Source organism: Micromonospora sp. NPDC047762, assembly GCF_043204655.1.
Lineage (GTDB): Bacteria > Actinomycetota > Actinomycetes > Mycobacteriales > Micromonosporaceae > Micromonospora.
Window position 1 is genome coordinate 341,286 of the sequence record NZ_JBIDCQ010000003.1, and the last position, 57,671, is coordinate 398,956.

General features: G+C 71.4%; 40 protein-coding genes (1 of these 40 only partly in view). 14 read left to right on the plus strand and 26 right to left on the minus strand.

The genetic code is table 11. The features are described 5' to 3' along the window. Nucleotides 1-144 precede the first annotated feature (144 nt). On the plus strand, nt 145-1,185 hold the full coding sequence (locus tag ACGF3C_RS12405; RefSeq protein WP_357233131.1) for a phosphatase domain-containing protein: 1,041 nt from the start codon (nt 145-147) through the stop codon (nt 1,183-1,185). Nucleotides 1,186-1,378: 193 nt separating this feature from the next. Further along, a complete protein-coding gene (locus ACGF3C_RS12410; protein WP_393221415.1) occupies nt 1,379-3,403 on the plus strand; it encodes a family 10 glycosylhydrolase in 2,025 nt (674 codons plus the stop codon). A gap of 57 nt (nt 3,404-3,460) precedes the next feature. Here ACGF3C_RS12410 and glgB read toward each other — a convergent pair whose 3' ends face one another. The 3 genes from glgB to ACGF3C_RS12425 are packed head-to-tail and all read right to left on the minus strand — an operon-like array spanning nt 3,461 to nt 8,300. Continuing rightward, the gene (gene glgB, locus ACGF3C_RS12415) at nt 3,461-5,563 is read right to left on the minus strand and encodes a 1,4-alpha-glucan branching protein GlgB (RefSeq protein ID WP_393221418.1); all 2,103 of its coding nucleotides are present in this window, start codon (nt 5,561-5,563) and stop codon (nt 3,461-3,463) included. After that, nucleotides 5,551-7,716, minus strand: coding sequence for a maltotransferase domain-containing protein (locus ACGF3C_RS12420; protein ID WP_393221421.1), 2,166 nt, complete (start codon nt 7,714-7,716; stop codon nt 5,551-5,553). The genes glgB and ACGF3C_RS12420 overlap by 13 nt, the downstream gene beginning before the upstream one ends. Then, nucleotides 7,713-8,300, minus strand: coding sequence for a TetR/AcrR family transcriptional regulator (locus ACGF3C_RS12425; protein WP_393221424.1), 588 nt, complete (start codon nt 8,298-8,300; stop codon nt 7,713-7,715). The genes ACGF3C_RS12420 and ACGF3C_RS12425 overlap by 4 nt, the downstream gene beginning before the upstream one ends. A gap of 807 nt (nt 8,301-9,107) precedes the next feature. Here ACGF3C_RS12425 and ACGF3C_RS12430 point away from each other — a divergent pair. Then, nucleotides 9,108-10,052 carry an inositol-3-phosphate synthase gene (locus ACGF3C_RS12430; RefSeq protein WP_393221427.1) on the plus strand — a complete coding sequence of 315 codons (945 nt, stop codon included), beginning with the start codon at nt 9,108-9,110 and terminating at the stop codon, nt 10,050-10,052. Between the two features lie 12 nt (nt 10,053-10,064). Here the strand turns inward: ACGF3C_RS12430 and glgA are convergent, their stop codons facing one another. Continuing rightward, nucleotides 10,065-11,270, minus strand: a complete 1,206-nt coding sequence (gene glgA / locus ACGF3C_RS12435) for a glycogen synthase (RefSeq protein ID WP_357230585.1) — start codon at nt 11,268-11,270, stop codon at nt 10,065-10,067. A gap of 72 nt (nt 11,271-11,342) precedes the next feature. Between glgA and glgC the strand changes: the two genes are divergently transcribed. Beyond that, nucleotides 11,343-12,575 carry a glucose-1-phosphate adenylyltransferase gene (gene glgC / locus ACGF3C_RS12440; RefSeq protein ID WP_088990519.1) on the plus strand — a complete coding sequence of 411 codons (1,233 nt, stop codon included), beginning with the start codon at nt 11,343-11,345 and terminating at the stop codon, nt 12,573-12,575. Nucleotides 12,576-12,606: 31 nt separating this feature from the next. Further along, entirely contained in the window at nt 12,607-14,250 is a 1,644-nt protein-coding gene (gene pgm, locus ACGF3C_RS12445; RefSeq protein ID WP_393221431.1) for a phosphoglucomutase (alpha-D-glucose-1,6-bisphosphate-dependent), read from the plus strand. A gap of 89 nt (nt 14,251-14,339) precedes the next feature. Here pgm and ACGF3C_RS12450 read toward each other — a convergent pair whose 3' ends face one another. The 10 genes from ACGF3C_RS12450 to ACGF3C_RS12495 form a co-directional block, all read right to left on the minus strand. Further along, the gene (locus tag ACGF3C_RS12450; protein ID WP_393221919.1) at nt 14,340-15,263 is read right to left on the minus strand and encodes an NAD(+)/NADH kinase; all 924 of its coding nucleotides are present in this window, start codon (nt 15,261-15,263) and stop codon (nt 14,340-14,342) included. A gap of 100 nt (nt 15,264-15,363) precedes the next feature. Continuing rightward, a complete protein-coding gene (locus tag ACGF3C_RS12455; protein ID WP_393221435.1) occupies nt 15,364-18,468 on the minus strand; it encodes a M14 family zinc carboxypeptidase in 3,105 nt (1,034 codons plus the stop codon). A gap of 254 nt (nt 18,469-18,722) precedes the next feature. Then, on the minus strand, nt 18,723-20,606 hold the full coding sequence (locus ACGF3C_RS12460; protein ID WP_393221438.1) for a polysaccharide biosynthesis protein: 1,884 nt from the start codon (nt 20,604-20,606) through the stop codon (nt 18,723-18,725). A gap of 83 nt (nt 20,607-20,689) precedes the next feature. Beyond that, the gene (locus ACGF3C_RS12465; protein ID WP_393221442.1) at nt 20,690-21,961 is read right to left on the minus strand and encodes a glycosyltransferase family 4 protein; all 1,272 of its coding nucleotides are present in this window, start codon (nt 21,959-21,961) and stop codon (nt 20,690-20,692) included. Then, on the minus strand, nt 21,958-23,226 hold the full coding sequence (locus ACGF3C_RS12470; protein WP_393221445.1) for a glycosyltransferase family 4 protein: 1,269 nt from the start codon (nt 23,224-23,226) through the stop codon (nt 21,958-21,960). The genes ACGF3C_RS12465 and ACGF3C_RS12470 overlap by 4 nt, the downstream gene beginning before the upstream one ends. 17 nt (nt 23,227-23,243) lie before the next feature. Further along, a complete protein-coding gene (locus ACGF3C_RS12475; RefSeq protein ID WP_393221448.1) occupies nt 23,244-26,117 on the minus strand; it encodes an O-antigen ligase family protein in 2,874 nt (957 codons plus the stop codon). Next, nucleotides 26,114-27,337 (minus strand): glycosyltransferase family 4 protein, encoded by a 1,224-nt coding sequence (locus ACGF3C_RS12480; RefSeq protein ID WP_393221451.1) that lies wholly within the window; start codon nt 27,335-27,337, stop codon nt 26,114-26,116. The genes ACGF3C_RS12475 and ACGF3C_RS12480 overlap by 4 nt, the downstream gene beginning before the upstream one ends. A 74-nt stretch (nt 27,338-27,411) precedes the next feature. Further along, nucleotides 27,412-28,056, minus strand: coding sequence for an acetyltransferase (locus tag ACGF3C_RS12485; RefSeq protein ID WP_357227898.1), 645 nt, complete (start codon nt 28,054-28,056; stop codon nt 27,412-27,414). After that, nucleotides 28,053-29,201 (minus strand): DegT/DnrJ/EryC1/StrS family aminotransferase, encoded by a 1,149-nt coding sequence (locus ACGF3C_RS12490; RefSeq protein WP_393221454.1) that lies wholly within the window; start codon nt 29,199-29,201, stop codon nt 28,053-28,055. Before ACGF3C_RS12490 ends, ACGF3C_RS12485 begins: the two co-directional genes overlap by 4 nt. Next, on the minus strand, nt 29,198-29,911 hold the full coding sequence (locus tag ACGF3C_RS12495; protein ID WP_357227893.1) for a sugar transferase: 714 nt from the start codon (nt 29,909-29,911) through the stop codon (nt 29,198-29,200). Before ACGF3C_RS12495 ends, ACGF3C_RS12490 begins: the two co-directional genes overlap by 4 nt. Nucleotides 29,912-30,150: 239 nt before the next feature. Here ACGF3C_RS12495 and ACGF3C_RS12500 point away from each other — a divergent pair, with 239 nt between their 5' ends. Beyond that, complete coding sequence (locus ACGF3C_RS12500; protein WP_393221457.1) at nt 30,151-31,098, plus strand: DUF389 domain-containing protein; 948 nt, start codon at nt 30,151-30,153, stop codon at nt 31,096-31,098. Here the strand turns inward: ACGF3C_RS12500 and ACGF3C_RS12505 are convergent. Then, nucleotides 31,028-31,495 carry a hypothetical protein gene (locus ACGF3C_RS12505; protein ID WP_357227888.1) on the minus strand — a complete coding sequence of 156 codons (468 nt, stop codon included), beginning with the start codon at nt 31,493-31,495 and terminating at the stop codon, nt 31,028-31,030. The genes ACGF3C_RS12500 and ACGF3C_RS12505 overlap by 71 nt on opposite strands. Nucleotides 31,496-31,757: 262 nt before the next feature. Continuing rightward, entirely contained in the window at nt 31,758-34,265 is a 2,508-nt protein-coding gene (locus ACGF3C_RS12510) for a Tex family protein (protein ID WP_393221460.1), read from the minus strand. A gap of 156 nt (nt 34,266-34,421) precedes the next feature. On the opposite strand from ACGF3C_RS12510, the gene ACGF3C_RS12515 reads away from it, so the two are divergent. Then, nucleotides 34,422-35,933 (plus strand): dGTP triphosphohydrolase, encoded by a 1,512-nt coding sequence (locus tag ACGF3C_RS12515; protein WP_357233683.1) that lies wholly within the window; start codon nt 34,422-34,424, stop codon nt 35,931-35,933. Between the two features lie 64 nt (nt 35,934-35,997). Here ACGF3C_RS12515 and ACGF3C_RS12520 read toward each other — a convergent pair whose 3' ends face one another. The 7 genes from ACGF3C_RS12520 to ACGF3C_RS12550 form a co-directional block, all read right to left on the minus strand. Beyond that, nucleotides 35,998-37,137, minus strand: a complete 1,140-nt coding sequence (locus ACGF3C_RS12520) for an MBL fold metallo-hydrolase (protein WP_393221464.1) — start codon at nt 37,135-37,137, stop codon at nt 35,998-36,000. A 112-nt stretch (nt 37,138-37,249) separates the two neighbouring features. Next, entirely contained in the window at nt 37,250-38,254 is a 1,005-nt protein-coding gene (locus ACGF3C_RS12525; RefSeq protein WP_393221467.1) for a serine hydrolase, read from the minus strand. Between the two features lie 112 nt (nt 38,255-38,366). Further along, nucleotides 38,367-39,296: an SDR family NAD(P)-dependent oxidoreductase gene (locus ACGF3C_RS12530; RefSeq protein ID WP_357228693.1), complete on the minus strand. Its 930-nt coding sequence runs from the start codon at nt 39,294-39,296 to the stop codon at nt 38,367-38,369. A 13-nt stretch (nt 39,297-39,309) separates the two neighbouring features. After that, complete coding sequence (locus ACGF3C_RS12535; RefSeq protein ID WP_357228698.1) at nt 39,310-40,494, minus strand: zinc-dependent alcohol dehydrogenase; 1,185 nt, start codon at nt 40,492-40,494, stop codon at nt 39,310-39,312. A 1,156-nt stretch (nt 40,495-41,650) separates the two neighbouring features. Further along, nucleotides 41,651-42,415: a succinate dehydrogenase/fumarate reductase iron-sulfur subunit gene (locus ACGF3C_RS12540; RefSeq protein ID WP_393221470.1), complete on the minus strand. Its 765-nt coding sequence runs from the start codon at nt 42,413-42,415 to the stop codon at nt 41,651-41,653. Continuing rightward, nucleotides 42,412-44,349 carry a fumarate reductase/succinate dehydrogenase flavoprotein subunit gene (locus ACGF3C_RS12545; protein ID WP_393221473.1) on the minus strand — a complete coding sequence of 646 codons (1,938 nt, stop codon included), beginning with the start codon at nt 44,347-44,349 and terminating at the stop codon, nt 42,412-42,414. The genes ACGF3C_RS12540 and ACGF3C_RS12545 overlap by 4 nt, the downstream gene beginning before the upstream one ends. A 1-nt stretch (nt 44,350) precedes the next feature. Beyond that, nucleotides 44,351-45,034: a succinate dehydrogenase cytochrome b subunit gene (locus tag ACGF3C_RS12550; RefSeq protein WP_393221476.1), complete on the minus strand. Its 684-nt coding sequence runs from the start codon at nt 45,032-45,034 to the stop codon at nt 44,351-44,353. 83 nt (nt 45,035-45,117) lie between these two features. On the opposite strand from ACGF3C_RS12550, the gene ACGF3C_RS12555 reads away from it, so the two are divergent. Then, complete coding sequence (locus tag ACGF3C_RS12555; RefSeq protein WP_357206571.1) at nt 45,118-46,050, plus strand: LysR family transcriptional regulator; 933 nt, start codon at nt 45,118-45,120, stop codon at nt 46,048-46,050. Between the two features lie 79 nt (nt 46,051-46,129). Here ACGF3C_RS12555 and hrpA read toward each other — a convergent pair whose 3' ends face one another. After that, a complete protein-coding gene (gene hrpA, locus ACGF3C_RS12560; RefSeq protein ID WP_393221479.1) occupies nt 46,130-50,194 on the minus strand; it encodes an ATP-dependent RNA helicase HrpA in 4,065 nt (1,354 codons plus the stop codon). A gap of 143 nt (nt 50,195-50,337) precedes the next feature. Between hrpA and ACGF3C_RS12565 the strand changes: the two genes are divergently transcribed. Continuing rightward, nucleotides 50,338-50,730: a cytidine deaminase family protein gene (locus ACGF3C_RS12565; RefSeq protein ID WP_393221482.1), complete on the plus strand. Its 393-nt coding sequence runs from the start codon at nt 50,338-50,340 to the stop codon at nt 50,728-50,730. A gap of 11 nt (nt 50,731-50,741) precedes the next feature. Here the strand turns inward: ACGF3C_RS12565 and ACGF3C_RS12570 are convergent, their stop codons facing one another. Next, entirely contained in the window at nt 50,742-51,101 is a 360-nt protein-coding gene (locus ACGF3C_RS12570) for a YciI family protein (protein WP_393221485.1), read from the minus strand. A gap of 118 nt (nt 51,102-51,219) precedes the next feature. On the opposite strand from ACGF3C_RS12570, the gene ACGF3C_RS12575 reads away from it, so the two are divergent. From ACGF3C_RS12575 to ACGF3C_RS12595, 5 genes are read left to right on the plus strand one after another with little or no spacing between them, the layout of a single operon-like run. Further along, complete coding sequence (locus tag ACGF3C_RS12575; RefSeq protein WP_393221488.1) at nt 51,220-53,199, plus strand: multicopper oxidase family protein; 1,980 nt, start codon at nt 51,220-51,222, stop codon at nt 53,197-53,199. A 60-nt stretch (nt 53,200-53,259) separates the two neighbouring features. Beyond that, nucleotides 53,260-54,300, plus strand: coding sequence for an iron ABC transporter permease (locus ACGF3C_RS12580; RefSeq protein ID WP_357233505.1), 1,041 nt, complete (start codon nt 53,260-53,262; stop codon nt 54,298-54,300). Beyond that, the gene (locus ACGF3C_RS12585; protein ID WP_393221491.1) at nt 54,297-55,412 is read left to right on the plus strand and encodes a FecCD family ABC transporter permease; all 1,116 of its coding nucleotides are present in this window, start codon (nt 54,297-54,299) and stop codon (nt 55,410-55,412) included. The genes ACGF3C_RS12580 and ACGF3C_RS12585 overlap by 4 nt, the downstream gene beginning before the upstream one ends. A 19-nt stretch (nt 55,413-55,431) precedes the next feature. Continuing rightward, on the plus strand, nt 55,432-56,355 hold the full coding sequence (locus tag ACGF3C_RS12590) for an ABC transporter ATP-binding protein (protein ID WP_357233712.1): 924 nt from the start codon (nt 55,432-55,434) through the stop codon (nt 56,353-56,355). Further along, on the plus strand, nt 56,355-57,302 hold the full coding sequence (locus ACGF3C_RS12595; RefSeq protein WP_357208448.1) for an iron-siderophore ABC transporter substrate-binding protein: 948 nt from the start codon (nt 56,355-56,357) through the stop codon (nt 57,300-57,302). Before ACGF3C_RS12590 ends, ACGF3C_RS12595 begins: the two co-directional genes overlap by 1 nt. A 119-nt stretch (nt 57,303-57,421) precedes the next feature. Here the strand turns inward: ACGF3C_RS12595 and ACGF3C_RS12600 are convergent, their stop codons facing one another. Then, nucleotides 57,422-57,671, minus strand: partial view of an endonuclease domain-containing protein gene (locus tag ACGF3C_RS12600; protein ID WP_393221495.1) — the 3' portion only. It continues 659 nt past the right edge of the window; 250 of the gene's 909 nt are visible here — the last part of the coding sequence; its start codon lies beyond the right edge, outside the window; it ends in the stop codon at nt 57,422-57,424.

A 57,671-nucleotide genomic window follows, 5' to 3' on the forward strand; every position in this document is an offset into this window, starting at 1 on the left:
GAGTGTTTCACGTTCGGCCGGGCCGCCGAGGCCGATCGGCGCAGCCCGGTGGGGCCGGGTCGGCCACCCGGTGACCGGGCCGGCTCGGCGCGGCCCGGGTTGGCTCGCGTGGCCGTGGCTGTCGACGTGTGGCAGGGTTGGCCCGTGCCACCCACTCCCGCCGGCCAACTGGCCGTTCCGAACCTGCACCGGGCCGCGCGGATCGAGGATGCCGTGCACCAGCTCGTCGAGCGCCGGCTGCGGCGCACCGGCTGGCGGGTCAACATCGTCGCGTACACCGGCTACGGCGCGCCGGGTTGGGTGCGGGTGATGTGTCGGGTGCTGCTGGGCCGTCCGGACACCCGTCAGCGGGGTCGGCTCGACAAGGTCCGCGGCTGGCGCAGCTTCACGACGTTGCCCAACAAGCACGTCACGGTGACCATCGAGGCCGGCGGGGTGCGACACGAGACGCGGGCCGACCGCAGCGGCTTCGTCGACACGCTGGTCGAGGCGGACCTGCCGCCCGGTTGGGGTACGGTCCGGCTCAGCGTCCCGGACGCCGAGCCGGTCGACGCCCCGGTGCGCATCCTCGACCCGGAGGTCAAGTTCGGCATCATCTCCGACATCGATGACACGGTGATGGTGACCGCACTGCCCCGGCCGCTGCTCGCCGCATGGAACACGTTCGTGCTCGACGAGCACGCCCGCAACGCGGTGCCCGGCATGGCGGTGCTCTACGAGCGGCTGGTCACCTCGCACCCCGGCGCACCGGTCTTCTACCTCTCCACCGGCGCCTGGAACGTGGCCCCGACCCTGACCCGCTTCCTGTCCCGCCACCTCTACCCGGCCGGGCCGCTGCTGCTCACCGACTGGGGCCCGACCGCCGACCGCTGGTTCCGCAGCGGCATGGAACACAAGCGGTCCACCCTGGCCCGGCTGGCAAAGGAGTTCCCCGACGTGCGCTGGCTGCTCGTCGGCGACGATGGCCAGCACGACCAGGAGATCTACCGGGAGTTCGCCGCCGCCCACCCGGAGAACGTCGCCGGGGTGGCGATCCGCCGCCTCTCCCCGACCCAGTCGGTCCTGGCCGGCACCCTGCCCGCCCCCGCCGGTCGCCCGTCGTCGGGGCCGGTGGGGCAGAAGTGGCTGTCCGCCCCGGACGGCGCCGGCCTCTGGCAACTGCTCCGCGACGCCGGCCTGGTCTGATCCGCCGACGCCGACGCCGACGCCGACGCCGACGCCGACGCCGACGCCGACGCCGACGCCGACGCCTCCGACGGCGCCTCGCGCCAGGACCGGCCGTGGGCGTGCCCGTCCTGAACGGTCAGCGGCTGACTCCGCAGAGTGAAAGCTGTGAAGAATACTTGCGTGGCGGTCCCGCAGCACTGAACATACTTTCGTGCGTGTCGACTTTCATCGATCCCTTCCCGGGCTGGCGCTGGTAGCGGCGCTGACGCTCGGCGCGGCCCTCCCCACGGCCGTACCTCCCTCCCCGACCACGCCGCATGGCACCGTGCCGGTGGCCGCCCAGGCAGCCTGCGTGACAGATCCGGCCACCCCGAAACGGCAGTTCCGGGGCATGTGGATCGCCAGCGTGGCCAACATCGACTGGCCCAGCCGCACCGGCCTCACCGCCGCCGCCCAACAGGCGGAGTACCGGGGTTGGCTCGACCTGGCCCAGCAGCGTCGGATGAACGCCGTCGTCGTGCAGGTCCGTCCCGCCGCCGACGCCTTCTGGCCGTCGACGCACGAGCCGTGGTCGCAGTGGCTCACCGGAACCCAGGGAGGCAATCCCGGCTACGACCCGATGGCCTTCATGGTGGCCGAGGCGCACGCCCGCAACCTGGAGTTCCACGCCTGGTTCAACCCGTACCGGGTCGCGACCCACACCGACCTGACCAAGCTGGCCGCCAGCCACCCGGCCCGCACGAACCCGGGCTGGGCGGTCGCCTACAACGGCCAGCTCTACTACAACCCCGGCATCCCCGCCGTCCGGGCCTTCGTGCAGACCGCGATGATGGACGCCGTCAGCCGCTACGACATCGACGCGGTGCACTGGGACGACTACTTCTACCCGTACCCGGGCAGCGGTGGGGGCTTCCCCGACCAGGCCACGTACGCCCAGTACGGTGCCGGCTTCAGCACCATCGCCGACTGGCGGCGCAACAACGTCAACCTGCTGGTGCAGGAGATGAGTGCCAAGATCCGGGCGGCGAAGCCGTGGGTGAAGCTCGGCGTGAGCCCGTTCGGCATCTGGCGCAACGCCGGCACCGACCCGCTCGGCTCGCGCACCACCGGCCTCCAGTCGTACGACGCGATCTACGCCGACACCCGACGGTGGGTGAAGCAGGGTTGGATCGACTACATCGCCCCGCAGATCTACTGGCAGATCGGCCACCCCGCGGCCGACTACGCGGAACTGGTCCGCTGGTGGTCGGAGACCGTCAACGGCACCACAGTGCAGTTGCTCGTCGGGCAGGCCACCTACCGCGCCGGGGCCTCCGGGCAGGATGCCGCCTGGCAGGACCCGGCCGAACTCAGCGACCACCTGACCCTCAACCGCGCCTACCCCCGGATCCTCGGCGACATCCACTTCAGCGCCAAGGACGTACGCGCCGATCGCATCGGTGCCGTCTCCCGGCTGACCACCGACCACTACCGCCGGCCCGCCCTGGCACCGGCGGGGGTGGGCGGTGCCGCGCCCGCCGCGCCGAACCTCACCTCGGCGGTACGCGGCACCGGCGGCGTGACGCTGAACTGGCAGCGCGGCACCGCCGGCAGCACGGCCTCGTACGCCGTGTACCGACTGCCCGGCGACGGCTCGGTAGACCCCTGCGACCTGGCCGATGCCCGCAACCTGCTCGGCACGGTGCGTGCCTCAGGCAGCACCGGGACGTTCACCGACGCCACCGCCGCGGCCGGCTCGACCTACCGGTACCTGGTGACTGCCCTGGACCGGCTGCACCACGAGAGCCCGGCCAGCAACGCGCGGGTGGTCACCGGCACCGGCGGCACGTTCAGCGTGATCGTGGACAACACCACCACTGGTGGCTTCACCGCCGCCGCCACCTGGGGCACCTCGTCGTACCTCACCACGCGGTACGGCACCAACTACCGGTTCGCCGAGCCGCAGGCGGTCAGTGACCCGGCCTGGTTCAGCGCGACGCTGCCCGCCGCCGGCTCGTACCGGGTCGAGGTCTGGTACCCGTCCGACCCCGGCTACAACAGCGCCACGCCGCACCTGGTGGCCACCGCGAACGGGACCGTGACGGCCTCCGTCGACCAGCGCAGCGGCGGCGGCCAGTGGCGGGTGCTGGGCACCTACGACTTCGCCGCGGGGACGCGCCAGGTCGTCGGGGTCAGCCGCTGGACCAGCACGACGGGGTACGTCGTCGCCGACGCCGTCCGGATCACCCGGCTCTGAGCCCGTGCCGTTCCCCCGAGGCGTCTCGACGTCCGGGGGAACGGTCCCGCTCACCGGTCAGTCGCGGCGGAGCCAGACGGCACCCAGTGGGGGAACCTGGAGGGCGGCCGAGGCGACCATTCCGTGCCACGGCACGTCCTCGGCCCGTACCTCACCCAGGTTGCCCACCCCGGAGCCGCCGTAGTGGTGCGCGTCGGTGTTGAGCACCTCGGTCCACGTCCCGCCGGCCGGCAGGCCGACCCGGTAGTCGTGCAGCGGCTGGGCGGAGAAGTTCGCCACGCACACCAGCGTCGAGCCGTCCGGGGCGATCCGGACGAACGACACGGTGTTGTTGGCGACGTCGTCGCCGGCGATCCAGCGGAAGCCCGCCGGCTCGGTGTCCTGTGCCCAGAGCGCCGGAGTCTCCCGGTAGACCCGGTTGAGGTCACCGACGAGTCGTTGCACACCGGCGCGGGCCGGGTCGTGGAGCAGGTACCAGTCGAGGCCGCGCTCCTCGCTCCACTCCCGGTCGTCGGCCATCTCGGAGCCCATGAAGAGCAGTTGCTTGCCGGGGTGCGCCCACATGTACGCCAGCAGCGCCCGCACGTTCGCCAGCCGCTGCCAGGTGTCGCCGGGCATCTTGCCGGCCAGTGAGCCCTTGCCGTGCACCACCTCGTCGTGGCTGATCGGCAGCACGTAGTTCTCGCTCCAGGCGTACGCCAGGGAGAAGGTGAGCTGGTGGTGGTGGTGCTGGCGGTAGATCGGGTCCTTCGAGGTGTAGAGCAGGGTGTCGTGCATCCAGCCCATGTTCCACTTGAACCCGAAGCCCAGCCCGCCCTCGGCGGTGGGGCGGGTGACCCCCGGCCAGGCGGTTGACTCTTCGGCGATCATGACGACCCCGGCGTGGTGCTTGTAGACCGTCGCGTTCACCTCCTGCATGAACGCGATGGCCTCCAGGTTCTCCCGGCCGCCGTACTTGTTGGGGGCCCACTCGCCGTGGTTGCGGGAGTAGTCCAGGTAGAGCATGGAGGCGACCGCGTCGACCCGCAGCCCGTCGACGTGGAACTGGTCGCACCAGTAGAGCGCGTTGGCGACCAGGAAGTTGCGGACCTCGTTGCGGCCGAAGTCGAAGACGTACGTGCCCCAGTCGGGGTGCTCGCCGCGCCGCGGGTCGGGGTGCTCGTAGAGCGGGGTGCCGTCGAACCGCGCGAGGGCCCACTCGTCCTTCGGGAAGTGCGCGGGCACCCAGTCCAGGAGTACGCCGATGCCGGCCTCGTGCAGCCGGTCCACCAGGTACCGGAACTCGTCCGGGTCGCCGAACCGGGAGGTCGGCGCGTAGTAGCCGGTCACCTGGTAGCCCCAGGAGCCGCCGAACGGGTGCTCCATCACGGGCAGGAACTCCACGTGCGTGAAGCCCAGCTCGGTGACGTACGCGGTGAGCTGCTCGGCCAACTCGCGGTAGCCCAGGCCGGGCCGCCACGAGCCGAGGTGCACCTCGTAGACGCTCATCGGTTCCTGGTGCGGCTGCCGCTCGGCCCGCCGGGCCAGCCAGTCCGCGTCGTTCCACCGGTACGTCGAGTGGTGCACCACCGAGGCGGTGGCCGGCGGCACCTCGGCGTATGCCGCGAGGGGGTCGGCCTTGTCCCGCCACTGCCCGTCGGCGCCCAGCACCCGGTACTTGTAGCGAGCCCCGACCCGAGCGTTGGGGACGAACAGCTCCCACACCCCGCTGGAGCCGAGCGACCGCATCGGCCAGCCGTCGTCGGGGCCCCAGCCGGTGAAGTCGCCGATCACCCTCACCCCACCGGCGTTGGGTGCCCAGACGCTGAACGCCACGCCCTCGTCGAAGACCCGGGCGCCGAGCGCCTCCCACAGTCGCTCGTGCCGGCCCTCGCGGATCAGGTGCAGGTCAAGCTCACCGAGGGTCGGCGGGTAGCGGTACGGGTCGTCGTGGGCGGTCCCGTCGACCTCCACCCGGTAGTCGAGCACCGTGCCGTCGACCTGCGCCTCGAAGACGCCCACGTCGTGCACCCGCTTCATCGGGTGCCGCTCGTCGCCGACGAGCAGCGCGACGTCGCCGGCGCCCCGGCGCATCGTGCGGATCGTCGTCGAGCCGTCGGCGGGGTGCGCGCCGAGCAGCGCGTGCGGGTCGTGCGTCGCGCCGGAGATCAGCTGGTCCATCGGTCGTCCTTCGGAGCGGGAGCGGTCGGCGCGGAACGGGACGGGCGGGCGGGCGACCGGCGCGGAGGGGTCGGAACAGGGCCCGACCGGCGGGGCGGAGTTGGCACGGGTGCGGTCGGCGCGGTGCCGCCGGACAGCTCCGCCGGGACGTCGGCGACGGTGAGATCCGCCGGTTCGACGCCGGCGGGATCCGGCGCGGCGGGTGCGACCGGGCGGCGCACTGTCAGCACGTGAGCGGGTTGCAGGTACGGGTCGAGGCGTACCGCGTTGCGCTGACCCCAGTCGTAACTCGTGCCGGTCAGCTCGTCGTACACGGTGAACCGCTCATGCCAGTCGAAACCGAGCGCCGGCATGTCGAGCGTCGTGTTGCCCCACTGCACGGCGCGCGGGTCGAACGAGCAGATCACGATGACCGTGTTGCCGGTCTCCGGGTCGTGCTTCGACCAGCAGAGCAGCGCCGGGTTGTCGATCTCGTGGAAGCGCAGGTTGCGGAGCTGGTGCAGGGCCGGGTTGTCCCGGCGTACCCGGTTGAGGGTGGTCAGGAACGGTGCCAGCGAACGGCCCTGCGCCTCCGCTGCGGCCCAGTCCCGGGGCCGCAGCTCGTACTTCTCGTTGTCCAGGTACTCCTCGGCACCCGGCCGGGCCACGTGCTCGAACAGCTCGTAGCCCGCGTACAGGCCCCAGGAGGGGGAGAGCAGCGCGGCCAGCACCGCTCGGATCTTGAACATCGGCGGGCCGCCGTGCTGCAACGACTCGTGCAGGATGTCCGGGGTGTTCGGCCAGAAGTTCGGCCGCATGTAGTCGGCCGCCTCGATCAACTCCTCGCAGTACGCCCGCATCTCGGCGGCCGTCGTGCGCCAGGTGAAATAGGTGTACGACTGAGTGAAGCCGACCTTGCCGAGGCCGTGCATGATCGCCGGCCGGGTGAACGCCTCGGCCAGGAACAGCACGTCCTCGTCGACCGCCTTCACCTCGGCGATCAGCCAGTGCCAGAAGTCGAACGGCTTGGTGTGCGGGTTGTCCACCCGGAAGATCCGGATGCCCTCGCCGACCCAGTGCAGCACCACCCGCAGCACCTCGGCCCGGATGCCCTCCGGGTCGTTGTCGAAGTTGACCGGGTAGATGTCCTGGTACTTCTTCGGCGGGTTCTCCGCGTAGGCGATGCTGCCGTCGGCGCGGGTGGTGAACCACTCCGGGTGTTCGGTGACCCACGGGTGGTCCGGCGCGCACTGCAACGCCAGGTCCATCGCCACTTCCAGGCCCTGTGCCGCCGCCGCCTGGATGAAGGCCCGGAAGTCCGCCGGCGTACCCAGGTCGGGGTGGATCGTGTCGTGGCCGCCCTCGGCGGCGCCGATCGCCCACGGTGAGCCCACGTCGGTCGGCCCGGCGGTGAGCGCGTTGTTCGGGCCCTTGCGGTTGACCCGGCCGATCGGGTGGATCGGCGGCAGGTAGAGCACGTCGAAGCCCATCGCGGCCACCCCTGGCAGCCGCTCGGTGGCGGTCGCGAAGGTGCCGGACCGCCCGCCCACCGCTCCTTCGGAGCGGGGGAAGAACTCGTACCAGGCCGAGTAGAGCGCCCGCTTGCGGTCAACCCAGATCGAGTACGTGTCACCGGCGGTGACCAGCTCCCGCACCGGGTGCTCCCAGAGCAGGTCGGCCAGGGCCAGCGCCGGGCCGACCCGCTGGGCCAGCGGCAGGTCGGTGTCGACCAGCACGGTGAGCGCATCGGCGACCCGGGGCCGGTCGGCGGCCGGCACGAGGCCCCGGGCGGCGGCGAGGACCCGAGCGCCCTCGGCCAGGTCGTTGGCCAGGTCCTCCGGCCCCTGCCCGGCGGCGATCTTCTTGGTCACCGCGTTCTGCCAGGTCAGGTACGGGTCCTGGAACGCCTCGACGGAGAAGGTCCACGAGCCGACGGCGTCCGGTGCGATGGTGGCGTGCCAGCGGTCCTGGCCGGGCTCGCCGGGGCGCATCCGGGTGAACGGCCGGCTCGCGCCGTCCGGCCCAGCCCACACCACGTTGCAGCCCAGCGCGTCGTGCCCCTCCCGGTAGGCGCGCGCCGACACCGGAACCGGCTCGTCGACCACCGCCTTGGCCGGGTATCGCCCGCACGAGACGACGGGGGAGACGTCTTCGATCGGGAACCGTCCAGTCACCCCGCCAACCTACTGCGCGAGATCCGTTCGCGCGCGGCCAAGCCGTCGTCGCCGAGTACGGAGCCGACAAGTGCGTCCAGTCCCGCGTGCCACCGAGCTTCGGGCCAGTCGCGCAGGTGTTCGACCAGGTCGCTGCGGACGGCGGCGAGCAGGGCGTGGGCCAGGTAGTCCGCCGACTGCGGGCCGCGCGCCTCCGCGACGAGGACGGCGAGCAGGGCGTGCCAGTGGTCGTACGCCTCATTGCGGTACGGACTACCGCCCCCGGCGCGCTCCAACGCCAGCGTGAGCACCCGGTTGTCGAGCTTGAAGCGCAGCATGGCCCGCAGCAGGTCGACGGCCTGCTCCGCCGCCGGCCGGGTGGGTGACACGGCGAGCGACTCCTGCAACCGCAGCCCTCGTTGCTCGTAGAGGGCGCGAATGAGCCCGATGCGATCGCCGAAGCGCCGGAACAGGGTGCCCTTGCCGACGCCGGCTGCGGTGGCGATGTCGTCCATCGACACCTGATCGGGGTCGGCTGCCGCGTCGAAGAGACTCCCGGCGGCGGCCAGCACCGACTCCCTGTTGCGTAGCGCATCGGCCCGCACCGGACCCCCTCTCGCCAAACGGACTAACGGTCCGTATAGTCGAAACGGACCGGCGGTCCGAATACTATCGCGACCGTCCCGGGCGACGAAAGGACTCGCCGAGCGTGGTCACCCCATCCGGATCGCCAGCCGACGCCCCACCCCGGGAGCGTTCCGCTTCGACTGGTACGACCCGACCACCCACCCGGACGCTCTGAGTGGTGTGCGCGCGATCTACGCCATCCCGCCGGTCGGCGAGGTCGACCCGGCACCGATCATGCTGCCCTTCCTTGACCGGGCACGCAGCTCCGGTGTCCGCCGGGTGGTTCTGCTCAGCTCCTCGGCCATCGGGTCCGCCGAACACGGACTGGGCCTGGTGCACGCCGGTCAAGCACCGTGCGATCGACGCGGCGGAACTGGCCGTACGCCACAGCGCGAACGGCATACCGCCGGACTTCGCCCGCTTCCTCGCCAGCCTGGACACAGCGATCGCGGCAGGCGCCGAGGACCGGACGACGTCGACCGTCGCGGACGTGACGGGCCGCACGCCACGATCCTTCCGGGACTTCTGCCGGGACCGCCTACGCGGCGGCGGCCCGACACGAGTGGCTGGTGGCCGCTGAGGAAGGGCGGTCGGACTCTCCCCGAACCGGGCCCGTTGCCTGCCTCGGCGGGTCGAGGCGTGGGGACGGACGTTGCGGTGAGCGTGATGACACAGAGACATTTTGATGACTCAGGGACATCACGCTCGCCGGGGTGTTTCCTCGCGCGGAGGTCACTCTCCGTTGCGCACCGCCGCGATGCGCGGACGTGACGTAGCCTCCCGCCATGATCGAACGGGTGAGGGTCGCGGTTGTCGGGGTCGGTAACAACACGTCGGCACTGGTGCAGGGGCTTGCTCTCTACCGCCAGAGCGGCAGCCTGGTCGGAATCCGTAGGCCGATGATCGACGGGCTCGGGGTGGGGGACATCGACATCGTCGCGGCCTTCGCCACCTCGAAGGAGAAGGTCGGTCGGGACCTGACCGAGGCGATCTTCCTGGCACCCAACAACTTCCCCCGGCTGGACTGCGACCTGCCCACAGCGGGCGTGCCGGTCACGAAGGGACTCGTCGACGCGAGCGAGGTGCCGCGGGTGGCGACGGCGCTGGCCGGTGCGGAGGTGCTGCTCTACTCGGCGCCGAGTGGCCGGCCGGAGATCGCCCAGGCGTACGCCGAGGCGGCTCACGCGGCGGGCGTCGCCTTCATCAACACCACCGCCGACCCGGTCGCCCGCGATCCACGCCGGATGGAGAGGTTCGAGGCGGCCGGTCTGCCGCTGCTCGGCGACGACCTGGCCAGCCAGTTCGGCACCTCGGTGCTGCACAAGGCGCTGCTGCGGCTGCTTGAGGAACGCGGCCTCACCCTGGTCAGCTCCTACCAGGTCAACCTGGGCGGCACCGAGGACTTCCGCAACCTGGTCGAGAACCCCAACACCAAGAAGCAGTCCAAGCTCAACGCCTTGTCGGGGGCTGGCAGCGTTGAGGTGGCTCCGCTCGGCTACCTGCCGCATCTCGCGTCGCAGAAAGTGGCTCACCTCAACCTTGAGGCGCAGGGTTGGGGTGGGACAGAGGTGAGCCTCGACGTGAAGCTGAAGGTGCACGATCCGAGCGGTGCCGCCGGCGTCAACATCGACCTGATCCGCATCGCGGCCAGCGCGCTACGGGACGGGCGTGGTGGTCACTCCGCCGAGGCGACCTCGTTGTTCAAGTCGCCGCCGGGAACGGCGATCTGACGTCCGTCTCCCTCAGGCCGCGCCAACGGAGCGGTAGACCTCCACTGTCTGTCGGGCGATGGCGTCCCAGGAGAAGTGCTGCACCGCGCGCCGCCGGCCGGCCAGGCCGAACCGCTCGGTGCGCGCCGGGTCGGCGAGCAGCGTGTTGATCGCGGCCGCCAGGTCGGCCACGAAGCGTTCCGGGTCCAGTGGGGTGCCGGAGCCGTCGGTGGCCTGCGCGATCGGCACCAGCAGGCCGGTCTCGTCGTCGGCCACGACCTCGGGGATGCCGCCGGTCGCGGTCGCCACCACGGCCGTCTCGCAGGCCATCGCCTCCAGGTTGACGATGCCCATCGGTTCGTAGACCGACGGGCAGACGAACACGGTGGCGTGCGTCAGCACCTGGATCACCTCGGGCTTGGGCAGCATCTCGGCCACCCAGACCACGCCGGAACGGTTGGCCCGCAGCTCGGCGACCAACTCCTCCACCTCAGCGGCGATCTCGGCGGTGTCCGGCGCGCCCGCGAGCAGGACGAGCTGGGTGTCCGCCGGCAACTCGCGGGCGGCCCGCAGCAGGTACGGCAGCCCCTTCTGCCGGGTGATCCTGCCCACGTAGACCACGCTGGGGCGGGACGGGTCGACACCGAGCCGGTCGAGCACGTCGGTGCCCTGATCCGGGGCGTACTGGACGGTGTCGATGCCGTTGTAGACCACCCGGACCCGGTCGGGGTCGATCTGCGGGTACGCGGTGAGCACGTCGTTGCGCATCCCGCCACTGACCGCGATCACCGCGTCGGCGGCCTCCATCGCGGTGCGCTCGATCCAGGAGGAGAGCGCGTAACCGCCGCCGAGCTGCTCGGCCTTCCACGGCCGCAGCGGCTCCAGGCTGTGCGCGGTCACCACGTGCGGCACCCCGTGCAGCAGCTTCGCGGTGTGGCCGGCCAGGTTCGCGTACCACGTGTGGCTGTGCACCACGTCGGTGCCGGCCGCGCCGGCGGCCATCTCCAGGTCCACGCCCATCGTGCGCAGCGCGGCGTTCGCGCCGGTCAGACCCGGCGGTTCGGCGTACGCGGTGACGCCCGGCTCGGTACGCGGCAGGCCGAAGCAGTGCACCCGTACGTCAGCGAGGCCGCGCAACTCCCGAGCCAGGTACTCGACGTGCACGCCCGCGCCGCCGTAGACCTCCGGCGGGTACTCGCGGGTGAGCAGATCGACGCGCAGCGGGGTGGGTTCGTTCATGACCCCGCACCCTAGTGCAGAAGACTCCCCGTACGAGTGGTGAAGTGGGACGCGGGTGGATAGCGTCGTGGCATGGCTGCCAAGGTGCTCGCGATCGTCCTGGCGGGTGGGGAGGGCAAGCGCCTGATGCCACTCACCACGGATCGGGCCAAGCCGGCCGTCCCGTTCGGCGGGATGTACCGCATGGTCGACTTCGTCCTCTCCAACCTGGCCAACGCCGGCTATCTCAAGATCGTCGTGCTGACCCAGTACAAGTCCCACTCTCTCGACCGACACATCACCAAGACCTGGCGGATGTCCACGCTGCTCGGCAACTACGTCACCCCGGTGCCCGCGCAGCAGCGTCGTGGCCCGTGGTGGTTCGCCGGATCGGCCGACGCCATCTACCAGAGCTTCAACCTCATCAACGACGAGCAGCCCGACTACGTGATCGTCTTCGGTGCCGACCACATCTACCGGATGGACCCGCGGCAGATGGTGGAGGACCACATCGCGTCCGGCGCGGCGGTGACCGTCGCCGGCATCCGCCAGCCGCTGTCGATGGCCGACCAGTTCGGCGTCATCGAGGTCGGCGAGGACGGCAAGCGGATCCGGGCGTTCCGCGAGAAGCCCACCGACGCTGTCGGTCTGCCCGACGCGCCGGACGAGATCTACGCCTCGATGGGCAACTACGTCTTCACCACCCGGGCGCTCTGTGAGGCGGTCGAGCGCGACGCGGAAGACAAGACCAGCAAGCACGACATGGGCGGCAGCATCATCCCGATGCTGGTGGAGCGCGGCGAGGCGAACGTCTACGACTTCCGCGACAACGAGGTGCCGGGCAGCACCGACCGCGATCGCGGCTACTGGCGCGACGTGGGGACGCTCGACTCGTTCTACGACGCGCACATGGATCTGATCAACGTGCACCCCGTCTTCAACATGTACAACTTCGACTGGCCGATCTACACCGAGCAGCTGCCGTGGCCGCCGGCGAAGTTCGTCCACCAGTGGGGTGAGCGGGTCGGCCGAGCGGTCGGCTCGATGGTTTCCCCGGGTGTGGTGATCTCCGGCTCGTTGGTGGAGAACTCGATCGTCTCGCCGAAGGTGCGGGTGCACTCCTGGGCGCACGTCGAGGGCTCGGTGCTGATGGAGGGTGTGGAGATCGGCCGGCACGCGGTGGTCCGGCGGGCCATCCTGGACAAGAACGTGTTCGTCCCGGAGGGCGTCGAGATCGGCGTCGACCTGGAGAAGGACCGGCAGCGTTACACCGTTTCCGACAACGGCATCGTGGTGATCGGCAAGGGCCAGAAGGTCGAGCCGTGACCGACAGGCACTCCCCGAGGAGGATCCCGCAGTGACCCACCCCCGTGCCGGCCAGCCCGCCGAGCCCGCCGACCTGGTCGACGTGCCGCGCCTGGTGACCGCCTACTACGCCGAGCATCCGGATCCCGCGGACCCGGCCCAGCAGGTCTCCTTCGGCACCTCCGGCCACCGCGGCTCCAGCCTGCGCAACGCGTTCAACTCCGACCACATCCTGGCGGTCACCCAGGCGCTCTGCGACTACCGGCGCGAGCAGGGGCTCGACGGGCCGCTCTTCCTCGCCCGGGACACCCACGCGCTCTCCGCGCCGGCCGCTGTGGACGCCCTGGAGGTGCTCGCCGCCAACGGGGTCACCGTGCTGGTGGACAGCCGCGACGGTTACACACCGACCCCGGCGCTGTCGCACGCGATCCTCACGCACAACCGTGGGCGGACCAGCGGGCTCGCCGACGGCATTGTCATCACCCCGTCGCACAACCCGCCCGACGACGGCGGTTTCAAGTACAACCCCACGAACGGTGGGCCGGCCGACACCGACGTGACCAGGTGGATCCAGGACCGGGCCAACGCCATCCTCGCCGCCGGGCTCAAGGAGGTCCGCCGGATCACCTACGCGCGGGCGCGGGCCGCCGACACCACCGGGGAGTACGACTTCCTCGCCAACTACGTCGACGACCTGCCGGCGGCGATCGACATCGACGCGATCCGCGATGCGGGGATCCGCATCGGCGCGGACCCGTTGGGCGGGGCGAGCGTGGCGTACTGGGGTGAGATCGCCGAGCGGCACCGCCTGGACCTGACAGTGGTCAACCCGACTGTCGACCCGACCTGGCGGTTCATGACCCTGGACGGCGACGGCAAGATCCGGATGGACTGCTCCTCGCCGAATGCGATGGCGTCGCTGATCGCCGCGCGGGCCGACTACCAGATCTCCACGGGCAACGACGCCGACGCCGACCGGCACGGCATCGTCACCCCGGACGCCGGGCTGATGAACCCCAACCACTACCTGGCGGTGGCGATCGGTCACCTGTTCCGCACCCGCACCGAGTGGGGGCCGGACGCCGCGGTGGGCAAGACCCTGGTCTCCTCGTCGATGATCGACCGGGTCGCCGCCGACCTGGGTCGGCCGCTGCTGGAGGTGCCGGTCGGCTTCAAGTGGTTCGTGCCCGGCCTGCTCGACGGCGCGGTCGGTTTCGGTGGCGAGGAGAGCGCCGGGGCGTCGTTCCTGCGGCGTGACGGCTCGACCTGGACCACCGACAAGGACGGCCTGCTGCTCTGCCTGCTCGCCGCCGAGATCCAGGCCACCACCGGCCGCAGCCCGAGCGAGCACTGGGCGGAGTTGGCCGAGCGTTTCGGCGCGCCCTCGTACGCCCGGATCGACGCTCCGGCCACCCGGGAGCAGAAGGCCGTGCTCGGCAAGCTTTCCCCGGAGCAGGTCACCGCCACCGAGCTCGCTGGTGAGCCGATCACCGCGACGCTGACCACCGCCCCCGGTAACGGCGCGGCGATCGGCGGCCTCAAGGTCAGCACCGAGTCCGGCTGGTTCGCCGCCCGTCCGTCCGGCACCGAGGACGTCTACAAGATCTACGCCGAGTCCTTCCAAAGCCCCGACCACCTCAAGCAGATCCAGGAAGAAGCCAAGAACCTGGTAGACCAAGCCCTAACCCAGTCCTAACCCCCGCCGCAGTTGATCATGAAGTTATTGCCATTCGGCACGGCGTGTCATGGCAATAACTTCATGATCAACGAGGTCAAAGGTGGGGGTTAGCAGGGTGGGGGATCGGCGGGTGGGGGTAGTTCCTGGCCGCGTCGGCGTAGCTCTTCGGGGAGCAGTTCGCGGAGCTGCTCGGGGAGGAACGGCAGGTCGAGCAGCGTCATCTTCAATTGGTTGCGCTCCTGGTAGCGCAGCGGGTCGAAGCGGACCACCAGACCGGCGTCACGCCGGTACGAGATGTCCACCGCCCCGTCCGTCGCGGCGTCGCGGAACACCAATCCGTCCATCTCCACGACGACCGGCGACGAGTTGGGCTGCAACTCCAACCGGATCTTCTCGTCCGGGGAGAGCACCACCGCCCGGGAGATGCCGGCCATCGGCGCCGCCGGCGTGATCACCACCGAGTCCGCCGCCGGGGAGATCAGTGGACCACCGGCCGCGTAGCTGTACGCCGTCGAGCCGGTCGGAGTGGCGACCACGACGGCGTCGCTGCGGTAGTAGCCGTACTGCTGGCCGTCGATGGCGAGCGTGACGCTGACGAAACCGGCGCCCGGCTGACGGACCAACGCGATGTCGTTGAACGCCACGACGTCGTCGCCGCACACGTCACAGGCGAGGCAGGCGTGCGACTCGATCGTGAAGTCCTTCGACAGCAGCCGGCTCAGCGCCTCGGGCAGCTCCGGCGGTTCGATCTCGACGAGAAACCCCAACCGACCCAGGTGTACGCCGAGCACCGGTTTCGGGTCGAGGACGGCGGATCGCAGCGCACCCAGCATGGTGCCGTCGCCGCCGATGCTGATCAGCGCGTCGGCGCGGGACGCCACCTGGTCCGCCGGCACCCGTTCGACAGAGGACGGGACGCGGTGCTGGTCCTCCTCGCGCACGTACAACGTCTTGCGGTGACGCGTCGCCCACCGTTCGATGATCCCGACCACCTCGGTGACATCCCGGGTGGGGTGCAGCACAAGTCCCAGCCCCGACACCCGTACAGCTCACCACATCGGCGGCGACCGTACCCGGCGTACACCGAAGGTGCGCCGACGGCCCGCGGACCGTCGGCGCACCTCGCCGCCATCAGGGGCGGGGCTGCCCGGTGAGGTGGGTCAGCGAGCGGGCGACCAGGTCGTCGCGGGCCGCCGGGGGGAGGCCCTCCAACCCGAAGCCCAGATACACGGTGTCCCCGGTGACCACCACCGAACCCTCCTCGAACGCCTGCTGGCTGCGCGACCAGTCGTTGGCGTTACCACCGGAGCCGGCCGGCGGCCCGGCCACCGTCCAGCCTCCCAGGTCGGCGGACTCGAACGAGGTCTCCGCCACCGTCGACCCGTCGACCACCACCCGGGCGTCGTCCAGGAAGACGCCAAGACCCTGGGTGCCCCAGTCCGAGGCGTACGTGATCGACACCTCGACCTGTTTGCCGGCGTACGCGGTCAGGTCGACAACGAACTCCTTCCAGCCGCTCGACGTACCGGTCGCCGCGTTCCAGCTTCCGGTGCTGCCGGTGGGGGAGCAGCCCGCGCCCTGGTAGTGGGCGAGGAACGGGTGCAGCTGGTCCCAACCCGAGGCGCAGCTCTCCCCGGTGACCGTGCTGGTCTTGCCGTTGACGTCCGGCAGGGTCGTCCACTCGTCGCTGCCCACCTCGTGCGCCTCGACGAAGAGGAAGTCCCAGTCCTGCTCGATCTCGTACGAGGTGAAGAAGCGCAGTTCTCCGCTGCTCGCCCCGCTGAGGTCCACGGTGCGGGTGAGCCGCTTGTACGACTCGTCGGCCTGCCCGCTGTGCAGGTACCACTCGCCCGTACGCGGGTCGAACGGCGCGCCACCCGGTCGGGTCCAGCCCACCGGCGCTGAGCTGGCGAACTGCGGGAACTCGTCCGGCGGCAGGAAACTCGACGTGGTCAGGAAGGACGCGGTGTGTCCCTGGTTCTCCGCCGAACCGGAGCCGTTGAGCTGGCCGGTGAAACCGGTGAACGCGCCGTCGCTTCCGGCGACCGGGAACGGCTCTCCCTCCGGCGCGGTGCCGCCGTCGCTGACGTAGGTGTGCGCCCCCAACCAGTACTGCTGGAAGTCGTTCAGCAGCGGCAGGCAGGCGGGATCGTCGGCGTTCGTGCACTCCGGCGGTGCGTCCGGGTGGTAGACGTACGAACCGTTGGCACCCTGGGCGAACAACGCGTACTGGCCGCTGACCAGGAGCTTTCCGCCCTCGTTCAGGTAGTCCCGAACGGCCAGTTCGGTGTCCAGCGCAGCCCTGGCCGTGGTGCCGGCGACCTGGCCGGGGGAGCGCATGATCACGTCGTCACCGGTCTCCCACACCACGGCCTCGTAGTGCGACAGGACACCGAGCGGGTGCGGGGCCTTCCGGCCCATCGCGTCGAAGTCGTACACGTCGCTGGTGCGTCCGGCGGCGCTCAGCGACGCCGCGACCTCGTCGGCGTACTTCGCCGTGGTGCCGGTCTGCGCCGGGCTGAGGCCGGTGACGTCCTCCGCGGCGAGGACCAGCACGTCCCCTCCGATGTCGGTGTGCACCCGGTAGGTGAAGTGAACGCTTGCGACCACCCCGGACCGGGGTTTGTTGCCGGTGAACCAGACCTCCACCCGGTCGCCCGGCTTCGTGCCGCCGACAGTGCCGCGAAGCTCGGCGTAGTAGTCGTCGTGCGTGCCGCCGTACCGCTCACCGCCGCGCCACTCGCGGACCGCTACGGTCTTCGGCCGCCCGCCGTTGACCGTGTAGTGCATCTTCACGTTCTTCAGCGCCCGCCGGGTGATCGCGGCGACCTGCTGGGTGCGCCCGTACGAGGTGTCGAAGGCGTCCACCACGAAGTCCGGGGTGCTCCGTCCGACGACCGAGACCGGCTCGTCCGGGTCCGCCGCCGACTTGGCCACGGCCAGCGCGAAGGGCAGGTTCTTGCTCACCTCCCCAGCGATCAACTCCTCGTCGTCGGGGAAGATGAAGCCGCTGACGCAGTCCTCCGGGCGCCACTCGTCGTCCGGGTCGACCGCCGAGGCGGCCTCACAGGTGGACATCTCCGGGGTGAAGCCCAGCGTGCCGTACCGAACGGTGGCGTGGCTGTCGGTGTCACCGTTCGTGGTGTAGAGCTCGGCGGAGATGTCCGGGTCGTAGCCGGGCACCGCCGGGTGCGCGTCGTCACCGGCCATCGCCTTGTAGATCTCGTCGTCCGGGGTGGGAGTGCTCACCTGCCAACCGAGGCCGTAGAGCAGCAGTTCGGCCGCCGAGTGGTAGTTGACGAAGAACTCGAACCCGACCCGCTTGAAGAGGCGGTCCAGTGCCTTGGTCTCCGGCTCGGAGTTGGGGCCCGGGCCCCGGTAGGTCTCGCTGTTCGGGTCCGGTGACGAACCCTCGTTGTCGTACCCCCACTTGTAGCTGAAGTTGCGGTTGAGGTCGACGCCGTCGCCCGAGCCGATCTGGCCGTCGCCGTTGTTGTCCCGCAGGTTCTTGCGCCACAGGCGGTTGCCGGAGGTGAAGGTGTGGTCGTAGCCGTCCGGGTTGGCCACCGGCAGGAACCACAGCTCGGTCGTGTCCAGGAGCCTGGTGATCTCCCGGTCGGTGCCGTAGCTGTCCAGGACGTGGTGCATCAGTCGGCGGGTCATCTCCGGCGTGATCCACTCGCGGGCGTGCTGCGCGCCCGCGTAGAGCACCGCGGGCCGCTTCCCGTCCTCGACCGTCCGTGCGTTCTTGGTGACCTTCACGGCGACGATCGGTTGGCCCTGCTGCGTGCGGCCGATCGTCTCCACCTTGGTCAGCTTGGGATATCGAGCCGCTGTGGCGTTCAGCTCGTCCCGCAGGCCGCCCGGCTCCCCATAGGGCCGGAACGCCGCCCAGCCCGCCGCAGCCTGCTCCCGCAGCGCCTGCGACGCGTCCTTGCCGCGCACCTTCTTCACCGCCAACGGGACGCCCTGGTCGGTCAGCCGTTTCGCCTGCCGGCGGCTGAGCACCGTCTCGACAGTCGTCTTGCCGGTCGAGTCCGCCTTCGCGTCGTGGCCGAGGTCGACCCCCGCCGCGCGCAGTTGCTCCCGCTGTTTCGCGTCGACAGTGCCGACGTACACCTCCAGGCCGTCGCGGACGCCCGGGTCGGACGGCGGCCGCGCGCTGGCCGGTGGGGTCAGTGCCAGTGCGCCGAGCAGGGTGACCACGCCGGCGATCGCCAGTCGTCTCGGTCTCATCGCGCCTCCTTGGGTGAAGGACCTGTAGGCGCGAGCCTTCGGTGTGACGCGATCGATGTCAATCAGTCGATGGGTGTTTCGTTGCTGACCGTGTCGGCGTTGGTGCCAGGTGTGACGCTCAACGTGAGGCGGGCCCACGGCCCGGTGGGCGCTCGTCGGACCAGCTCGCGATGATCGGGTCGGGCCGGCAAGCCCGGACCCCGCAGGCGCGCCGGGGAATCGTCCCGGACGTCACCTGCGGGGTCGGTGTCGGCTCAGCTCGCGCTGGGTGCCGGGGCTGTCGACTTGACGGACTGCTGTGCGACCACGCCGGTCGACTGGGCGCACAGCCACGCGAGACGGTCGATGATTTTCTCTGGGTCCTCGAACGGATCCAGCGTGGTGATCTCGATGGGATCGAGTGGGGGCACTTCCACGTGCGAGATGAGCGGGTGCAGCGGGCGCAGGTCCCGCTCGCCGGCGCCGATCAGGTCCTCGTGGAGTTTCTCGCCCGGCCGGAGCCCGGTGTAGACGATCTGGACCGGTCCCGGTGCCTGGCTCGCCAACTGGCGAGCGATGTCGTCGATCCGTACCGGCTCGCCCATGTCGAGGACGAGTGCCTCGCCGTCGCGGCCGATGCCGGCGGCCTGGAGCACCAGGTGCACCGCTTCCTGCACTGTCATCAGGTAACGCGTCACGTCGGGGTGAGTGACAGTGATCGGCAGCCCCGCCTCGATCTGGGCCCGGAACGCCGTGACCACCGACCCTCGGCTGGACAGGACGTTGCCGAAGCGGACGCTGAGGAACGTGCCGCCGTGCGTCGCGGCGGCGTTCGCGGTCAACCGCTCCGTGATCCGCTTGGAGTAGCCGAGAACACTGACCGGGTCGGCGGCCTTGTCGGTCGAGATGTTGACGAACCTCGCCACGTCGCGGCACGCGTTGAGCACTGTCTGCGTGCCGAACACGTTCGTCTTGACCGCCTCGCCCGGGTGACGTTGCAGCAGTGTCAGGTGTTTCAGGGCCGCCGCATGGAACACGATGTCGGGTCGGCGTTCCGCCATCACCCGCCGGATCCGTTCCTCGTCGCGCAGGTCGGCGAGGATCAGCTCGGGGCTGTCCAACATCGCGCGACCCGACATCGACAGTTGCAGGGCGTGCAGGGCCGACTCGTCCCGGTCGAGCATCATCAGCTCGCCCGGATCGGCCCGCATGATCTGGCGGCACAGCTCGGAGCCGATCGACCCGCCGGCGCCGGTCACCAGGATCCGGCGTCCGCGCAGCTGGGACTCCGCATCCCGAAGGTCGCCGATCACCTGTCGTCGTCCGAGCAGGTCCGCCATGTCCGGGTCGCGAACGTCGCTCACGGTGATCCGATGGTCGACCAGTTCCCGTACCGAAGGAAGGATCTTGAACGTCGCTCCGGTCTTCAGGGTGCTCTCGCGAACCTCGTTGATCAGTTCGGAGTCGGCGTTGGCGGCGGAAAAGATCACCATCTTCGCGCCGGTACGCCGCACGACAGTGTCGATGTCGGAGCGAGAGCCGAGCACGCGCACGCCCGCCAGCGACAGGTGGCGTTTCTGCGGGTCGTCATCGAGCATCCCGACCGGCAGGAACTGCCCTGCCGGATCACTCAGCATGGCCCGCAGGAGCCCCTGACCGGCGGAGCCCGCGCCGAAGAGCAGGACCGGCTCCGCGCGGCCGGCGTCCGGGCGCAACGTCCGGTCGCTGCGGCTGCGGTACGTCAGACGGGTGGCGAGCATGACGGTCAGCGCGATCGCCGCGCCGACGAGTGGCGTGCTCGCGGGCACCGGCCGGGACGTCATGGGCACGAGGGCGATCAGCAGCAGTACGCCGGTGGTCAGGGCCGTGTTGGCGAGCCCCTGCATCTCCTCCACGCTGCCCAGGGGATGCCGGCCGGACAGGTTGCGGCGAACGGCGGACACCGCGACGTGCGCTGCCGCGGCGACCACGCCCATACCGATCGCGCGGGCCAGGGCGGGGCCGGTGAGCGAGAACTCGAAGCGCACCCACGCGGCGACGGCGAAGCCCGCGATCCAGGCGAGGGTGTCCGCTGCGAGGAGGCGGCCGGCCAGTCGAAGGTTGCGATGCGACCGGCCGAGGCGTATGGAGTCGCTGGGGCTTGTCCCCGAAAGTTGCATGTGAAACTCCTGCTGCGATAGCGGCCCATCCGGGGCTAAACCACCAAGATGGTCTTATTGGGGTCCTACCAAAACTAATCACTTTATGGCTGGTTTTTTGCCGTTTGCGAAGTTTGTCCGGCTGCTGACCTGGCCGACTGTCGTGGCACCACCGCCCCCCGCAGCACGTCCTCGAACCGTTCGAAGAGCAGGTCGCGGTCGAACTCGTTGGCCGCGACCACCCGCGCTGCGGCCCGCGCCCCGGCGGTCCTCGCCGGATCGCTGACGAACGCGCCAGCGAGCGTCGCCGCGGCGGCGGGATCTCCCGCGGGCAGCACGAGTCCGGCGCCGCTGCGGCGCAGGATGTCGGCGATCCACCCCTCGTGGTTGACCGCTACCGGTCGACCGGCGGCCCACCCGTCGAAGACCTTGTTGGCCGAGTTGGCGTGCAACGCGGGCTCGTCGCGCACCGTCGAGACGGCGAGATCGCAGGCACCGAAGAACGCCACAACCTCGGCCTTCGGCACCTGGTCGATCATGAAGAGGTTGCGGTCCAGGACGTCGGCCGCGGCTGCCTGTGCGCGCACCTGTGCCGTCTCCGCGCCCTGCCCGACGATCGCGATCCGCACGTCGGGGTGGTCACGACGCAGCGTCGCGGCCATCCGCACCAGATAACCCACGTCGTTGACGAACCCGAGCGTCCCCGCGTACAGGATCAGAGGACGGTCGCCCAACCACGGTGTGCGATCCCGAAGCGCTCGGCCGGCAGCGTCCGCGTCGGCGAACAACTGACGGTCACAGCCGTTGGGAATGACTGTCACCGCGGCGTCGGGGTGGCGCGCCCGAACGCCCGCCGCCATCCCCGGCGACAGCGCCAGGATGTGAGCGGCGTTGCGGTAGGCCCACCCCTCCAGACCGGTGGCCGCACGCCTCGTCAGCGGCGACCGCAACGCGCCCAGCGCGATCGGCACCTCCGGCCAGAGATCGCGTACCTCCAGCACCATCGGCGTCCGGCGGCGGCGGGCGGAGTAGACAGCGGGCAATGCGATGGTCAGCGGCGTGCTGGTCGCGAAGACGACGTCCTGCTCCAGTGACGCCGCGCGCGGAGCCGCCAACCGGGCGAACTGCCCGAAGGCCGAGATCCGCTCCCGGAAGGACATCGCGTTGCGGTAGGGAACGGCCGCCCAGTGCACCACCACGCCAGACTCCACAGTGGTCCGCCAGGTCTGCCGGGCGTCCGACGAGGACTCGGTGTCGCTGGTCACGACGTGCACGTCGTGGCCGTTGCGGACCAGACGGCGGGCGAACTCGTAGGACCGGGTGCCGCCGGACATGGCCGGTGTGCGGAAGTACTGGTGCAGGTAGACGATCCTCACCGGGCCACCCCGTTCCGACGGTGCCCGGCTCGGTCGGTGCTCAGCCGCCGGTAGCACTCCTGCACGACGGAGACCTGGCGCGACCAGGACTCCGACGTCTCGATGAAGCGCCGGTTGCGCTGTTGCAGGGTCGGCTCCAGCGGGCGGGCGGCCATGAGCTGTTCCGCCAGTGCGGTCTCCAACGGCCCGGTGAGGATGTCGGCCGCCATGCCGTCCTCGACCATCTCGCGATACGGCGGCAGATCCGCGAGCAGCAGCCGGCAACCGGCGAGCGCCGCCTCCAGCACCGTGCAGCTGCGCTGGTCGAAGCGAGGAACCGAGATGCTCACCTCACTCGCCCGCATCAGCCGGAAGGTGTCCTCCGGTGTCAGAGACCGGTCCAGGACCGTGACCCGTCCGGGCAGGCTCGCGGCGAGTTCGTGGGCTTCGGCGACGCACCGCCGCTGCGCCGCAGCGGCCGCTGCCTCGGCGGGACGGTGCCCGGCCAGGACGACGAGGTGAAGGTCGGGACGAGCGTCGGCCACCCGGGCGAACGCCCGCAGGACCTCGGGCGTGCGGTAGACGGGACCGGCCGTCCGGGCGGCGAACAGCACTGTCGCGTCGGCCGGGATGCCGAATTCGGCCCGCGCCGACGCCGGCGTCACGGTGTCCCGGAGCGCGAACAGCTTGTCGTCCACGCCCCACGACACGGTGCGGGTGCGGTCCGCCGGTATCCGGTAGCGCTCGATGATCTCGGTACGGACCGACTCCGCGGTGGGGAGGACGAGGTCGGAGCGGCGCAGGGCGGCCCGGGCGACCCATCTGCGGATCCGGGACCGACGCGCCGACTGCAGGTCGACCCCCCAGGGCGTGACCACCCGGGCGGGTCGACGCGGGGCCAGCAGCGACAGCAGACCCGCCATCCCTACCGAGTGCACGTGCAGCACGTCGGGGCGAGCCTCGCGCGCCTGCCGCCGCAGCCACCAGCCGGCGGCGGCGAGCTGCCACACCGCTCCCCACCGCCCGTTGCGGGTCCGGCCGGTCCCGGGCGCCACGCGCAGTTCGACGCCGTCGATGGGCTCCGCGTCGATCCAGCTGACGGCGATGACCGGATGACCGCGTTCCGCCAGGGCGACCGCCCACTTGCGGGCGTGCAGCGAGCTTGCGCCGCAGAGCAACATGACGGACGGAAGTACGGGCGTGGGGGCCGAGCCCGGGGCGGCCCGCTGCCGACGCGGCTGGTCGTGGCTCTCGACCCTCGGTGTGTCGGGACGCGTCGCGGTCACCTTCGTCTCCTTCATGATCACGTCAGGACCTTGTCGGCGGCGGACCGTCCGCGGCGCAGGCCGTAGCCGCTCTGGTCGGGCGTCCAGGCCGGTCGGGTCCGCACGGAGTGCTTCGGCCCGGCGGGACGCGGGTCGGTCACGCGTTCCGGCTCGGCCTGCGAACGGGCTGTGGCGACGGCCAGGAGGAGTACGAACGGGATGAGCACCGGCAGGGTGAGCAGCGGCTCTCCGAAGAGGCTGCACCCCCCGATCGCGGCCATGCCGAGCACTGCCGCCTCCGCGCTCTGGTCGCCGGCGCGCAGGCGTCGACGGGCCTGGCGGATCACGATGAACAGGAGTCCGCCGACCAGGAGGACGCCGACCAGCCCGGTCTGGGCCAGCACCGTGAGGTAGGTGTTGTGGGCGTGGTTGAGGCTGTCGAGCTGAACGTCGACCGCGGCCACGGTGACCTCGGGCTGGAAGTACTCCGGCAGGTGGGCCCGGAAGTTCTGGAAACCCACGCCGACGAGAGGGTGGTCGGCGGCCATCCGCAGGGCACTGAGCCACAGGTCGAGGCGTACGCTGCTGGAGCTGTCCAGCCGGCCGTCCACAGTCGTGTACGAGATTCGCTCGGCCACCTGATCCGGCACCAGTTGCACCCCGGTCAGGCCGACGGTGAGGACGACGACCATGCCGGTGAGAGCCAGGGCCACTGTGCGCCGTCGCTGGATCACGAAGCAGAGCAGGAGCAGCGCTCCGCCGATGTACGTCGATCGGCTGTAGGACAGCACCACGCTGACGACCACGGCGGCGATCCCCGCGACGGTCAACACGCGGGCTGTGCCTGACACACCCGGTCGCAGCCTGGCCAGCAGCACGGCGAGCGCCAGCAGCAACATCGGTCCCCACGCGTTGTGGTTCAGGCTGCTGAGGGATTCGGCGAGGTCCGGGTTCTCCTCGGCGAGCACCGGTGCTCCGATCAGGGCGAGCACGGCATGGAACAGACCGACGCCGGTCGCTGCGACCGCGAACACGAGGAGGACGGACCGTGAGCGGGCTCGGGCAGTGTCGATGAGCGGTATGCAGGCCAGGGGTATCGCGATCGCGGCGACCGACCGGAACGCCTGGTTGGGTTGGCCACCGACCGTCACACCGAGAGCGAGGACGCAGGTCAGGCCAGCCACGATGAGGACGGCGGGGGTGCTGCGGCGGGTCGCCCGGCCGCGGAGCAACGTGCCGACCAGAGTGCAGAGGATCAGCGCCAGCAACGGCGTGGTGCTGCTCGCCGCCGGGGCGATGGGCAGCTGCGATGCGGGCACCGCCAGTGCGATGCAGTAGAGGCCGAAGCCGGGCAGGGTGATGACGAGCACCACCACGGCGAGAGCGGCCAGCCGCAGCAGGAACGAGGTGTCCTGCACCGCCACCACACCGGCGGCCACGCCGGCGACGAGCACGCCAGCCGCTCTTCCCCACGCCGGCAGCAGGGGGTCGCGGTCCCGTGTCGTTGGCCTCGCGTGCCGGCCGCCGCGTTCAGTCGTCATTCTGGTCGGACCGTTTCTCCGGCCCTGGGCAGGCCGGTAATCGAGGAAGGCCCAGCCGACGACCAGGCCGTAGAGGACGTATCCGGCCGACACGGCGAAGCCCGCGCCGAGCGTGCCGAAGCGTGGGATCAGGACGACCATGGCGAGCAGCCCGCCGATGGCGGCGCTGACGGCCGCCAGGGTCGGCGGGCCCGGACGGTCGACGGCCGTCAGGTAGCTCTGCGCGGTGCGGGCGACCGCGAGCACGATGAGGCCGGGCAGCATCGCCCAGAGCACCGGTACGGCCTCGGCGAACTGCGGGCCGAAGAGCAGCGGGAAGGCCAGCGGCGCGACAGCGGCCAGCAGCCCCGCCCCGACGGCGGTGATCAGCAGTGTCTGCACCGACATCCGACGGACCGTGTGCCAGTCGGCGCCGCCGTGTGCGACCGCCGGTACGAGGATGAGACTGAGCGCCACCGGGAGCACCAGGAGCATCTCGGCGAACGGCACCGCCACCGAGTAGACGCCGACGGCGCCCGCACCGGCCACCAGGTGGATGGCGGGGACCTGGCTGCGCACCATCGCGAACTGGGCCAGGTTGGGCGCGTACACCCGGCGGGCGAACGTCCGGTACGCGGGCGCGTCCTGGGGTGTGCCGGCGTCGCGGCTCAACGGCAGGGCGCGGACGAGCAGCACCGTCGCGGCGCACACCTGGCCCACGAGGTACGCGCCGATGACGGTGTCGGTGTCCGCGCGGTCGGTCACCGTCAGGGCGACGAGCAGCAGGCCGTAGACGAGCAGCCCTCCGATGACGGTCCAGTTGTAGACCGATGCGCGACTGCGGCCGATCTCGGCCGTGCCGAGCAGCGAGGAGAGCAGCACCACGGGGCCGAGGCTGAGCGCGAGGGCGAAGGTGACCGGGTCGAGCCCGATCCGAACGGTTGGCCCGACCACCAGCGCCAGCGCCCCCCAGGCCGCTGCCACGCCGACTCCCACCGTTGCGACGTGGCGCAGACTCCACCACACGGTTCGACGGTGGGCGGCGGCCGAAGCGCCCGCAAAGCGGAGGTTGGCCGTCTCCATCCCCGCCGTCAGGACCGCTCCGAAGATCGCCGCACACGCGAGCACGACCGCCACCACACCCCGGTCGTGCGGGCCGAGGACCCGGGCCGCCAACACGCCGGTCGCCAAGCTGACGGCCAGGAGCACGACCCTGGTCCCGACGGACCCGGCGGCGGCAGCCGACACGCTCTGCGCCGAGACACGCGCCGACGCGCCGGGACCGGTGGTGGGCTGGACGCTTCCGGCGAGGTCCCGAGCGCCTGTCACCGCCGGCCCGGCATCCGCACCGGGGCTGACGCCCGGACCGATGGGCGGTGTCGCGGCCGTCACCGGGCCACCTCGCGGGGGAGGCCGGCCTGCGGCAGTGGACGACCGTCGAGCGCCGCCCGGTAGATCGCCTCGACGTCGGCGACCGTCCGCTCGATGTCGAAGAGGTCCAGACAGCGAGTGCGTCCGAGCCGGGCCATGGCAGCCCGCCGCTGAGGGGCCCGCAACAGGTCGGCGACGGCATCGGCCAGCGCCTCCGGGTCTGCCGGAGGCACCAACAGGCCGCTCTCGCCATGTTGCACGGTGTCGGGCAACCCGCCGACGTCGCTGGCCACCACGCCCCGCTCCATCAGCAGCGCCTCGATGGTGGCGTACGACGCGGACTCCTCCAGCGACGGTGTGACCGCCACGTCGAGACCGGCCAGAACGCTCTGCACGTCGCTGCGGCGACCGGTGAAGTGCACGCGCTCGGCAACGCCCAGTCGGACGGCGCGTTCCTCCAGCTCACGCCGGTAGCCCACGTCACCGGTGAATTCGTCGCCGACGACGAAGAGGTGGGCGTCCGGCACCCGTTCCAGCAGGCGCGGGGCCGCGTCGAGGAAAACCTCGTGGCCCTTGAAGCCGATGTCCTGGAACGCCTGGAGTCGGCTGCGGTACATGTGCGCGAGCATTCCGACGGTGGGGGTGCCGGCGGCCAGCCCGAACTCCGCCCGGAAGGACTCCCCACTCGCGGTCGGATCGAGCCGGTGCACATCGCACCCGTAGTGACTGACCGTCACCGCTCGCGCGCCCAAGCTCCGGTACCGCTCGGCGAACGCGTGGCACGAACCGATCAGTACGTCCACCCGGCGCAGGGTTGCGCGATCGATGCGGTTGAACAGCGGGCTGCGCAGGTGGACGGTGCCGGCGATCTGGTTGACCAGCAGCGGTCGGCGGGCGGCGAGACTGGCCAGGCGGCAGACGATGTTCGCCTTCACCAGATGGCCGTGCACCACATCGGGGTCGAAGCGCCGGACCAGGCGGACGAGACGCAGTTGTGCCGCCGCGACCCGGGGGAGCTGCTGCGGGCGCCAACCGGACATCGACACGATCTCGGTGCGGATCCCGGCCGTCCGGAGGCGGTCGGTGAGTGGACCCTCGCCCGGGACGACAGCGCGGACGTCGTGCCCCAGCCGCGCCAACCCGGTCACCTGGTCGTAGAACCAGTCACCGCCGACGGCCGTGCTTGTCACCTGGAGAACGCGCAGTGGCCGGATGCCGGCACTGCGGCGGTTTGTGCTCACGTCCTGCTCCTCGTGCCGGACCACATGGGCGCGCGGCGTCGGTGTCGATCCCGTCTGGTCTCGGTCAGTGCTGGTCAGCGCGCCGGTACGCCCTTGACCACGGCATCGGCGGGAACGTCTCTGGTCACGCAGGCGCCCGCTCCGACGGTGGCGTCGCTACCGATCCGCAGCCCCTGGAGCACCGCGGCGGTGGTGCCGATCAGCACTGCCTCGCCGAGCTGGCAGTCGCCTGAGACGGCAGCGAGTGGATTCACCGAGACGAAGTCGGCGAGAGCGGTGTCGTGGCCGACCGTCGCGTTCTGGTTGAGATGCACGTGCCGGCCGATGGTCACGTTGGTGGTGACCCGGGCGCCGGCGAACACCACGAACCCGGGGCCGTGTTCCGTGTCCGGCCCGACCGTCGCCGCCGGGTGGATGAGGCTGGTCGCCGGCGTCCCGTAGGCGTCGACGCGCTGGGCCACCGCCCGTCGGGTCCGAGGGTCCCCGATGCCGATGACGTGATGTGTGTCGGCAGGGGCGTCGCGCAGCCACGGCAGCCCGCCGAGGTACGGGACGTCCAGTTTCTGCACCCGTTTGAGGTTCTCCTCGCTGGGTCGGTCGTCGACGAAGCCGACCAGGTGCCATCGGGGTCGGTCCGCAGCGGCGTTCATCGCCCGGGCGATGCCCAGCGCCTCGCGTCCGTGGCCACCGCAGCCGACGATCACCAGTGGAATCGTCATGCCGCCCGTACCCCGCTGTGGCTGGCCAGGAACTCGTCGATCGCCTCGAAGACCCGCCCGACCTGTTGCTCGGTCAGGCCGCTGCCACTGGGTAGAGCGAGGCCGTGGGTGAAGAGCCGGTCGGCGGCCCCGGTGAGCAGACTCTCGGCACCGGCGAAGACGGGCTGGCGGTGCATCGGGTTCCAGACGGGCCGCGTCTCGATGCTCCCGCCAGCGAGGTGGGCTGCCAGGTCGGCGGCCCGCCAGCCACAGTGCTCGTCGTCCACCGTGATGACGGTGAGCCAGCAGTTGGAGTCGACGTCGTCGATGCCGACCAGTTCGACGCCGGGCACCGGTGCGAACACCTTGGCGTACTGGTCACGTAGCTGACGGCGGCGGGCGATCATCCCGTCCAGCCGGACCAACTGGGCCCGGCCGAGCGCGGCCAGGAGGTTGCTCAGCCGGTAGTTGTAGCCGGTCTCGCGGTGCTCGTAGTGCGGCGTCGGCTCCCGCGCCTGCGTGGCGAGGTGGCGGGCCTTGGCGAGCAGTGCCGCGTCGTCGGAGACGAGCATCCCACCGCCGGAGGTGGTCATGATCTTGTTGCCGTTGAAGGAGAGCGCCGCGACCTGTCCGAAGGACCCGGCCGGGCGGCCTCGGTGGTGCGATCCGAGCGCCTCGGCGGCGTCCTCGACCAGCGGGATACCGGCCTCGGCGCAGAGCGGGACGAGTCCGGTGTAGTCGACGCAGCTGCCGAACATGTCGACCGGGACGACCGCGCCGACCCGCTCACCGCGCGAGCGCAGCCGTCGCACCAGGTCGTCGACCAGGCCCACGTCCACGTTGCCGGTGCGGGGATCACAGTCGACGAAGACCGGACGGGCCCCGATGTAGCGGACGGCGTTGGCGGTGGCGATGAAGGTGAGGGTGGGCACGATGACCACGTCGTCGGGTCCGACGCCGACGCCGAGCAGCGCCAGGTGCAGGGCAGCCGTCCCGGAGTTGACGGCGACGGCCCCGCCGGTGCCCACCCGCTCGGCGACGTCGTGTTCGAACGCCTGGAGATCGGGGCCGACCGGGGCAACCCACCCCGAGCGGAGGGCGGCGACCAGGTACGACTCCTCCAGCGGCCCGATGTCCGGCGGGGACAGGTACACGGTTTCCCTCATCGGGCACCGCCCGAGCCGGTGGTGGCGGTGTTCGAGTTGCTGCGTGGGGGCGGGGACCAGCGCGGCGTACCCGTGAACTCGGGAGCCGTGACGGACCCGGCAGCGGAGATTCCCTCGCGCCGCAGCACGGTCCGCACGGTCGCGGCGAGAATCGACAGGTCGGTTCTCATGTTGTGGCTGTCCACGTACCGCACGTCGAAGTCCAGCTTCTCCTCCCAGCTGATGCTGTTGCGTCCCCGCACCTGGGCCAACCCGGTGACGCCGGGTCGCACCTCGTGCCGTCGGGCCTGGTGGGGTGAGTAGCGACCGAGGTATTCGGGCAGCAGTGGCCGTGGGCCGACCAGGCTCATGTCGCCACGCAGCACGTTCCAGAGCGTGGGCAGTTCGTCCAGGCTGCTGGCGCGCAGCCAGCGTCCGAGCGGCGTGAGTCGGTCCCGGTCGCCGAGCAGGCCGAGGCTCAGGTTGGGTGGCCGCATGGTGCGGAACTTGACCATCTCGAAGGGCTGGCCGTGCAGTCCGGCACGGCACTGGCGGAACAGCACCGGGCGACCGAGACCCACCGCGACCAGCACCGTCACCACGATCATGGCCGGTGAAGCCAGGATGAGAAGGACCGCCGCCACGACGACGTCGACGATTCGCTTACCTCGCTGCGGGCTGGTCCGGGGCAGCGACAGGTCGGCGTCGACGAGACCACCAGGCACCGGCACGTTGGACCTCCCATGGGATATTCACAAAAGGTACGTATTATTCATACCAGGACAGACCGTATGCCGAGGCTGATTAGCGACGCTCGGTCCGCATTCCCCCGATCAACCCCGAAACCCCGTAGTCGGACACGGCCAGATCTGTGCCCTTGTGCAGCTCGTGCGGCCGATGGGCCGAGCGGTAGAGTCGCGGCGACCGGTCGGGCGAGGGAAGAACCAGCCGGTCGGGCGAGGGAGATGACGTGTTGCACCTGAGGGTGGTCGCCCCGGTTGACCGGTCGGCGGAGGTCGTCGACCTGCTCGCCGAGGAGGCTGGGGTAACTCACCTGGCCGTGCTGCCCGGTGCCGCCCGGCAGCCACCGGGCGACCTGATCCTCTGTGACGTGGTGCGGGAGAGCGCCGACCGCGTACTGCGGCAGTTGCAGCGGATCGGCGTGGACACCGACGGCGGCATCGCGGCCGAGGACGTCGAGTTGACCATTTCCGCGGCGGCCGACCGGGCGGCGGACAGGGCCCCGGGCAGCGGCGCGGACGCGGTGGTCTGGGACGAGATCGCCGCGAAGACCGGCGAGCAGACCGAACTGTCCGGCACCTACCTCGTGCTGATCGTGGTGGCCACCATGATCGCCGGCATCGGTGTGCTGCTGGACCAGCCGATCCTCATCGTCGGGGCGATGGTGGTCGGCCCGGAGTTCGGCCCTCTCGCCGCGCTGTGCGTGGCGCTGCTGCGCCGCCAACTCGGGGTGGTCGGCCGCTCCGTGCAGGCTCTCGCGGTCGGCTTCCTGGCGGCCATGGTGGCGACCGTGCTGAGCACCTGGGCGCTGACCGCCGTCGGTCTGGTCAGTCGGGAGATGCTGCTCGCCGACCGTCCGCTCACCGACTTCATCTGGCGGCCGGACGCGCTGTCCTGGGTGGTCGGTCTACTCGCCGGTGTCGCCGGCATGCTCTCGCTGACGTCGAAGAAGTCCGGCAGCCTGGTCGGAGTGCTGATCTCGGTCACCACGGTTCCGGCGGCGGCGAACGTGGCGGTGGCGGCCGCCTACGGAGTGTGGGACGAAGCGGGCGGCTCGGCGCTCCAACTGGTGATCAACCTGAGCGCGATCGTCCTTGCCGGCCTGCTCACCCTCGTGGTGCAGCAGGCCTGGTGGTGGAACCTGGCCCGCCGGGCCCGTCGTCCAGCAGCCGGGTGAGCAGCGTCCGCAGCGGGATCGACTCACCGTCGCGGCCCCCCGCTCCGACGACCAACGGCGCCGGGCTGGGCTGGGGGTCGACGCCGAACAGCCGGGCCCGCAGACCTCCCGGCACAGTCAGCAGGTGGAACCGGCCGGCCACGTCCACCGCGCGGGTTTCGGCCCGGTCGACGTACCACCCGGTCAGCCCGGTCCGGTAGCGCCCACGCCCGTCGTACCCCCGGGCGACCAGCCGGGTGGTGCGCAGGCCGCGCCGGGTCGCCTCGGCCACGAACCAGGCGACCAGCTCCGCCGCCTCCGCGTGCTCGGCGGCCCGCCGCCGCGCGTCCGCGTCGGCGTGCGCCCGCACCGCCTGCCGCTGCTGATCCCGCCACTCCCGGGCGTCTCGCTGACTCACGACGCCGACGGTACGCGAGCCAGCCGGCTCCACCGCCAGTGCCGGCCGCTGTCGGTGTGGGTCGCTGCCCGCGGTCGTCCTCGGCCGGGTCTGGGCTCACCTCGACGGCCCGATGGCTCCAGATCTTGGACAGTTTCCGTTCCGTCAGGACGGAAACTGTCCAAGATCTGCTGTGCCTCGGCGTTGCGATGGCGATCGCCCGCGGCCGAGGTGCCGAGATGGCCGCCCGATGGGCCGCATCCCGGTCACCTCTCGCGCTGGGTCAGGCCAGTCCGGCGCGGCGCAGGGCCTCCGCCATCGCGTCATTGGCCGGCGCGGGTGCGCCCTGCCGCTGCCCGCCGCGACCACCCTGCTGCCCGCCGCCGCGACCGCCCTGCCCGCCACGTCCGCCCTGTGAGCCGCCGCGACTGTCCTGTCCGCCACGACCGCCCTGTCCGCCACGTCCGTCCTGCTGTCCGGTGCCGCGACCACCCTGCGGGCCAGCGGATGCGCCCTGCCCGCCGCGGCCACCCTGCGGCGCGCGCTGCGCCGGGCCGCCACGCCCCTCCTGGCCCGCCCGACCACCACCGCCACCACCGGTGGCGGGTTCGTCGTCCAGGCGCAGGGTCAGCGAGATCCGCTTGCGGGGTACGTCCACGTCGAGCACCCGGACCTTGACCACGTCACCGGACTTCACCACCTCGCGGGGGTCCTTCACGAAGGTCCGGGACATCGCCGAGACGTGCACCAGGCCGTCCTGGTGAACCCCGACGTCGACGAACGCGCCGAACGCGGCCACGTTGGTGACGACGCCCTCCAGCACCATCCCCGTCGTCAGATCGCTGATCTTCTCCACCCCCTCGACGAAGGTGGCGGTGCGGAACTCCGGGCGGGGATCCCGGCCCGGCTTTTCCAACTCGGCGAGGATGTCGGTGACGGTGGGGAGGCCGAACCGGTCGTCGACGAAGTCGGTGGCCCGCAGCCCGCGCAGGATGCCGCTCTTGCCGATCACCGAGCGCAGGTCCTGCCCGGTGGTGGAGAGGATGCGGCGCACCACCGGGTACGCCTCGGGGTGCACGCTGGAGGAGTCCAACGGGTCGTCGCCACCGGGGATGCGCAGGAAGCCGGCGCACTGTTCGAACGCCTTCGGCCCGAGCCGCGCCACCTTCTTCAACTCGGTGCGCGTACGGAACGGCCCGTTGGCGTCCCGGTGCAGCACGATGTTCTCGGCCAGGCCGGCGCCGATTCCGGAGACCCGGGTCAGCAGCGGCGCGGAGGCGGTGTTGACGTCCACCCCGACCGCGTTCACGCAGTCCTCCACTACCGCGTCCAGCGACCGGGACAGCTTCACCTCGGACAGGTCGTGCTGGTACTGACCGACGCCGATCGAGCGTGGGTCGATCTTGACCAGCTCCGCGAGGGGGTCCTGGAGGCGGCGGGCGATGGAGACCGCGCCGCGCAGCGACACGTCCATCCCGGGCAGCTCCTGGGAGGCGTACGCGGAGGCGGAGTAGACCGACGCGCCGGCCTCGGAGACCATCACCTTGGTCAGGCCGAGCTGCGGGTGTCGGGCGATCAGATCACCGGCGAGCTTGTCGGTCTCGCGGGAGGCCGTGCCGTTGCCGATCGCGATCAGCTCCACCCCGTGCGCCCCGGCCAGCCGGGCGAGGGTCTCCACCGACGCGTCCCACTGCCGGCGCGGCTCGTGCGGATAGATCGTGTCGGTGGCGACCACCTTGCCGGTGGCATCCACGACGGCCACCTTCACGCCGGTCCGTAGGCCCGGGTCCAGGCCCATCGTGGGCCGGGTGCCGGCCGGCGCGGCGAGCAGCAGGTCCCGCAGGTTGGTGGCGAAGACCCGGACGGCCTCCTCCTCGGCCGCCTGCCACAGCCGCATCCGCAGGTCCGCGCCGAGGTGGATGAGGATCCGGGTACGCCACGCCCAGCGGACCGTGTCGGTCAGCCAACGGTCGGCCGGGCGGCCCGCGTCGGACACCCCGAACCGGCCGGCGATGGCCGCCTCGTACCGGGTCGGGCCGGTCGGTGCGGCGTCCGCCTCGCCTGCCTCCTCCGACTCCATGGTCAGGTCGAGCACGCCCTCCTTCTCGCCCCGGAACATCGCCAGGATCCGGTGCGAGGGCAGCTTCGGGTACGGCTCGGAGAAGTCGAAGTAGTCGGCGAACTTGGCGCCGGCCGTTTCCTGACCCTCGCGTACCCGGGAAACCAGCCGACCCCGCGACCACATCTGTTCGCGCAGCGTGCCGATCAGGTCGGCGTCCTCCGCGAAGGTCTCGATGAGGATGGCCCGTGCGCCCTCCAGCGCGGCGGCGGCGTCCGCGACGCCCTTGTCCTCATCGACGAACCCGGCGGCGGTGGCCTTCGGGTCCTGACCCGGGTCGGCCAGCAGCGTCTCGGCCAACGGGGCCAACCCGGCCTCGCGGGCGATCTGCGCCCGGGTCCGCCGCTTCGGCTTGTACGGGAGGTAGATGTCCTCCAGCCGGGACTTCGAGTCGGCGGCCATGATCTGCGCTTCCAGGGCCTCGTCGAGCTTGCCCTGGGTGCGGATCGACTCCAGCACCGCGGCCCGCCGCTCGTCCAGCTCGCGCAGGTAGCGCAGCCGCTCCTCCAGGGTGCGCAGCTGGGTGTCGTCGAGCAGGCCGGTGGCCTCCTTGCGGTAGCGGGCGATGAACGGCACTGTCGAGCCGCCGTCGAGCAGCTCCACGGCCGCCCGCACCTGACGCTCGGCCACGCCGAGCTCGTCGGCGATCCGCTGATGAACAGACTGGGTCACGATCTCGATCCGCCTTCGGGAGTGGGTACCGGTTGCATTCTGCCGGGCGGCCCCGGTCGCTGTCGCCGCGCCCGGCCCAGGGCGGGGGACCGAACCGCGGCGCCTGGCCGGGGTGACCGGCGGCGGTCCCGTCGGGCCTGCGCTAGCGTTGCGATCATGGAATCTGCTGCGGAGCCGCGCGCCCGGCGGCTCTTCGGCGGCAGCGCCCGGGCCCTCGGCGACCTCACGGCCAACCCGTTCCGTGCCGACCGGGACCGGATCGTCGGCTCGCCGTTCTTCGCCCGCCTCGGTGGTGTCACCCAGGTGATCAGCCCGGTCGGCTCCGGGCTGCTGGTGCACAACCGGCTCACCCACAGCCTCAAGGTCGCCCAGGTGGCCCGGGCGGTCGCCGAGCGGTTGGGAGCCGACGAACGGTGGCGTGACCTGCTGGACAAGCTCGGCGGCTGCGACCCCGACGTGGTGGAGGCGGCGGCGCTCGCCCACGACCTCGGCCACCCACCGTTCGGGCACCTGGGGGAGCGGGTGTTGGACCGGCTGGCCCGCCAGCGTCTCGGCCTCTCCGACGGTTTCGAGGGCAACGCGCAGTCGTACCGCATCGTCACCAGCACCGAGATCCGTGGCGCGGCCACCACCGGGTTGGACCTGACCGCGGCGGTCCGCGCGGCAATGCTGAAGTACCCGTGGACCCGCCTGGACCACCCCGACCCGCACCCGCGCACCATGGACCCGCCGCCGCGCGGCGCCACCCCGCCGCCGGACGACCCGGAGAGCGGGTCGTCGAAGTTCGGCGCGTACCGGACCGAGCTGGACGACCTGCGGCAGGCCCGGGCACCGTTCGCCGACCGCATCCCGGACTGGCAGCAGACCGTGGAGGCGTCCGTGATGGACACCGCCGACGACATCGCGTACGCCATCCACGACGTGGAGGACTTCTACCGGGTCGGGGTGCTCCAGCAGGGTTCGGTCTCCGCGGAGTTGATGGCCTGGCAGCGCGAGAGCGCGCAGCTGCGGGCGATCACCGACGCGGCGCTGGCCACGGCTGCCCGGCGACCCGGGGCGGCGATCGAGCGGCTACGCCGGCAACTGCACCGCAAGGACGCCTGGATCGCCGACGACGACGCGTTCGCCGCCGCCGTCGAGCACGTCCGCGAGGAGTTGGTGGACGGGCTGCTCGCGATGCCGTTCGACGGCTCGATCGAGGCCGAGCAGTACGTGGCCCGGTTCTCCGCCCGCTGGTCCACCCGCTTCGTCGAGGCGATCACGGTCACCGAGCAACCGTCGGTGCGCTCCGGGCACGTGCTGCTGGGCTGCGCCCAGTGGCACGAGGTGCAGGTGCTCAAGTTCGTCCACCACCGGTTCGTGCTGGCCCGCCCGGACCTCGCCCTGCATCAGCGCGGCCAGGCCCGGCTGCTGGGCACCCTGGTCGAGGCTCTCTGGGAGTGGCTGCTCGACCCGGAGGAGGAGTCCCGGCTGCCCCGCCGGCTGCACGACCTGGTCGAGCTGGCCGAGGCGGAGCTGCACCCGCGTACCCCGGACCGGATCGGTCGCGCCCGGGGCCGGGCCATCGTCGACTTCGTCGCGCAGCTCACCGACGGTCAGGCGGTGGCCATGCTCGACGCGCTCTCCGGCCGGTCCGGCGCGCTCTGGACCGACGCGTTCGTGCTCTGACCCGACGGCCGCCTCAGGTGATCCTGCGACGGCCTACCTCCGGCGATGCCTGGTGTGGCCTGCCTCAGGCGACGGCCTGCCACCACCCGTCGACGGCGGGCGGCTCGTCGACGATGACCCGCTCGCCGGGGCGGGGCACGGCGAGGCGTACGTCGCGGGCCTTCGCCTCGGCCCACAGCCGGTCGACCGGCTCGGACCAGTCGTGCAGGGCCAGGTTGAAGGTCGCCCAGTGCACCGGCACGAACAGCCCGCCGCGCAGGTCGAGGTGGGCGCTGACCGCCTCCTCCGGGAACATGTGGATCGTCGGCCAGGCCCGGTCGTACGCGCCGATCTGCATCAGCGTCACGTCGAACGGCCCGTGCTCGGCGCCGATCTCGGCGTAGCCGTCGAAGTAACCGGAGTCGCCGGTGTAGAAGACCTTGCGGCGCGCCCCGGCCACCACCCACGAACTCCAGAGCGTGCCGTCGCGGCGCAGCCCACGTCCGGAGAAGTGCTGGGCGGCGGTGGCGGTGATCTCCAGGCCGGCCACCCGGTGCGACTCGGACCAGTCCAGCTCGATGATCCGTTCGGCGGGTACGCCCCAGCGGTCCAGGTGCGCGCCCACCCCGAGCGGCACCAGGAACGGCGCGGACTGCCCGGCGAGCAGCGCCCGCACGGTGGCCATGTCGAGGTGGTCGTAGTGGTCGTGCGAGATCAGGATGGCGTCCAGCGGGGGCAGCTCGTCGATGCCCACCGGTGGCTCGTGCAGCCGGCGTGGGCCGACCAGACCCGAGGGGGAGCACCGCTCGCTCCAGACCGGGTCGAGCAGCACCCGCCGGCCCTCGATCTCGATCAGCGTCGAGGCGTGGCCGTACCAGACGATGTTGAGCTCGTCGGCGGCCTCCGGCCCGTCGGCGCTGGGGCGCAGCAGCGGGACGGCCGCGGTCGGACGCCGCTTCTGCTTGCCGAAGATCAGCTCGCGGACCAGGTTGCGCCCCGGCTCGGCGACCATCGTGCGGGTGCCGGCCCGGTTGTGGAAGGTGCCCTCGCGGAACTGCGGCGAGCGGGCCGCCCGTTCGGCCCGTACCCCGCTGAGCCGGCCACCCAGGGCCGCCGGCACATCCCGGGCGACCCAGGCCAGGCCGGCCAGCGCGGCCAGGCCGGCGGCGCCTCGCATCCGCCGCCCGAGCGACCGTTCGACGTCCGTGTTCTGCGCTCGTGCCATTGCCGTCCCTCCGACGTGTCCGCCCTACACGGTAGTCACCCGGACCGAACCGTGCCTCGGTGGTCGCCACGCCGGGCCGGCCGCCGGCAGCGGCGACCGACCCGGGACGAACCTAGCCGCCGTTGCTGGGGCGCCGGGCGGTGATCCGGAACGTCCTGCCCACGCCCGCGATCCGGTCCACCGCCGCCAGGAACTTCGGGCCCATGGCTGCGCGGGCCTGCACCGCCGGGTGGGTCGCGCCGAAGTCGTCCGGGTTGGCCTGCCCGTCGGCGAAGAGGGCGTAGGTGAGCACCGCCGCGCCGGAGCGGTCGAAGATCACACCGGCCTCGTGCCGGGCGTCGGCGTACCAGCCGGCCTTGGTGGCGATCCGGGCCCGCTCGTCCGAGGACATGGTGCGCCGGATGCCGTCGGTGAACGCCACCGGGGAGCGCAGGAGGCCCAAGAGGTACGTCGTCGAGGCGGGGGAGAGCAGCGTGCCGGCGACCAGGGCGCGCAGCAGGTCGTGCGTCTCCCGGGGGGTGCTGGTGCCGAGGAAGAACCGGTTCGGGTTGGCCACCGGCTCGACCTGGGTGTTCGGGAAGCCCTTGGCGACCAGGATGGAGTTGATCTCGGCGGCCGGGGCGACCAGCCCGCACAGCCGCACCGCCGTGTCGTCCGAGACGGTCAACAGGTTGGCCAGCACGTGCCCGATGGTGACCAGGCTCGGGTACGCGCCATCCAGGCTGAAGATGCCGTCGCCGCCCGGTACGACGATTGTCGAGCTCACCTCGACCTGCTGGTCCAGGGTGAGCAGGCCCCGGTCGACCTTGTCGAGCACCGCCGTGGCGACGGCGATCTTGTTGACGCTGTACGCCTCGATCCGCCGGTCCGCGTCAGCCTCGACCGCTACCACGGGCGCACCGGCCGGGTCGGCGACGCTGACGTACGCCTGCCAGTTGCCGCCGGCCTCGGCGCTGTGCTTGGCGAAGACGGAGGCGACCCGACGGGCGGCCCGAGCGGGGGTGGTCGGCGACGCCTCGGTGGTCTCGGCTGCGCTCGCCGGGGCGGCGGCGCCCAGCACGGTGCCGGCGGTGGCCACAGTGCCCAGTCCGAGTGCCGTTCTGCGGTTCAGTCGCATGGTGAATCGTCTCCCCGATCGTGGTGTGCCTGAGCGCTTGCTGGCCCACCACCCTAGGCGAGTTGATCGATGCACGATGCCCCCGAACATGTCCCGAACAGTCCCGAACAGCTCAGCCGAACCGTCGGCGCAGCGCGGCGCCCACCGCGCCCACCGGCCCGGACACGAGTTGCCGCAGGTCGGGCAGGTGGCCGCCGCGTACCGCCTCGCCGGCCGGGTTCGCGGTGAAGACCGAGCCGTCGTGCGCGGCGACCGAGCGTCCACTCAGGCCGGCCGCGCGCATCAACGGCCCGACGAGGACGTCGTAGACCCCCGGCAGCACGGTGAACCCGGCCCGCAGCACCACGTTGAGCCTGCCCACCGACACCTCCCGGCGGGGTCGGTCCACACAGTGCACGATGGCCCGGGCCACCCGCTGCGGCCCGGCCACCGGCGGCGGAGGTCGCCCGACGCGGCCCAGGTAGTTGGCCGCCTGCTGGTACACCGGTGTGTCCACACTGCCCGGGTTGACCAGGCACAGCCGGATCTCCGGGCTGTCGCGCAACTCCTGCTGCACCGTCCGGGCCAGACCCTGCAACCCCCACTTGCTCGCCACGTAGGCGCTCATGTACGGCGCGGTGATGTGCCCGAGCACCGAACCGGTGAGGATCACAGTGCCGGCCCCGACAGCACGGAAGTGCCGCAGCGCCACCCGCACCGAGCCGGCAGCGCCGAGCAGGTCGGTCCGTACCACCTGGTCGAAGACCCGTTGCGGCAACTCGTCGAAGCGACCGTAGGCCATCACCGCCGCCGTGTGCACCCACACGTCGACACGGCCGAAGCGGTCGATCGCGGCCTCCGCGAGCGCGTCCAGCGCGTCCGGCTCGGTCACGTCGGTCGGCACTGTCAGCACGTCGACGTCGGCGCACTCAGCGCGTACCTCGGCCAGGGTCGTGGTGGCGCGGGCGGCGAGGACCAGGCGGTCGCCGCGCTCGGCGAACGCCCGGGCCGTCGCCCGGCCTATGCCGCTGGTCGCGCCAACGATCACGACCACCCGGCTCACGGCACTCTCGCACTCATGGTTCGAGCACGACCTTGATGCAGCCGTCCTCCTTCTTCTGGAACATCTCGTACGCCTGCGGCGCCCGGGCCAGCGGCATCCGGTGGGTACGCAGGTCCTCCACGCCCAGTGGGTCGTCGTCGCCGGAGAGCAGCGGCAGGATCTCGTCGGTCCACCGGCGCACGTGACACTGCCCCATCCGCAGCTGGATACCGCGGTCGAACATCTCCATCAGCGGCATCGGGTCCGCCTCGCCGCCGTACACCCCGGAGAGCGACACGGTGCCGCCGCGGCGAACCCCCTTGAGCGCGGCGTGCAGGACGGACAGCCGGTCCACGCCGGCCCGGTCGGTCATCGTCTGGGCCAGCTTGTCCGGCAGCAGGCCGACGGCGGTGTGGGCAAGCTTGCCCATAGGCGACCCGTGCGCCTCCATCCCGACCGCGTCGATCACCGCGTCCGGGCCCCGGCCGTCGACCAGGTCGATCAACGCGCCCGGCACGTCGGACAGTTGGCTCACGTCGAGCACCTCGATGCCGTGCCGGCGGGCCAGCTCCAGCCGCTCCGGCACGAGGTCCAGCCCGATCACCCGGCCCGCGCCGAGGTGACGGCCGATCCGCGCGCAGAACTGCCCGACCGGGCCCAGACCGAAGACGGCCAGGGTGCCGCCCGGCGGGGTGTCGGCGTACTTCACCGCCTGCCAGGCGGTGGGCAGGATGTCGGACAGGTAGAGGTAGCGCTCGTCGGCGCCGGTCTCCGGGATCTTGATCGGCCCGAAGTGGGCCTGCGGGACACGCAGGTACTCGGCCTGCCCGCCCGGCACCGAACCGTAGAGCGAGGTGTAGCCGAACAGGGACGCGCCCTTGCCCTCGCTGGTGACCTGGGTGGTCTCGCACTGCGCGTAGAGCTGGCGCGAGCACATCCAGCAACTGCCGCAGGCGATGTTGAACGGCACCACCACCCGGTCGCCCGGCTTGAGCCCGCTCACCTCCGACCCGACCTCCTCGACGATGCCCATCGGCTCGTGGCCCAGGACGTCACCCGGCTTCAGGTACGGCCCGAGCACCTCGTACAGGTGCAGGTCGGAACCGCAGATCGCGGTCGAGGTGATTTTCACTATCGCGTCGGTCGGTTCCTCGATCCGAGGGTCCGGGACCTCCTCGACCCGTACGTCCCGCTTGCCCTGCCAGGTGAGCGCCTTCATGTCCCTCATCCCCTTCACGCTGCCGTCTCAAAGGACTGCTACCCGGGCTCGGGCACTTGAACCTGGCCGCCCGTCCCTGGCCTGTGGTCGTGGTTCCCGCGTCCTCCCTCCCGGGTCTGTCGGTGGCGGGTCTGTTGGTGGCCGGGTTTGTCGGTGGTTGCGGTGAGGGCTGGGGGCGACCGTCCCTGGCTTCGGGCGGTCAGGCTTGATCCCTACGCCGGGGACGGTCGCCCCCAGCCCTCGTGGACTTTGTCCGCCGGCGCGTTGCCGGCGGAGCAGCTCAGCCCTGGTGCGTTCGCAGGGCGGGCACGTGATCGGCGCATCCGCCGTGTCGAGTCCGCGCGTTGTGCTTCGTTCGCGCATCCGCGTGTCGAGTTCCCGCGTCGAGCGTCGAGTTCCCGCGTCGAGCGTCGAGTTCCCGCGTCGAGCGTCGAGTCCGCTCATCGGGCGTCGGGTCCGCTCATTGGGCGGCGAAATGCGTGTCTTGACGCATCTTGTCGTGCCGGCACTTGGGCCGCGTGGCCTTGATCCACTCGAGTTCCTTGAAGTCGCGGCATCCCAGGCCCGGCAACAGGCCGACTTCCTGAAACTCGAGTGGATCATCGTGATACGCGACCGGTGGGGCTGTGCGCGACGCGGCAAACGGCGGCGCGACGGGTGGTGTAAGGCGCGACCGGTGGAGCAAGGTTCGACGGGGAGGCGAGGGACGCGCCGAGTGAAGCTTGGCGCGACGGTACAGGCGGGGAGCGGCGGGTCTGGGCGCGCTGGATGCGGGTCGAGGTGCGGTGGGCCGGCCGCAAAGCATGGGCCGCAGTGCGTGGGATGAGGTGCCGCGGGCCGGAGCGGGCGGGGATTCGGTTCAACCGGACCGGGTTCATGAGCGCGCTGGCTCGGGGATCTGTCGACGTACCCCAGCAGGAGCGCACGGTGCGGACGAGCCGTGACCAGGGTCAGGGCTGGGGCGACCGTCCCCGGCGGAGGGATCAAGCCTGACCGCCCGTAGCCGGGGACGGTCGCCCCAGCCCCACCGCAACCGAAGCCCGGAGCCGGAGCCGGAGCCGGAGGCCGAGGCCAAAGCCCGCAGCCGCGAGAAAGCAAGACCGCCGTACCCCCGAGGAAGGCGGGGTACGGCGGTCTGGTGTCGTGCGGCGGACCTTCAGGAGCCGGGGGTGTTGTTCGCTCCCTTGGCGGTGGCCGCGAGGTAGTCGCGGTTGAGCCGGCCGATGGTGTTCAGCGGGATGCCCTTCGGGCAGGCCGGGGTGCATTCGCCGGCGATGGTGCAGCCGCCGAAGCCGGCCTCGTCGTGCGCGTCGACCATGCCGATCACCCGGGTGTAGCGCTCGGGCTGGCCCTGCGGCAGCAGGGAGAGCTGGGTGAGCTTGGCGGCGGTGAAGAGCATGCCGGAGCCGTTCGGGCAGGCTGCCACGCAGGCGCCGCAGCCGATGCAGGCCGCCGACTCGAAGGCGGCGTCGGCGTTGGCCTTGGCGACCGGGGTGGAGTGGGCTTCGGGCGCGCTGCCGGTCGGCGCGGTGACGTAGCCACCAGCCGCGATGATCGTGTCGAAGGCGCTCCGGTTGACGACCAGGTCCTTGACCACCGGGAAGGCGCTGGCCCGCCACGGCTCGATGTCGATCGTCTCGCCGTCCTTGAACTGCCGCATGTGCAGCTGGCACGCGGTGGTGCCGCGCTGCGGCCCGTGCGCGTCGCCGTTGATCATCAGGCCGCACATGCCGCAGATGCCCTCGCGGCAGTCGTGGTCGAACGCCACCGGGTCATCGCCCGCGAGGATCAGCCGCTCGTTGAGCACGTCGAGCATCTCCAGGAACGACATGTCCGGGGACACGTCGTCGACCGGGTAGGTCACCATCCGACCCTTGTCCTCAGGGCCCTTCTGGCGCCAGATGCGCAGGGTCAGGTTCACTTGTAGCTCCGCTGCGTGGGGTGGACGTATTCGAACTTCAGGTCTTCCTTGTGCAGTACCGAGGGCTCGCCGTCGGCGGTGAACTCCCAGGCCGCCACGTACGCGAACCGGTCGTCGTCGCGCTGCGCCTCACCGTCGGGGGTCTGGTGCTCGGCCCGGAAGTGGCCGCCGCAGGACTCCTCGCGGTGCAGGGCGTCGATGCACATCAGCTCGGCCAGCTCGAAGAAGTCGGCCACCCGGCCGGCCTTCTCCAGCGACTGGTTGAGTTCCTCGCCGTTGCCGGACACCTTGACCCGCTGCCAGAACTGCTCGCGCAGGGCACGGATCTCGTCGATCGCCTTGCGCAGCCCGGCCTCACTGCGCTCCATGCCGCAGTGTTCCCACATGATCTGGCCCAGCTCCCGGTGGAACGAGTCCACGGTCCGGTCGCCGTCGACAGCGAGCAGCCGCCGAATACGGTCCTCGACGTCGGTGCGCGCCTCGATCGCCGCCGGGTGGGTGGCGTCGACCTTGTCCAGCCCGCCGGAGGCCAGGTAGTTGGCGATGGTGGTGGGCAGCACGAAGTAGCCGTCGGCGAGGCCCTGCATCAGCGCCGAGGCGCCAAGCCGGTTCGCGCCGTGGTCGGAGAAGTTCGCCTCGCCGATCACGAACAGGCCGGGGATGTTCGACTGGAGGTCGTAGTCGACCCACAGGCCGCCCATCGTGTAGTGCACGGCGGGGTAGATGCGCATCGGCACCTCGTACGGGTCCTCGCCGGTGATCCGCTCGTACATCTCGAAGAGGTTGCCGTACTTGGCCTCGATGGCCTTGCGGCCCAGCCGGCCGATCGCGTCGGCGAAGTCGAGGTAGACGCCGAGCTTGGTCGGCCCGACGCCCCGCCCCTCGTCGCACACGTTCTTCGCGGCGCGGGAGGCGATGTCGCGGGGGACCAGGTTGCCGAAGGAGGGGTAGATCCGCTCCAGGTAGTAGTCCCGCTCGTCCTCCGGAATGTCCTTCGGGCTGCGGTCGTCACCCTTGGTCTTCGGCACCCAGACCCGGCCGTCGTTGCGCAGCGACTCGCTCATCAGGGTCAGCTTCGACTGGTGGTCGCCGGAGACCGGGATGCAGGTCGGGTGGATCTGCGTGTAGCACGGGTTGGCGAAGTACGCGCCCTTGCGGTGCGCGCGCCAGGTGGCGGTGACGTTGCAGCCCTTGGCGTTCGTGGAGAGGTAGAAGACGTTGCCGTAGCCGCCGGAGCCGAGCACCACGGCGTCCGCCATCTCGGTGCTGATCTCGCCGGTGACCATGTCCCGGACGACGATGCCGCGGGCCTTGCCGTCGACGAGGACCAGCTCCAGCATCTCGTGCCGGGTGTTCATCTCGACGTTGCCCAGGCCGATCTGCCGTTCGAGGGCCTGGTACGCGCCGAGCAGCAGCTGCTGGCCTGTCTGGCCCCGGGCGTAGAAGGTGCGCTGCACCTGGGCGCCACCGAAGGATCGGGTGTCCAGCAGGCCGCCGTACTCGCGGGCGAACGGCACCCCCTGGGCGACGCACTGGTCGATGATGTTGACCGACACCTCGGCGAGCCGGTGCACGTTCGACTCCCGGGAGCGGAAGTCGCCGCCCTTGACGGTGTCGTAGAAGAGCCGGTGGACGGAGTCGCCGTCGTTGCGGTAGTTCTTCGCCGCGTTGATGCCGCCCTGTGCCGCGATGGAGTGCGCCCGGCGCGGGCTGTCCTGGTAGCAGTAGGACTTGACGTGGTAGCCCTGCTCGGCCAGGGTCGCGGCGGCGGAGCCGCCGGCCAGGCCGGTGCCGACCACGATCACCGTCATCTTGCGGCGGTTGGCGGGGTTGACCAGCTTGGCCTCGAAGCGCCGGGTCTCCCAACGCTTCTCGACCGGGCCGGCGGGAGCCTTGGTGTCGGCGATCGGGTCGCCCTCGGTGAAGAGTTCCATGTCAGGACACCAATCCGGTGAGTACGGCGAACGGGACCACCAGGTACCCGGCGCAGAGCAGCACGGCGAAGACCAGAGCCGCGGTACGCGCCCTGCGCTCACCGCGTGGCGTCTGCTGGCCGAGGCTGCGGAACGCGCTGAACGCGCCGTGGCGCAGGTGGAAGCCGACCGCGAGGATGGCGAGGGTGTAGAAGAGCGTGACGTACCAGCGCTCAGGCGCGAAGTCGGCGACGACGTTGCCGTACGGCTTACTCTCGTTGCCGACCGGGTTCAGCGTGCCGGTGGTCAGGTCCAGCAGGTGGTAGATCACGAAGAGCAGGATGATCACTCCACCCCAGCGCATCGTGCGGGCCGCGTAGCTGCCGTTGACCTTCTTGCGGTGGGCGTACCTGACCGGGCGGGCGGCGCGGGCGCGCCGGGCCAGCACGGTGGCGGCCACGATGTGGGCGACGACCGCCACGACCAGCACGGTGCGCAGGATCCACAGGAACCAGACGCCGGGCAGCAGTGGCTTGCCGATGTCGCGCAGCCAGTGCGCGTAGTGGTCGAACGAGGTCTCCCCCGTGAACACCTTCAGGTTGCCGAGCATGTGGGCGATGAGGAACAGCGCCAGCAGGATGCCCGTCACCGCCATGACGGCCTTGAGGCCGACGTTCGAGCGGATGGGCGACCGAGTTTTCGTCATTACCACGCAACCGACGCTAGGAGCACTTCGATCAGTCGTCCAATGCATCAAACTCGCAGTGTTGATAGCCGTAGGCTATTTAGATGCAGCTCCATCAGCTCCGGTACTTCGTCGCGGTGGCCGAAGTACGACATTTCACCCAAGCGGCAGACCTCGTGGGCATCACTCAGCCTTCTCTCAGTAAGCAAATTCACGCTCTGGAGGCCGACCTCGGGGCACCACTGTTCGAGCGGGTAAGGGGCAACATCGCCCTCACCGCGGCGGGTGAGGTGCTGCTGCCGTTGGCCACCCGGATCCTCGCCGACGTGGAGACCGCGACCCGGGAGGTCCAGGAGTTGGTCGGGCTGCGCCGGGGCCGGGTCCGGCTCGGGGCCACCCCCAGTCTGGCGACCTCGCTCGCCCCGCCGGTGCTGCGCCGCTTCCGCGACGCCCACCCCACTGTCGACCTCAAGGTCGAGGAGGGTGGCTCCCAGGACCTGGTCCGCGACCTGCTCCGCGGCGACCTCGACCTGGCCCTCATCATCATGCCTGCGCAGGGGGCCGACCCGGGGCTGCGGGTCGACCCGATCCTGCGCGAGAGTCTGGTGGTGGCCTCGGTGGGGGAGGTGCCCACCGCGTCGACGACCGGGGAGCTGCGCATCACCGACCTGCGGGACCAGCCGATGGTGATGTTCCGGGAGGGGTACGACCTGCGCGACGCGACCATCCAGGCGTGCCGGGAGGCGGGCTTCGAGCCCACCTTCGCGGTGGACGGCGGCGAGATGGACGCGGTGCTCAGCTTCGTCGAGGCCGGACTCGGCATCGCTCTCGTGCCCGGCATCGTGTTGGCCCGGCGGCCGGGCGTGCGGATCACCCCGCTCGCCCCGCCCGGGGTGCGGCGGACCATCGCGGTGGCCCGTCGGCGCGACGTCGTACCCACCCACGCCGGTCGGGAGCTTCGGCGCATCCTGCTCGACTACATCCAGTCGGCGATCAACCTCGGCGAACTGCCCCCCGGCGTCGAGCCACTGACCTGACCCGCCGGGGACCGCCGCCGCGAGGAAGCCGGACGGGGCCGCCGCCGCGACCAGGTCGGCGACGGCCCCGCGGTCCGGATCAGCGGCCCTCGGCGTCGTCCATCGCCCGGTAGATCCGCTGCTCGGAGACGGGGTACGGGGTGCCCAGCGCCTGAGCGAAGACGTTCACCCGCAACTCCTCGATCATCCACCGGATCTGCCGGACGGCCGACTCCTGGCGGCGGGCCGGCGACAGGTTGGCGAGCAGGTCGGCGTACTCCTTCTGCACCACAGCGATCCGGTCCTGCTGCTGGCGGTCCCGCTGCGGGTTGCCGCCCAGCCGCTCCAGCCGACGCTCGATGGCGGTGAGGTAGCGCAGCAGGTCGGGCAGGCGCGCGTACCCGGTCTCGGTGATGAAACCAGCGTGCACGAGCCCGGCGAGCTGGTTGCGGATGTCGGCCAGCGCCGCCACCACGGCGAGGTTGCGGGTCGCGCCGAGCCGCTGCTCGACGGCGTACGCGGCGGCGAGGACCTTGCGGACCCGGTCCATCACCTCGACCACTGTGTCGACCAGGTCGGCGCGGACCTTCTCACGCAGGGCCGCGAAACCGTCGGCGTCCCACGCCGGCCCACCGGCCACACCGATCAGCCGGTCGATGGCGGCGCCCGCCGCGTCCTCGATCAACTCCTGCACGCCGCCGTGCGGGTTGCGGCTCAGCGCCAGCTTCGCCTCGTTGTCCAGCCGCCCCTGCAGGAACCGCGCCGGGGACGGCACGGTGAGCCGCAGCAGCCGGCGGGTGCCGGCCCAGTGCGCCGCCTCCGCCTCGGCGGGGGAGTCGAACACCCTCACCCCGACCGTGGCACCCTCGTCGACCAGCGCCGGGTACGCGGTGACCGCGTAACCCGCGCGGACCTGCTCGATGGTCCGGGGCAGTGTGCCGATGCTCCACTCGCGCAGCCCGGTGCGGGCCACCTCCGGCGCGGCGGCAGCCACCACCTGGCGTACCTCCTGGCGGAGTTGGCGTTGCAGGGCCGGCAGGTCCTTGCCCTCGGCGACCGGCTTCTCGTCGTCGCCGAGGACCCGGAACGTCACCCGCAGGTGCGCCGGAAGCTTGCCCGGCTCCCACGCGTCGCGGGGCACTGTCACTCCGGTCATCCGGCGCAGTTGCCGGGTGAGCGCGTCCAGCAGCGACTCCTCGCCGGGGGTGATCGCCGCCAGGGCCGCCCGGGCGTAGTCCGGCACCGGGACGAAGTTGCGGCGGATCGCCTTGGGCAGCGACCGCATCAGCGCGATCACCGTCTCCTCGCGCAGCCCCGGCACCTGCCAGTCGAAGGTCTCCGCCGGCACCTGGTTGAGCAGCGGAAGCGGGATGTCCACTGTGACGCCGTCGTCCGGTGTGCCCGGCTCGAACCGGTAGGTCAGTGGCAGGCTCACCCCGTCGGCCTGCCACTCGTCCGGGTAGTCGTCCTCGTCCACCCCCGGTCGGCCGTCGTTGATCAGCAGGTCGCGGGTGAAGGTGAGCAGGTCGGGTTGCTCGCGGCGGGTCTTCTTCCACCAGCTGTCGAAGTGCCGGCCGGAGGACACGTCGGCCGGCATCCGCTGGTCGTAGAAGCCGAAGATGGTCTCGTCGTCGACCAGGATGTCCCGGCGTCGGGCCCGGCTCTCCAACTCCTCGATCTCGGCGAGCAGTCGCTTGTTGTCCGCCCAGAACTGGTGGTGGGTCTGCCAGTCGCCCTCGACGAGGGCGTGCCTGATGAACAGCTCCCGGCTCAGCGTCGGGTCGATCCGGCCGAAGTTGACCTTTCGGGAGCTGACCAGCGGGACGCCGTACAGGGTGACCTTCTCGTAGGCCATCACCGCGGCCTGCTTCTTCTCCCAGTGCGGTTCGCTGTAGCTGCGCTTGACCAGGTGCTGCGCCAGCGGCTCGACCCACTCCGGCTCGACCCGCCCGGCGATGCGCCCCCACAGCCGGGAGGTCTCCACCAACTCGGCGGCCATCACCCAGCGCGGCGGCTTCTTGAACAACGCCGAGCCGGGGAAGATCCCGAACTTCGCTCCCCGCGCCCCCAGGTACTCGTGTTTCTGGGCGTCCTTCAGGCCGATGTGCGACAACAGGCCGGGCAGCAGCGACTGGTGCACCTTCGGGGTGTCGATCTCCTCCGGCAGGTCCGCGCCGCCCCGGCGGCCCCGGCCGGCGTCCGCGTCGTCCGAGGTGTCGCGCGCCGGCCGCCCGCCACGCCGGTCGCCGTCGGACGGGGTACGCAGCACCTGGCGCAGCTGGCTGACGATGTCCTGCCACTCGCGGATCCGCAGGTAGTTCAGGTACTCCGCCTTGCACATCCGGCGGAACGCGCTGGAGGAGAGCTCTCGCTGCTGCTCGCGCAGGTAGCGCCACAGGTTGAGGAAGGCGACGAAGTCCGACTCCTTGTCGGCGAACCGGGCGTGCGCCTGGTCCGCCTGAGCCTGCTTCTCCGCCGGCCGCTCCCGCGGGTCCTGGATGGAAAGCGCCGCGGCGATCACCAGAACCTCGGTGGCGCAGCCGTTGCGTTCGCCCTCGACCACCATCCGGGCCAGGCGCGGGTCGACAGGCAACTGGGCCAGCCGCCGGCCGAGCGCGGTGAGCCGCTTCTCCGGGTCGGCCTCGGTCGGGTTCAACGCGCCCAGCTCGTGCAGCAGGTTGACGCCGTCGGTGATGTTGCGCTTGTCCGGTGGGTCGATGAATGGGAACGCGGCGAGGTCGCCGAGCCCGATCGCGGTCATCTGGAGGATGACTGACGCCAGGTTGGTCCGCAGGATCTCCGGGTCGGTGAACTCGGGCCGGGAGAGGAAGTCCTGCTCGTCGTAGAGGCGGATGCAGATGCCGTCCGAGGTACGGCCGCACCGGCCCTTGCGCTGGTTGGCCGACGCCTGGGAGACCGGCTCGATCGGCAGCCGCTGCACCTTGAGCCGACTGGAGTAGCGGGAGATGCGGGCGGTGCCCGGGTCCACCACGTACTTGATGCCGGGCACTGTCAGCGAGGTCTCCGCGACGTTGGTGGCGAGCACCACCCGGCGCGAGGAGTGCGCGGCGAAGACCCGGTGCTGCTCGGCGCTTGACAGCCGCGCGTACAGGGGCAGGATCTCGGTGCCGAGGAGTGAGCGCTTCGTCTGCACCAGCTTGCCCAACGCGTCGGCGGTGTCCCGGATCTCCCGCTCACCGCTGAGGAAGACCAGGATGTCGCCGGGGCCCTCGGCGGCCAACTCCTCCACGGCATCGCCGATCGCCTGGATCTGGTCGCGGACGGTCTCCTCGTCGCCGTCGCCGTCCTCCTCACCCTCGGCGAGCTCGACGAGGGGCCGGTAGCGCACCTCCACCGGGTAGGTACGCCCCGAGACCTCGACCACCGGGGCGGGCACCCCGTCGGGCTCGTCGGCAGTGGGTGGCCCGGCGAAGTGCCGGGCGAACCGGTCGGTCTCGATGGTCGCCGAGGTGATGATCACCTTGAGGTCGGGTCGTCGGGGCAACAGCTCCCGCAGGTACCCGAGGATGAAGTCGATGTTGAGGCTGCGCTCGTGTGCCTCGTCGATGATCAGCGTGTCGTACTGGCGCAGCATCCGGTCGGTCTGCAACTCGGCCAGCAGGATGCCGTCTGTCATCAGCTTCACCAGGCTGCGCTCGCTGACCTGGTCGGTGAAGCGCACCTTGTAGCCGACCACGTCGCCCAACTCGGTGCCCAGCTCGTCGGCGATCCGGTCGGCCACCGTCCGGGCGGCCAACCGCCGGGGCTGGGTGTGCCCGATCAGGCCGTGCACCCCGCGCCCCAGCTCCAGGCAGATCTTGGGAATCTGGGTGGTCTTGCCGGAGCCGGTCTCGCCCGCCACGATCACCACCTGGTGATCGCGGATGGCTGCGGCGATGTCGTCCTTGCGCTCACTGACCGGCAGACCCACCGGGTACGTGATCACGGGCACCGCCGCCTGCCGGGCGGCGAGCCGTTGCTCGGCCCGGACCAGGTCGGCGGTGATCTCGGTCAGCGCCGCCTCCCGACGCTGCGGGTCGCGCAGCTTGCGGGCACCGTCCAGTCGCCGCTGGAGCCGGCGCTGGTCGCGGAACATCAGAGGTGTGAGGCGGCGGTGCAGCTCGCGAACGGGGTCGGACGCGACGGAGGCGATTGGATTCTGCATGTCGTGCCCAAGGATAGGCAGCCCGGCGGCGCAGCGCCCCTGGGTTACCGAGCCGCCGGCTCTCCGACGGCCACCTCCGGTCCCTTGACGGTCACGGGCGGGCCCTAGAGTTGGCGGCCGACGTCGAGCGCTGGGGGAGCCGGATGGAGATGCGCGACACCGACCGCGCGTTGGTGCAGGCCGCCACCGCGGTCTCCAAGCTGCGCTGTCGCAGCCGGCACCACACTGTCGCGTCGGCGGCCCGGACCGCGGACGGGCGGGTCTTCACCGGCGTGAACGTGCAGCACGCCACCGGAGGGGTCTGCGCCGAACTCGTCGTCATCGGCACGGCCGCCACGCAGGGCGTCACCGCGTTGGAGACGATGGTCACTGTCGCCGACCGTGGCCGTGAGGTCGTCGCGCCCTGTGACCGGTGTCGGCAGGTGCTGGGGGACCACTTCCCGCACCTGCGGGTGGTCGTCGGCCCGGTGGACGCCCCGCGGGTGGTCCCGATCGGGGAGTTGCCCGCGGAGGCCGGCAGCGGCTCGGCCGGCTGACCGGGCCCGGGTCAGTCCCCGGAGGCCGCCTCCAGCATCGACTGCGGCACCGGCACGCTCTCGAACCGCAGGGTGCCCTCCGGAAGCAGCCACGATGTGACCCGCGCGACCAGGCGACCGGCCCGCACGGCGGGGTCGTTGGCGAACAGCGCGCGTGCCTCGTCCGGGGCGATGGACATCACCACGAAGCCCCGCAGCTGTTCGTCGTCGGGATGCAGGAACGGCCCGGCCGCGAGGACGAGGTCCTGCTGCACGAGGCCCGCCTGGTGGGCCAGGTGGGCGTCCCGCAACCTGTCGATCGCGTCCTGCGGCAGCTCCGGCGGATCCGACGGTCGGGTCAGCAGGACGACCGTGTGCTGGTCGAATCGCATGTCCACACCCTATGACGTGAATGTCCCTCTTATGGGTGTCATCTGCCATCTGTCCGCCCTGTGGTCGTCCGCGAATCTCATTCTCATATCGAGGTTCGAAGCGACTGGGAGGTGCGGCATGGTCACCAGACGTCGGCTGCTCGCGGCCGGTGCCACCGGCGGCGCGGCGGCGCTGATCCCAGCGGGCTGGGCGGCCTCGGGCCGGGCCCTCGCCGCGGTCGCGCCGCTGGACGTCCGGGACATCCCGAAGTACGTCACGCCGCTGCGGATCCCCCCGGCCATGCCGACGGTGGTCACCGATCCGGAGCGCGACACGTACGAGATCGCGGTGCGACAGTTCCGCCAGCAGATCCTGCCGCCGTCATGGCCGCGCACCACGGTGTGGGGTTACGGCTCCACCGCCCATCCCGGCAGCTTCGGTTACCCGGCGCCCACCATCATGGCGCGGGTCGGCCGCCCGGTACGGGTGACCTGGGTCAACCAGCTCGTCGACGACCGGGGCGACTACCTGCCGCACCTGCTGCCGGTGGACCCCACCCTGCACTGGGCCAACCCGGCCGGTGGCATCGAGCACCGGGACCACCACGGGCAGTGGGACGGCAGCCCGCGGGGCTATCGCGGCCCGGTGCCCCAGGTGGTGCATCTGCACGGTGGGCACAGCACGCAGGAGAGCGACGGACACTCCGAGGCGTGGTACCTGCCGGTGGCCCGTGACCTGCCGCCCGACTTCGCCGTGTCCGGCAGCGCGTACCGGGAGTTCCGGTCCCGGTTCGCCGAGCGGTCCGGCCTGCGCTGGGCGCCGGGCTCGGCCACCTTCGAGTACGCGAACGACCAGCGGTCGTGCACCCTCTGGTACCACGATCACGCGCTCGGGCTCACCCGGGAGAACGTCTACGCCGGGCCCGCCGGGTTCTACCTGCTCGGTGGTGGGGACGAGCTGCCGGAGGGAGTGCTGCCCGGCCCGGCGCCGACCCGCGCCGATCCGCCGAACGCCTCCTACCACGACATTCCGCTGATGATCCAGGACCGCAGCTTCACCGCCGACGGTGAGCTGCGCTATCCGACGAGGTACTCCGGCGGCGGCGACGGGCCACCGACCTGGGTGCCCGGTTTCTCCGGCTCCACGATCGTCGTCAACGGCCGCACCTGGCCCTCGTTGACGGTCCAGCGCCGTCGCTACCGGTTCCGGCTGCTCAACGGCTGCAACAGCCGGTTCCTGCTGCTCAGCGTGGCCGCCCACGCCACCGCGCGCCCGGCCCGGCCGGTGCTGCCGGTATGGCAGATCGGCAGCGACGGCGGTCTCCTGCCCGAGCCGGTGCCGCACGAGCGGGTCACCCTCGGCCCGGCCCAGCGGGTCGACGCGATCGTCGACTTCACCGACGTGCCGGCCGGCACCGAGCTGTACCTGGTCAACGAGGGGCCGGACGGGATGTACGGCGGCGGTCGGCCCGGGGTGGATTTCGACCCCGCCGACCCGCACACCACCGGGCAGGTGCTGCGCTTCGTGGTCACCGACGCGGCCGGCGCGGATTCGAGCGTGCCAGCGGAGCAGTTGCGGCTGCCGTCACACCCGCGCCTCGGCCAGGCCCAGCGGGTACGCCGACTGTCGCTCAACGAGCGGATGTCCGGCGGTTCGATGATCATGCTGCTCGGCGTCCTCGACGAGCGCGGCCGGGGTCTGCCGTTGCGCTGGAGCGACCCGGTGACCGAGCAGCCGTCGCTCGGCGACACCGAGGTGTGGGAGGTGCGCAACTTCACCCGGCACGTGCATCCGGTCCACCTGCACCAGGTCCAGTTCGAGCTGCTCGGCCGGGGACACTCGGGGCGGTCGCTGCCCGGCCCGGGGGACCGGGGGTGGCTGGACACGGTGCTCGCGTACCCGTGGGAGGTGACCCGCATCAAGGCGCGCTTCGACCTGCCGGGTCGCTTCGCCTGGCACTGCCACCTGCTGGAGCACGAGGACAACGAGATGATGCGGCCACTCAACGTCCTGCCGCGCGGCGGCGCGGCGGCCGGGGACGGCGGCTCGCGTGACGTGCCGGAGTCGCCACGGGGCGTGCCGGAGGTGCCGGGTACGGCATCGACGGACGCCGGTTAGGCGCCTTTTCGCAGGTCGGCTAAGGTTAGGCGAACCTAAGCCCGATCGTGCAGGAGATTCGTGACCGCCCTCGCCAGCCGGCCGACCCGTGGTCGGACCAGCACCCGCACCGGGCGTCGGGTGACAGTCACCGCCGGGGCCGCGCTGGTGCTGCTGCTCACCGTGCTGGCCAGCTTCGCGCTCGGCAGCCGACAACTCGGCGTCGACCAGGTCTGGCACGCGCTCGTCGCGCCGGACGGCAGCGACGCCAGCACCATCGTCCGGGAGCTGCGGATGCCCCGGACCGCGCTCGGTCTCGCTGTCGGGCTCGCGCTCGCCGTGGCCGGGGTGCTGTTCCAGGCGCTCACCCGCAACCCCCTCGCCGAGCCGCGCATCCTCGGCATCAGCGCGGGCGCGTCGTTCGGGGTGGTGCTCGCGATCTCCGTCTTCGGCGTCGGCACGCTCGCCGGGTACGTCTGGTTCGGCATCGCCGGGGCTCTGATCGCCGGGCTGCTGGTCTTCGCCATCGCCACCCGCGCCCGCGAGGGCGCCAGCCCGGTCACCCTCGCGCTGGTCGGCGCGGCGCTCGACGCCAGCCTGGCCTCCGGGGTGTACGCGCTGCTCAGCATCGACGCCCGCACCTTCGAGGAGTACCGCTTCTGGGTGGTCGGCGGGCTGGCCGGACGGGACCTGTCGGTCGCCGCGCAGGTGCTGCCGTTCGTCATCGTCGGATTGGTGCTCGCCGCCCTGGTGGCGCGGGGCCTGGACGCGCTGGCCCTCGGCGACGACGTGGCCCGTGGCCTCGGCCACCGCATCGGCCTGGTCCGCCTCGGTGGTGGCCTCGCCGCCGTGCTGCTGACCGGCGCCGCGGTGGCCGCCGCCGGACCTGTCGCGTTCGTCGGGCTGGCCGTGCCGCACCTGGCCCGTGCCCTGGTCGGCGCCGACCACCGCTGGACCCTCGCCGTCTCCGCCCTGCTCGGCCCGGCGCTGCTGCTCGCCGCCGACATCGCCGGTCGGCTCGTCGCTCCGCCCGGCGAAATCCCGGCCGGGATCGTCACCGCGCTGATCGGCGCGCCACTGCTGGCCGTCCTGGTCCGCCGCGCCCGGGTGGTGACAGCGTGACCACCACCCAGCGCCCCCCGGACCCCACCGACCCGCCCCGCCCGGCGAGCCCGATCGGGCTCGCCGAGCCGGCCGGGCAGGCCCGGCTTGCGGGGCGGTCGCTGCTGCGGATCGGCCCGGTCAGCCTGCTGATCCGCCGACGCGCGGTGCTGGTGGCCGCCGTGCTGACCGTGCTGCTCCTGCTGGCCGTCGTGCTCAGCCTCTCGCTGGGCACCCCGTACGTCGCCCCGGCCGACGTGCTGCGTGCCCTCTCCGGAGCTGGCACCCCGTACGACCTCGTGGTCTTTGACCTGCGGCTGCCCCGGGTCGTGCTGGCGGCCGTGGCCGGCGCCGCCTTCGGCGTGGCCGGCACGCTGATCCAGAGCGTGGCCCGCAACCCACTCGCGAGCCCGGACGTCATCGGCATCACCCAGGGTGCCGGTCTCGCCGCGACAGTGGCCCTGACCAGCGGAATGGCCGCGGTGCTGGTGGCGCCCACCGCGCTGGTGGGCGGGCTGCTCGCGGCGGTGCTGCTGTTCGCCCTCGGCGCCCGGCACGGGCTGGCCGCGCAGCGGTTCGTGCTCGCCGGGGTGGCTGTCGCGTTCGGCTTCCGGGCGCTCACCGAGGTGGTCATGCTCACCGCCGACCCGATCGACGGGCTGCGCGCGCAGATCTGGCTGATCGGCACCCTGGCCGGCAAGGGCTGGACCGAGGCCGCCTGGATCGCCGGCACACTGCTGGTGCTGCTGCCGGTGCTGGCCTGGGCCGGCTGGGCGCTGAACAGCACCGCCCTGGACGACGACACCGCCCGGGGAGTCGGGCTGCGTCCGGTGGCCCGCCGGGTCGGCCTCGCCGGCACCGGTGTTCTCGTCGCCGCGATGGTCACCGCCCAGGTCGGCGCCGTCGACTTCGTGGCGCTGGTCGCCCCGCAGGTGGCCCGTCGCCTGGTACGCGCCGAACGACCACCGCTGGTCTGCGCGGCGCTGCTCGGCGCCCTCCTGCTGGTGCTGGCCGACCTGGCCGGCCGGCGCCTGTTCGCACCCACCCAGCTACCCGCCGGTGTGCTGACCGCCGCGATCGGCGGCCCGTACCTGATCTTCCTGCTGCTGCGCGGCCGGCGGCGGTCGTCGTGACGCCTCAAGGAGTCGTGTGATGCTCTCCACCCGCGACCTGGTCGCCGGCTACGACGAGCGGACCGTGCTCGACGGGCTCGACCTCGACCTGCCCACCGACGCCTTCACCGTGATCGTCGGACCCAACGCGTGCGGCAAGTCCACCCTGCTGCGCACGATGGCCCGGCTGCTCACCCCCCGCCGAGGCACCGTGCTGCTCGACGGCACCGCCATCCGCGAACTGCCGACCCGGGAGGTCGCCCGCCGCCTCGGCGTCCTGCCGCAGAGCCCACTGGTGCCCGAGGGCGTCACTGTGGCGGACCTGGTCGGGCGCGGCCGACAGCCCTACCAGCGGTGGTGGCGGCAGTGGTCGTCGGAGGACGGCGCCGCGGTGGACCAGGCGATGGCCCTCGCCGACGTCACCGACCTGGCCGACCGACCGGTGGACAGCCTCTCCGGCGGTCAGCGGCAACGGGTGTGGATCGCCATGACACTGGCCCAGGACACCGACGCCCTGCTGCTGGACGAGCCGACCACCTTCCTCGACCTGGCTCACCAGGTGGAGGTGCTGGATCTCCTACACCGGCTGCGCTCCGAGCGTGGCCGCACCGTGGTGGCCGTGCTGCACGACCTGAACCAGGCCGCCCGCTACGCCGACCACCTGGTCGCCATGCGCGCCGGCGCAGTGGTCGCCGCCGGCCCGCCCCGGGAGATCCTCACCGCCGACCTGGTCCGCGACGTCTTCGGGCTGGCCTGCGTGGTCGTGCCCTGCCCGGTGACGGGCGCACCCCTGGTGGTGCCCGCCTACACCGGAGGCAACGCTCTGGTCCCGGGTGACCCGGTCGACGCGTCCGCCGGCGCCAAGGACCCCGATTCGTCGACGGCGTCCGTACCGGACGCCCGACCCGCCACCGGCGACGCGGCCAACCCGCTCGCCGGCTCGCACCCCTCGAAAGGACTCTGATGCGTCGTCTCGTCGCAGCTCTCGCCGCGGCCGTCGCCCTCGGCGCCGGCCTCACCGCCTGCGGTGAGAGCGACCCGGTCGCCGGCTCCACCACCGGGGAGACCCGGGAGATCACCCACGCCATGGGCACCACCAAGGTCCCGGCCGAGCCCAAGCGCGTCGTCGTGCTCGACACCGACAAGATCGACACGGCGCTCTCGCTGGGCATCACGCCCGTCGGTGCGGCCACCGCCGGTGAGGCGAAGAGCTGGCCCACGTACTTCGGCGCGGACAAGCTCGCCGGCATCAAGGAGGTCGGGGTGCTCACCGAGCCCGACCTGGAGGCGATCAACGCGCTGAAGCCGGACCTCATCCTCGGCAGCAAGTTCCGCCAGGAGAAGTTCTACGACGAGCTGGCCGCCATCGCGCCGACCGTGTTCACCGACAAGGTGGGCATCACCTGGAAGGACAACCTCCTCCTCGACGGCAAGGCGCTCGGCCGCGAGCAGCAGGCAAAGGATCTGCTCGCCACGTACGAGAAGCGGGCCAAGGACTTCGGCGCGACGCTCGGCGACGCCGCCGCGCGCAAGGTCTCCATCGTGCGGTTCCTGCCCGGCAACATCCGGGTGTACGGGCCGGACTCGTTCTCCGGCATCGTCATCGGCGACACCGGCCTGGGCCGCCCCGAGCGGCAGCTGCTCGCCAACAAGGAGGACAAGCGCTTCGACCTGGTCAGCCCCGAGCGGATCAACGAGGTCGACGGTGACGTCATCTTCGTGACCGCGTACGGCGACAAGGCCGCCGCCGAGCAGACCAAGGTCTCCGGCGGGACGCTGTGGAAGGGCCTCGGCGCGGTCAAGGCCGGCAAGGCGTATCCGGTCTCCGACGAGGTCTGGATGACCGGCATCGGCGTCGGCGCCGCCAACAAGATCCTCGACGACCTGACCAAGTACCTCCCCGCCGCCTGACCCCCCAGCGCCATCCGCGCGAGGCGTGCGTTCGCGGGCGCCGGCTCATGATCGTGCTCGATCCAGGGTGTAGTGGCCTCCCCGTGTAGGGAGGCCACTACATCCATGTTCGAGGGCGATCATCCCTCACCGGGGGAGTTCGAGCGTGCCCGTAGGGCGGCCCGGACCTCGGCGAGGAACCCGCCAAAGTCGTCTCGGAGGCGCTTGGCGGTCAGGTGCAGCACGATCCAGTCGCCGCCGAGCAGTCGGTTGAGGCGTTGGCGGTCTCGATGGAACTGCTCAGGATCGTCGTGCCAGAGTCCGTCGTACTCCACCGCGACCTTGAACTGCGGCCAGGCCAGGTCCAGGCGGGCAACGAATCGGCCCTGC

Coding starts and splice junctions, on each gene's coding strand:
- glgB (WP_393221418.1), bottom strand. CDS start 5,563: ATGGACCAGCTGATCTCCGGCGCGACGCACGACCCGCACGCGCTGCTC.
- ACGF3C_RS12430 (WP_393221427.1), top strand. CDS start 9,108: ATGATCGAACGGGTGAGGGTCGCGGTTGTCGGGGTCGGTAACAACACG.
- glgA (WP_357230585.1), bottom strand. CDS start 11,270: ATGAACGAACCCACCCCGCTGCGCGTCGATCTGCTCACCCGCGAGTAC.
- glgC (WP_088990519.1), top strand. CDS start 11,343: ATGGCTGCCAAGGTGCTCGCGATCGTCCTGGCGGGTGGGGAGGGCAAG.
- ACGF3C_RS12455 (WP_393221435.1), bottom strand. CDS start 18,468: ATGAGACCGAGACGACTGGCGATCGCCGGCGTGGTCACCCTGCTCGGC.
- ACGF3C_RS12460 (WP_393221438.1), bottom strand. CDS start 20,606: ATGCAACTTTCGGGGACAAGCCCCAGCGACTCCATACGCCTCGGCCGG.
- ACGF3C_RS12485 (WP_357227898.1), bottom strand. CDS start 28,056: ATGACGATTCCACTGGTGATCGTCGGCTGCGGTGGCCACGGACGCGAG.
- ACGF3C_RS12490 (WP_393221454.1), bottom strand. CDS start 29,201: ATGAGGGAAACCGTGTACCTGTCCCCGCCGGACATCGGGCCGCTGGAG.
- ACGF3C_RS12515 (WP_357233683.1), top strand. CDS start 34,422: ATGGAATCTGCTGCGGAGCCGCGCGCCCGGCGGCTCTTCGGCGGCAGC.
- ACGF3C_RS12520 (WP_393221464.1), bottom strand. CDS start 37,137: ATGGCACGAGCGCAGAACACGGACGTCGAACGGTCGCTCGGGCGGCGG.
- ACGF3C_RS12525 (WP_393221467.1), bottom strand. CDS start 38,254: ATGCGACTGAACCGCAGAACGGCACTCGGACTGGGCACTGTGGCCACC.
- ACGF3C_RS12535 (WP_357228698.1), bottom strand. CDS start 40,494: ATGAAGGCGCTCACCTGGCAGGGCAAGCGGGACGTACGGGTCGAGGAG.
- ACGF3C_RS12545 (WP_393221473.1), bottom strand. CDS start 44,349: ATGGAACTCTTCACCGAGGGCGACCCGATCGCCGACACCAAGGCTCCC.
- ACGF3C_RS12550 (WP_393221476.1), bottom strand. CDS start 45,034: ATGACGAAAACTCGGTCGCCCATCCGCTCGAACGTCGGCCTCAAGGCC.
- ACGF3C_RS12555 (WP_357206571.1), top strand. CDS start 45,118: ATGCAGCTCCATCAGCTCCGGTACTTCGTCGCGGTGGCCGAAGTACGA.
- hrpA (WP_393221479.1), bottom strand. CDS start 50,194: ATGCAGAATCCAATCGCCTCCGTCGCGTCCGACCCCGTTCGCGAGCTG.
- ACGF3C_RS12565 (WP_393221482.1), top strand. CDS start 50,338: ATGGAGATGCGCGACACCGACCGCGCGTTGGTGCAGGCCGCCACCGCG.
- ACGF3C_RS12570 (WP_393221485.1), bottom strand. CDS start 51,101: ATGCGATTCGACCAGCACACGGTCGTCCTGCTGACCCGACCGTCGGAT.
- ACGF3C_RS12575 (WP_393221488.1), top strand. CDS start 51,220: ATGGTCACCAGACGTCGGCTGCTCGCGGCCGGTGCCACCGGCGGCGCG.
- ACGF3C_RS12590 (WP_357233712.1), top strand. CDS start 55,432: ATGCTCTCCACCCGCGACCTGGTCGCCGGCTACGACGAGCGGACCGTG.
- ACGF3C_RS12595 (WP_357208448.1), top strand. CDS start 56,355: ATGCGTCGTCTCGTCGCAGCTCTCGCCGCGGCCGTCGCCCTCGGCGCC.